Here is a 56268-nt window from a genome sequence, read left to right on the forward strand (position 1 = left end):
GCTTGTTCCGTACCCCAGCGATCGCGCGTGTAGCGGTAGATCTCGTCGAGCCTCCAGGACGCTGCTTCCTGAAGCCGTATTTGGGCCACGCCGTCAGCCCCGGTTGCGCGCGATCACCTCGGCGGCAGATAGGGGGCGGTACGAACTCTCCGGGGCGGCGAAGGCATGGGCCAGCTCGGCCTTTAGCCGGTCAAATGCTTCTTGCTCTTTGCGCGCCTTGTCACGGCGGATCAGGTCGCGCATGTATTCGCTGATGTTCTCGTAATCACCTTGCTCGCCCACATTGGTGGCGACGAATTCACTGAGTGGCCCGCTGAGACGCACCGTCATGGTCGTGGTCGTTGTTCGGGACATGCTTGGCTCCTGTCATTTTCGGTGTATTCAATATAAATGAATATGAATACGGCGGCAAGAATGCCGCAAGCCACTCGTGGCCCTGCGCCGGTCGGTTGGAAGCGTCTGGTTATCAACGATCCGCCGAAGAAAGCAACAGCAGACCCAGCCGAGGTTCGGTGCCCTGCAGTGGAACGACAACACAAGTCTTCTGCGTCAGGCGGAAGTCGTCCAGTTCTCGACGACCAGCCCGGCATCGACGTAAAGCGCAAAATCGGCGGCGTTGTTGGTCACTAACGTGATCCCCAAGGAGATGGCATGCGCAGCGATCATGCGGTCGAAGCTGTTTTTTCTGGCTGGAAACTGCCGGGAGAGTTTTCCAAAAAAAGCCGCAGCTTGCCTGTCGAAATCCTTGATGACCAAGCTGTTCGACAGCGCGGCCAACTCGGGCGGGCTGTGATGCACCTCCAAACCGCAACACAACTCAGCCCAAGTAATTGGCCCAAATAATCGAGCCGACTCCGAGCGCCACCCGCTGGCCGCAGACGGCCCCTTGCGCGCGCGTTGTGCGGGGGGTTTGCAGACGCCGCAAAATACCGGGTGGCTATAGATGTGAAGGCCCGCACACTTTGAAAGAAACCCCTATGAAAACCACCCGACTGGGCCATACCGGCCTTGAAGTCTCGCGCATTTGTCTGGGCTGCATGACTTATGGTGTGCCCGAGCGCGGCAATCATCCCTGGACGCTCGATGAAGCCGCCAGCCGTCCGTTGATTCGGCAGGCGGTGGAACTGGGCATCAATTTTTTCGATACGGCCAATTCCTATTCCGACGGCACCTCCGAGGAGATTCTCGCCCGCGTGCTGCCCGAGCTCACCCGTCGCGAGGAGATCGTGGTGGCGACCAAGGTGCGCTTTCCGTCGAGGCAGGCGCCCAATATCGGTGGCCTGTCGCGCAAGGCGATTCTGTTCGAGATCGATGCCAGCCTGAAACGACTGCGCATGGACTATGTCGATCTCTACCAGATCCACCGCTGGGATCCGCACACCCCCATCGAAGAAACCATGGAGGCGCTGCACGACGTGGTCAAGGCGGGCAAGGCGCGCTATATCGGCGCGTCGAGCATGTTCGCCTGGCAGTTCGCCAAGGCGCAGCAGATCGCGCAGCAGCACGGCTGGACGCGCTTCGTCAGCATGCAGCCGGAACTCAACCTGCTCTACCGCGAGGAAGAGCGCGAGATGCTGCCGCTGTGCCGCGATCAAGGCGTGGCGGTGCTGCCATGGAGCCCGCTGGCGCGCGGTCGCTTGGCGCGGCCCTGGGGGGAACTCACGCCGCGCATCGCCAGCGACGCGTTCGGCGCCAAACTGTTCGCGCGCACACAGGACAACGACCGCGACATCGTCGAGGCATTGGGCAAGCTGGCCGCGCGACGGGGCGTGCCGCGCGCGCAACTTGCGCTGGCCTGGGTGCTGGACACGCCGGGCGTGACCGCGCCCATCATCGGCGCGTCCAAGCCGCAGCATCTGCTCGACGCCGTGGCCGCCCTGTCGGTCTCGCTCAGCGCCGAGGAGCGGGCGGCGCTGGAGGCGCCGTATCAGCCGCATCCGGTCGTCGGGTTCGAGTAATGTCAGTTCCGCACGGCCGTTCCGAAGGAACTGACCTCCCCTCGGGGGGAAACGAGCGCAGCGAGTCTGGGGGCGGTTTCAGCCTGAACGACTCGCAGCTCGTCGTTCCGCCCTCGTTCATCGCGCTCTATCTGGAGCCGCACCGCAGCCGCCCCAGCGCGCCGCGCGAGGTCATCACCGCGCGCTACGAGTTCTGCGAAGACCTCGCCTCGATGCTGACCGAGCACGCCGCGGAGATCAAGTCCAGCCTGCATGTCACCGACGACGACGTGCTGTCGCGGGTGTGGCTCGGGCTGTGCACGCCCGACTCCGGCGTGAACGCTGCGGAGGCGCAATGGGTGGTCAATCGTCTGGCCGAGTTGTTGGGCTGGCCCCTGCCGGGAGAGATGGCGCCGGGTTGAGCGCGGGGCTTGGGTATCCTGCGCCCTGGCTCAACGCTTTCATCCCTCGATGTCCGCCCCCGCAGATTCCATGAACGACACGCCGCCCGCCGTTTCGGCCTGGGCGGTTTTCGGCAACCGCCGCATCGCCGCGGTCTTGCTGCTCGGGTTTTCTTCAGGGCTGCCGCTGGCGCTGACGGCGGGTACGTTGCAGGCCTGGCTCACGGTCGAAGGGCTGAGCCTGAAGGCCATCGGCTTTGCCACCCTGGTCGGGCAGGCCTATGTGTTCAAGTTCCTCTGGTCGCCAGCGATGGATCGTTATGCCGTGCCGTTCTGGGGGCGTTGGCTGGGGCGGCGGCGCGGCTGGCTGCTGCTGGCGCAACTGCTGCTGGCGGCCATGCTCGGTTTGATGGCCTTTGTCGGCGTGCCCGGCCTCGATCAGGCAGCGGCCTGGCCGGGGCTGGTGCATGCCGCCGAGCGGCTCGGAGTGGACGCCGCCAGCGCGCGTGCCGTGCCGCTGCTGCTGCTAGCCGTGGGCGTGGCGTTTTTCTCGGCCTCGCAAGACATCGTGATCGACGCCTATCGCACCGATGTGCTGCCCGCCGCCGAGCGCAGCGCCGGGGCCGCCGTGCTGGTGCTGGGCTACCGGCTGGCGATGATCGTCTCGGGCGGTCTGGCGCTCTGGCTCGCCACCGATGTGACGGGCTGGCGCGGCATCTACGCCCTCATGGCCGGGCTGATGCTCGTGCTCACCCTCGTCACCTTGTGGGCGCCGCGCCCGCCGCTGCATGCCAAACCGCCGCGCACCCTGCGCGAGGCGGTGGTCGAGCCTTGGCAAGAATTTTTCAGCCGCAAGGGGGCTTGGGTCTTGTTGCTGGCCATCGTGTTTTACAAGCTGGGCGACGCCTTCGCCGGGGCCTTGTCCACCACTTTTCTGATTCGCGGCGTGGGTTTCAGCCCGGCAGATGTGGGCCTGATGAACAAGAGCATGGGGCTGGTCGCCACCATCGTCGGCGCGCTGCTGGGCGGGGCCTTGCAGGCGCGGCTGGGGCTGTGGCGGGCGCTGTTGCTGTTCGGCGTGTTGCAGGGCGCCTCTAATCTGGCCTACTGGGTGCTGGCGATTTCGCCGCAAAGTCTGGCGCTCATGGGTCTGGCGATCGGCGTGGAAAACTTCACCGGCGGCATGGGCACGGCGGCGTTTGTCGCTCTGCTGTCGGCGCTGTGCGATGTGCGCTTTTCCGCCACGCAGTTTGCGCTGTTGTCGGCGCTGTCGGCGGTGGGGCGGGTGTATGTCGGCCCGGCCACGGGCTATCTGGTCGATGCGCTGGGCTGGCCGAACTTCTATCTTTTCACCGTCGTCGCAGCCGTGCCGGGCGTGGTGCTGATCTACTGGCTGCGCGACATCATCGAAGCCCGCGATGTGCAAAACCCGGGCGGGTGAAACGGTCGCGAACGGCCACAAACGGTCATAAAGACCGTTTCAGAGCGCATTCAGCCGAGGTTAAGGCTAGGCTGCTGCAATCGCATCAACAACATAGAGGAACGGCATCATGGCTGATACCGAACGCGCGCTTGCCCTGGGCCAGGAGGCCCGTCTGTTTGTCCGCAATCATCAAAATGGCGTGCTGTCCACGCTGTCGAAGCGGCTGGACGGCTTTCCCTTCGGCTCGGTCTCGCCCTATGTGCTCGACCACGAGGGACACCCCGTCATTCTCATTTCCACCCTGGCCGAACACACCAAGAACATCGACGCCGACCCGCGGGTGAGCCTCATCGTGCATCCCTGCGCCGAAGACATGCAGGCCGCTGGCCGCGTCACTTTGGTCGGCCGCGCTGAACGCCTACCCGACAAGGCGGGCTTCGGTGCGCGCTACCTGCGCTACCTGCCGCAGGCCGAGAGCTATTTCGCCATGCACGACTTTCACTTCTATCGTTTGCGGGTGGAAGACGTGCGCTTCATCGGCGGCTTCGGCAAGATCCACTGGATTCGCCCCGAGCGTTACGCCCCGCCCGCCGCGCCCGCGCTGGCCGCTGCCGAGGAGGGCATCCTCGCGCACATGAACGCCGACCATGCGCACAACCTGCGCGAATACTGCCGCCATGTGCATGGCGTGGAGGTACTGGACGCGGCGATGGTCGGCATCGACTGCGATGGCTTCGACGTGCGCGCCGACGGCCATGTGCTGCGCGTCAACTTCCCCGAGCCCGTGCTCGACGCCGAGGCCGCCCGCGCGGCCCTGGTCGAACTGGCGAAACAGGCCCGCACCACGGCCCCGGCGTGAGTTGGGCAGCGCCTGCAGAAAACCGCGCCCCGACTTACGATGACTCCCCGTCGCCAAGGCAACAAGACTGCGGCGATACTTCCTGGAGACTCTGATATGAAGCTTTTCTACAGCCCCGGCGCCTGCTCGCTCTCACCGCACATCGTTCTGCACGAGCTCGGCCTGCCGCATGACGTGGTCAAGGTCGATCTCAAGACCAAGCAGACCAGCGATGGGCGCGACTTCCGCACCATCAACCCCAAGGGCTATGTGCCTACCCTGCAACTCGACGACGGCACCATCCTCACCGAAGGCCCGGCCATCGTGCAATACCTGGCCGATCGCAAACCCGAGATGCATCTCGCCCCGGCCAACGGCACGCTGGCGCGCTATCAGTTGCAGGAATGGCTGAACTTCATCTCCACCGAGTTGCACAAGCAGTTCAGCCCGCTGTTCAACCCGGCCAGCAGCGCCGACCTGATCGCCGCGCAGAAGGCCAGGCTGGCCGAGCGCTTCGCCCTGATCGCCCAGACCTTGGGCCAACACGACTACCTGCTGCCCAGCGGCTTCAGCGTGGCCGATGCCTATCTCTACACCATCCTGACCTGGGCCGGTTTTGTCGGCGTGGATCTGTCGCCCTGGCCCGCCTTGGTGCGCTACAAGGCGCGCATGGAAGCGCGTCCTGGCGTGGCCGCCACCCTGGCCGCCGAACGCGAGGCGAAAAAGGGCTGAACGCTGATTCAGGGCCCGCGGCGCACCGCGTCAGAACGGTGCGCCGAAAATCGCCCAGACGCCCGACAGAATGGTGGGCACGGCGAGCACGATGTTGATCGCAGACAGGGCGCGAATCTGCGCGGCGTGCGCGCAGGCCGCGCCCCAGTCGCTGCGCGCAACGGCGCTGTGCATGCGCAGGAAGGGCACGAAAAAGATATATAGCGCGAGCAGCACCATGAGGCTGCCCAGCACCACCATTACCCATTGCGCTGAGCTGAGCACGCCAAACCCGCCGCGCAAAAACACCATGCCGTAGCCGGTGATGACCAGCGACGCGCCCGCACCCCAGATCACGGCGAAAAAATTACGGAACAGTCCATAAAGCAGCCGAGCACGCGGCTCGGCCTGCGCGATGGCGCGTTTGAGCGCGGGCGCCAGAAAGCCATCCATGAAAAGAATGCCGCCGATCCAGATGACCACGGCGAGCAGATGGATGAATTGCGCGAGAGAGTTCCAGTTCATGGCGTGGGGCAGATCAGCAAAGTGGCTTCATTGCAGCAGAGTTGCGTGATGTGTGGTTTGACGTGTCTCACAAGCCGTTTGTCGGCTGGGTTCAGTCACAATGGACGCATGTCGTTTGTTTCTGCCCCTATTGCGTTCAAATCCCGATCTTTGGGGATGCTGAGTGCCGCCCTGCTGTGCTGGCTGCTGCAGTATGGCAGCGTGCAGCACGCGGCCGGGCAGGTGGCGGCCTTGTTTCAGGCGGCTATTGCGGTGGCTTGGGCCATGCTGTTGCTCTGGCTGTGGACGCGCTGGCGTGGCATTGCGCTGTTCGCGCAGGGCGCGTCGCTGCTGCCCGCGCTCTGGGGCGGAGCGCTGTTTACTGTGCAATGGGCCTGCCTGTATCTCGCCGTAGACCGCTCCGCGCTGTGGCGCGTGGCGCTCTTGTTCGGGCTGATGGCGGTGCTGATGCGGGCTGCGGCGCAAGGGCGCAGGCGATCGCGGCTGGGATTCGCGGCAGGCGTGGCGCTGCTCGCCGTCTGGGCCTGGGCGACGGGGCAAGGCGGGGTGGGGCTGTTGACCCTGGCCGCCGCGCTGGCTTTTGTGCTCGGGCTTCATCAGGTGCGCTGCGCCCAGATGCAGCGACAAGACCTGATGCGCTGGCGCTTCTATCAACTCTGTGTGGCCGCGCTGTTGCTGCCGTTGGCGGCGGTGGCGTTCAGCCCGAGCTGGAGCTTTCTGCCGGGCTGGAGCGCGCTGGGCGCGATGTTGCTGCAGGCGGTATGCGGTGGGCTGGCGTTCCCGTTTCTGCTGGCTGCGGCCTTACCAGAGGCCAGGAATGAAACGGCGGGTGACGCGCGCATAACCGGCGTAGTCGGGCCAGACGCCTGAGAGCAGCCGCTCTTCCATCGCCGCCTTGAAATTCAGCACCACGCCCAGCGCGATCCACAGCGCCCACTGCACCGGGCTGTGCGCCGCTGTGGCGACGCCAGCCATGAACAGAATCAGCGCGACGTACATGGGGTGGCGCATCCAGCGGTAAGGCCCGGTGGTCACCAGATGCGCGCCCTGGCGTGGTTCGGGCACGATGTTGAAATTGCCCGGTCGGTTGTGCCAGAACACCCAGAGCACCAGCACCGCGCCGGCTGCAAGCAGCGCGAGCGCGGGCCAGCTCAGGCGCCAATGCGGCGCGGGCCAGCCGAACATCAGGGCGAGCAGCCCGAACTGGGCAGTCACCCAGAGCCGGGCGAGGGTGTGCGTCTGCATGGTGAGTGTCTTTCAGGCTTGTCAGGCGCTGCGCATTACCAGCGGCGCTTGCGCACGTTGCGCAGGAACTCGTCGAGGATGGGGGTGCAGTCGAGCAGCTCGGGGTTGGACGGGTGATGGAATTCCGGGTGCCACTGCAGGCCCAGCAGAAAGTTGCGGCCGGTGCCGCGTATGGCTTCGGGCAGGCCGTCTTCGGGGCTGATGGCGTCCACCACCAGATCGCGGCCGAGCGAGCGTACCGCCTGATGATGCACCGACACGATGTTGAGTGTGCCCGGATCGACTTCGGGGTAGAGGCGGGCCAGCAGGCCGCCTTCGGTGAAACGCACCGGGTGGAAATGGCGGTCGTAGGCGTCGCTGAGATGCTGGGTGTGGCTGTGGGTGAGTTGCGTGGGCAGATCTTGGTAGAGCGTGCCGCCCATGGCGACATTGATGAGCTGCGCGCCGCGGCAGATGCCGAGCACGGGCTTGCGCACTTCGATGAACTCATGCAGCAGTTCCATCTCATAGCCATCGCGCACCGGGTCGCCCGCCCATTCGGGCTTGAGCGGTTCCTCGCCGTAGCTGTGCGGGCTCATGTCCGAGCCGCCCTGGAGAATCAGGCCGTCGAGCGCGTCGGCGTAGTCGCTCAGTCGGATATTGCTGCGCACAATGCCGCCGCCCGTCGCCACCGTGGGCACCATGAACACCAGCACATCGCGCGACATGGCCCAGTGCGCGACCGACTGCTCCAGATACTGCAGCGTTTTGCTGCGCAGCCCGGCCTGCCCGGGCTGGGGATGGTCGATGCGTGCCGAAATGCCGATTTTCAGAGGTTTGGTCGCCATGAGAGTGCTCGCTGTGGCAAGGATGGATTCATCTTATGACGACCGGAGTGACCGGGCGTTCCCTAGGGCCTGTTAACGCTATTGGTGCCCTCGCGTTGCCCACAGACGGGGAGGGATGCAAGGCGGAGGTGCGAGGCAAGGCTATCTGCCTTGCCTCGCACCGACAACGCCGCAGACGCCCCGTCTGGGGGCAACCCTTCGGGCCGGGGGTCTGGGCGGCGCACTGCCACGTTGCAGTCCGCTTGTGGTGCCACACACCACGGCGCGGCCTGCGCCTCGCATTGCCTCCGCCCAGACCCCCGGCGCGGGGGCATAAATAGCGTTAACAGGCCCTAGTTCATTGAAACTCGAAGGTGTAGAACAGATCGAGCGCGTTTTCGGTGCCGGTCTGAGCCTGTACCGACAGCCGCCGGGTGAGTTGATGCTGGATGGTGAAAATGCTCGATACCCCGTCGATTCCGCGCGAGAAGGTGACGAGGGTGTCGGCCGACAGGCGCTTGCTCAGCGTGACGATGGTGCTTTGCACGCCGCCAGATGCCGCGGTCGCGGTGCCATTGGTGCTGCTCGTACCGGTGCTGCTGGACGCGCTTTGCACGCTGATGCTGTCCAGCCCCACCGCGTGCGCCAGCCGGGTTTGCAGCGGCTGCCCCTCGCTGGGGCCGAGCAGCGCCGCTGCCGCAGTCTGCAGCAGCCCGATGTCGGACGCGCCCACCTGGTCGAGCGGCTGACCCAGCACCAACCACGACAGAATTTCGGTGTCGGGCATGGCGGGGGTGGAACTGAGCTTGACCAGCGGGCGCCGCGCGCTGCCGCTGATGGTCACGCCGACTTCGATGCCGGTGGGCAGGTTGGGGCGGGTGGCGGTGATGTTCAGTCCGGGGTTGTCCACCGGCCCGGCGAAGTTGATGCGGCCCTGCGTCACCTGTAATTGCTGGCCGTAGGCGGTGTATTCGCCCTTGACGACTTCGATGCTGCCGGTCGCCGTGGGCGTGGCGCCGTTGTCGGCGCGCACGCGCACGCTGCCGCCCAGCGTGGCGTCAAGACCCTGGCCGTAGAGGTGGAAGTTGGAGCCCAGGTTGAAGGAGCCATCGAAGCGCACGGCGCTGGGCATGGCGGCCGCGGGCTTGCTTGCTGCCGGCGTCTGGCCGACGACGACCACGTCGCTGCTTAGCGTGGGCCCGGTGGTGCGGGGCAGGGCGATGTCGGCGCTGTCGGCGGTGAGGTCGGTGGTGAGGGCCAGCACCTTGTCGGCCAGCCGGGCCTGCGCCGTGCCGCTGAGCACGAGTTGTCGGTCGGGCCGACTGAGCAGTTGCAGCTTGTCGGCCTTGAGGTCCAGGGTCGCGCGCGGCAGACCGTTTTGCAGCCGCGCGTCGCCGCTGGCGGTGAGCTGCCCTTTGCCGCCCTGGAGTTGGAGCTGATCGAGCTGAAGTCGGTCGCCGGTGAAATGGGCACGCAGCACGCCGTTTTTGAGATCGAGGCCTTGCGCGGGCCAGGCCAGACGCAGGGCCCGGCCATCGAGACTGCCGCTGTATTGCGGCAGGGCCAAGGTGCCTCGGCCTTGCACCGCGAGTTGCAGTCGGCCCTCGGCGCGATAGTCGTAGCCGATCAGCGGCGCGGCCCAGGCCAGGCTGGGCATGTCGGCGCCCGCGTCGAGCTGCAGCGGTGCGCTGCCCGCGATGCCCCACAGCTCACCGCGGCGGCTGAGTTCGGTGGCCAAGCTGGCCTGCGCCGTGCCCATGGCGGTCTGCACCACGCCCTGCGCCTGCACGCGGCTGTCTTGCGCCGTGATGTCGAGCACCAGCTGGCCGATGCCCAGCGGCATGAAGCCGCCGCGCGATGCGGCGGCGCCGAAGGTGGCGTCGCAGGTCGGGGCAAGGGTGACGGCGCCAACGGGCTTGGCGGGAGGGGCGGCAAGTTGCAGCGCGATATCGCCGCTGTCGCGCTGCAGATGGATCTGGCCGTTCACGGTTGCACCGGCGTCGATCTGCCAGCGGCCCGAAAGCACCAGCATGTCGCGCAGCCGCGCCGGGGCGATGCCGCCCAGGGCAAGCAGGTCGGCGGTGCGGACGGCCTGCAGACGACCCGCGGTGCGCAACACGCCGGGGGCGAACTGCAGGCTGTCCAGATCGATCAGCCCGGCCTGCAGCTTCAGAGCGGCATGCTCAACTTGCAGCCGCAGCGGGGAAAACGCCAGATCGAGCTTTGCGGGAGCCTGGAGTTTGAGCGCGACCGGTCCGGTGTTTTCCAGCGTGGTGATCTGGCCGCGCCAGCCTTGCAGGTCGCCGTGCCAGCCGCCCGCAGCACTCAGCCGCAAATCGAGCGGCGAGGGCGGCGCGGTGGGCGCAGTGGCGTTGGGCCGGGGCAACTGGCCTTTGACGGCAAGCAGCAGAGTGTGCCGGGCGCGGGTGCCCGCGATGTTCAGGGTCGCGGTATCGATCACTTTTTCTGCGCTGCTTTTTGCGGCAGACGCGATCCGCAGGTCTTGCAGCCGGGCGCCCAGTTGCAGTTGCCCGCCCAGCCCGGCCGTGGTCTGCGCCTGAGTGTGCAAACTGCCGATCTGCACGGCTTGCGCGCTCTGGGTCCAGCGCAGGCCGTCGAGGTCGAGCTGTAGCGAGCCCGCGAGACGGTTGAGCAGGGTGCTTGCGGTTGGCAAGGCGGTGGCGGCAGGTGCGCGGCCGGTGTTGAAGGTGCTAAATGTGCTGCGGGCGCTGAGGTGTTGCAGCGTGAGCGCGTTGGCCCAGCGCAGTTCGTCCGCTTGGAGCGAGACGGTGCCCGAGGGCGCTTGCAAGCCGCCTTGCAACTGGCCCTGCGCTTGGGCGCTGCCTTGCAGGGCAGGGTCGATCTGCGCGAGCTGCGGGGCGTGCAGCGCCCACTGCAAGGCGTCGCGGGGCTGGCCGAATGCGCCTTCCGCGCTGAGCTGGTTGGCGCCGAGGGTGAGCGCGGCGTCCACGTCCCACAGGCGTTGCGGGTCGAGCGCGAGCCGGGCGTGGCCGGTGAAGGTGTGGCCGCGCCACACGCTTGGAGCGAGTTGCAGCGCGAGCTTGGCCTGACGGCGGGCGAGGGCGCCGCTTGCAGTGAGGTCGGCGTTCAGCGCGGCCTGGGGGTAGGCGCCGAATTGCGCAGGGTTGAACTGCCGCAGCCGGGCGCTCAGCTCGAAAGCCTGCGTGCCTGCGGTGGACAGGGTACCGCTGGCCTCCAGACGGCCGCCCAGCGCCGAGAGCAGCAGCTGGCGCAGGTGCACGGTGTCACCCTGGCGCTGCGCTTGCACCCGAACGTCCCAGCCCGGCTGGCTGAGGGTGGCCTGAACGCTTTGCTGTTGCGCGCTGGCGTCGATCGCCACCGGGCCGGACAGGCGGGTGGCGGCCAGCTTGCCGTCGAGCGCGCGGGCGTTGAGCTGCGCGACCTGCAGGCGGGCCTGCAGCACGGGCTGCGCCCAATGCAGCGTGCCGCGGATTTCCCCGCCAGCGCCCAGGTCGATGAGCAAATCGTGCGCGCTGGCCTGCTGCGCATCGCCCGTGAGGGTGGCGTTCAGGCTGTGCAGCGGCAGGCGCTGCTGGTCGATCGGGCCGGGCCGGGTGTTGCGCACGCGCAGACTGCCCACCAGCCTTTGCGCGCTCGACGGGCCGAGATCGAGCTGCACATTCAACGCGGCGCGGGGCAGCCCTGCGGCGAAGGCCGAGGGGTCGAGCGCGTTCGAGCTGAGCCGGGCGCTGCGCAGCGGTGTGGCATCGAATGGCGTGAGACGGGCCTGCAGGCGGGCGCGGGCGGTGTCCATTTGCAGGGTGCCGTCGAGGGTGAAGTCGCGCAGGGCGCCGTGGGCGCGCAGATCGGCGGCGTTGCGCTCAGCCGCCTTGCCGGGCAGGCCGATGTGCGTGGCGCTCAGGCTCGCCTGCAGCGCGTAGGGTGCGGCGTCGCCCAGGCTGGCGCTGAGCTGGGCGTGGGCCCAGGGGGTGAGGGCGGTGAACTGCGCGCGGTAGCGGCCCTGGCCGTAGTGCATCTGGCCGCTGAGGCTGCCGTAAGACCGCAACGCCCCTGGCGGGCCGATCTGCAGTGCGCCGACGGCCAGATGGTCGATGTCGATACGCAGCGGCAGGCGCAGGCTGGCGGGCAGTTGCGGCGCGCCGGTCGAGGCGGCGGCGTGGGTTGGCGTCACGTCGATGCGCTGCGCGCTCAGGTTCTGGATGTGCAGGGTGCGCTGCCACAGCGCGGTCGGCGTCCAGCGCAGCCGGGCGTCGTGCAGGAGGGTGGTGGAGCTGGGGGTGGTGAGCTGCAGTTGGCCGATGCGCACCGAGTTCCACAGACTGCCCTGCACGTCTTTCAGGGTGATTTGCGTGCTGCCCAGCCGCAGCGGCGTGCGCGTGGCCAACCACTGCAGACCGCTCTCGCTGCCCAGCCAGGCGATGGCGCCTGCGGCGGCGATTAACACGGCGACTGTGGCCGTCAGCACCCAGAGCAAGACGCGCAGCAGGCGCGGCCCGCGGCGGCGGGGCTTGGGCGGCGGGGCGGGGGTGGGTGCGGTCGGCTCGGTCATCAGAACGACAGCCCCGCACTGAAGTTCAGGCGATATTGGTGCACCGCCTGACCGTAAGCCAGATCGACCGACACCAGCCCCACCGGGCTGCGCCAGCGCACGCCCGCGCCATAGCCGCGCACGGGTTTGAGCGCGCCCCAGGTATCGGCCGCGTTGCCCAGGTCGTAAAACACCGCGCCGCCCCACTGGCGGGTGAACCAGTGATCGAACTCGGCACTGGCGGTAAATAGATAGCGGCCGCCGACGATGGCGTCGCCCTGCACCAGACCCAGGCTTTGATAGGCATAGCCGCGCACCGAATTGGCCCCACCGGCGCGAAACAGGAAATTCTGCGGAATGCCGCTGGCGCCATTGGCCAGCACCGCGCCCGCCTCGGCACGAAAAACCAGCTGGTTGCTGCGGTCGATGGGCAAGTAGCCGAGCCCGCGCGCATACAGCCGGATGAAGTTGGCCGACGACAGCAGCGCCTTGCTGGCGCCGCCGAGTTGCAGATTGATGATGGCGCCGCGGCTGGGATAGAGCACGCTGTTGATGTCGCGCCACGTCCAGCTATCGTTCAGGCTCAGCGCATGCACCTCGCTGGAGGCGGCGCCCGCGGGCTGCAGGCTTTCAGCCTGATACTGCAGCGCCAGTGCGGTGTCGATGTGGCCGCGCGTGCGCTCGCGCAGCGCCCCGATGCTGCTGTTGCGCGTGACCAGGCCGGAAATGTCGGTGCGGTCTTGCAACAGGGTGAGGCTGTCGTCATAGCCATTCGCGGTGCGCGGGAATGCCAGCCGCAGATTGCCGCTCTGCTCGCGCGTCTGCAACTTGACCTCGCTCGACAGCCGCCAGGCGCGCCCCAGAAAGTCGAGATCGCGCCAGCCCATTTGCACCCGCTGCCCGGTATCGCTGCTCACCCCTACGCCGAAACTGAGTTTTTGCGCCCGGTTTTCCGTCACCTGCACATCCACCGGCGCCACGCCGTCCTGCGCCTGACGCACATCGGCATCGACCACGGCATTGCGGAAGTAGGGGCTGTTCTGCAAAGCGGCCTGATAGTCGAGCAGCGCGGTCTGCGAATACGGCTGCCCCGGCCGCATCGGCGCCAGCCGCTCCACGATGCTGGCCGGATAGCGTTGCAACCCGGTGATGTGGAGCGGGCCGAACCGATAGGCCGCGCCGGTTGCCAGCCGCACCAGCAGGCGGGCCTGATGTGTTTGCGGATCGATGGTCGCGCGGCTGTCGGCAATGCGCGCAGCCGGCCATTGCCCCGAAAGAAGGCTCGAGAGCGCCCGCGACTTGGCCGATTCCCAGTCGGCATCGCGAAACACCGAGCCAGGCTTGAGCGTCCAGGTGCGGCTCAGCCGCGCGCTCAGGGCGGCATCCGGCTGGCCGTCGGGGCCGTCGACCTGCACCTCGACGGCGTGCACCAAAGTGGCCACGCCCGGATTCACGCTCAGCACCACACGAATCGGCCCTGTCCCATCAGCCTCCGGGGGGCAATCGACCCGCACCGTGATCTGCGGTGAAAAATAACCCTGCGTTTCGAGCAGGCGCTGCACCTGGGCGGGCGCCTCATCGGCCAGCCGCTCGACCTGATCGGCCTGCAATCCCGGAAAGTTGCGCCAGCGCAACAGATCAAGATTGTTAGATAAGAGGGCGCGCAAGTCCTCCGGCACGTCGAGCTCGACCTCGTACTTGGGCGCGGCCGCCTGCGCTGCCGAAGCGGGCGGCGCAGGTGAGGGGCTCGCGGTCTGTGCCGCCGCAGTCTGCGGCCACGCCAGCACCGCAACCGCGCAGAAGGCGCCGAGCGCGAAGCCGAAAAAGGCGATGGCGCTCGGCAAAGCGGCTCCGCCAAGCCCGATCTGGTGCTCGGCGGTCGTCGTTCTGGCCGGTTTTCGATGCATGCCCGCATTATTCATGCCGCATGTCGTCGGCGGCGTCGGCAGGCCCATGAGCGCCCCCAGGGCCGGGCTGCGCCCAGTCCGCATCCGTCCTTAAATCATGTTTCAAGCTTGCGCCGGGTCGATTCCCGGCGTGAACTTTGTAAAGCATGCCCTGACATTACTTGCCGACAACCCCTGGGAGTGTGAACATATTCACGGTTTTCTCAAGAAAACGCCAGGTCGCCCCAGGTTTCCTTGACTTCCGCCTCTGCTCTATCTCTGTCAAGCCGCATGACATTTTTCAGTTCAACCGTGCCACCCACTCTCGCCTTGCGTATTGCATACCTGGAAGATGATCCGCTCATTGCTCACGAGGTTTCCGACTGGTTGCGCGAAGCTGGATATGACGTACAGCACTACACGGACGGGCAGGAATTCGCCCGCGCCGTCGAGCGCGGCGGCGCCGACGCCTGTCTGCTCGACTGGATGCTGCCCGGCCTGAGCGGGCCGGATGTGCTGTGCCGACTGCGTTTGCAACTGGGCGCCAACGTGCCCCCGGTCATCTTCCTCACCGGACGCAATGCCGAAACCGATGTGGTGCAGGCGCTGGAGTCGGGGGCCGACGACTATCTGGTCAAACCCTTGTCGCGCCCGGTGTTGCTGGCGCGGCTGCAGGCGGTGTTGCGTCGCTCGGGCAGCACTTTGCCTGCGGCGCGGCTGCGTCTGGGCGAAATCGAGGCCGACTGCTCGCGGCGTCAGATTTTTGTGCAGGGCGAGCGGGTTGAACTGACCGACCGCGAAACCGATCTGGCGCTGCACTTTCTGCAGAACGTCAACCGCCTGCTGACCCGCGACTTTCTCATCCAGACCATCTGGGGCCTGCGCCCGGAGGTCGAGACCCGCACGGTGGACGTGCATGTCAGCGCCCTGCGGCGCAAATTACGCCTGCAGCCGGAATCGGGCTGGCGCCTGGTGTCGGTCTATGGCCGTGGCTACCGCTTGGAGCGCGCCCGCAGCGCCGACGAAGGGCCGCTGACCGTGCCGCCCGAACTCGACGATTGAACCCGACGCTTGAACGCGTCCGGGCTGAGAATGTCGGTTTGCCGCTTTTTGTCGGCGGCTCGAACCGGATGTGACTCTGATGCGTTTCTCGACCCCCCTGTTTTTCACCCGTCTTTCCGCCCGCCAATCCCCCCGCCTGCGCGCTTTGCTGCTGGCTGTTTTCGCGTGGCTGATGGTGCAGAATCTGGTGCCGACTCTGGCGCTGGCGCAAACTGCACCAATCGCAGCCAGTGTCTCGGGCGAACCGATGTGGCGCTACACCGTCCGGCCGGGTGACACCCTCATCGGTCTGGGCCAGCGCTATTTGCGAGATCCGGCGCAGTGGCCGCAGATCCAGCGCGACAACCGGGTGGGCAACCCGCGGCAGATTCCGCCGGGCACCGTCTTGCTGTTTCCCGCCGGCCTGCTGCGCCAGCAGCCCTCCAAGGCGCAACTGGTGCAGGCTTTCGGCGCGGTGCGCTGGCGGGCGCAGGCGACTGAGGCCTGGCAAGACGCCCAACCGGGCCAGACCCTGGCCGCCGGCGCGCAGCTACAGGTGCCGGATTCGGGCAGCGCCGTCATCGAACTGGCCAACGGCACCCGTCTGGCGTTGCAGCCCGGCAGCACCCTGACGCTCGACACGCTGAGCCTCTACGCCGACGGACTGATGGCCGATACCCGGCTGCGTCTGCAGCAAGGGCAGATCGACATTCAGGACAACCCACGCCGCCTGCCCAATCAGAATCTGCGCATCCTCACCCCGTCGGCCCAGGCCGTGGTGCGCGGCACGCAGTTCCGCGTCGGAGCGGGCGCCGATGCCACGCGGGAGGAAACCCTGGGCGGCGCGGTCGAACTGCAGGCTGCGGGCGCGCAGGTGCGGGTGGATGCGGGCATGGGTTCGCTGGCGCGCACGGGGCAGCCGCCGCTGCCGCCGGTGCGGCTGTTGCCGCCGCCCGATGTGTCGGCCTTGCCGAGCCTGTTTGAACAGCTCCCGCTGCGCTTCACCCTGCCCGCGCAGGCCGGGGCGGTGTCGTGGTTCGGCCAGGTGCTGGCCGAGAGCGATAGCGCGCAGGTGCTGGTGCAGAAAACCAGTACCGGCAACACCCTCAATGTGGCCGATCTGCCCAACGGCCGCTATGTGCTGCGGCTGCGCGCGGTCGACGCCAACGGCTTGCAAGGACAGGACGCGTCGCACGCCTTCACCGTGTTCGCGCGGCCTTTTTTCCCGATGCTGACCGCCCCGGCGGCCGGTGCGACGGTGCGTGTGGCGCGGCCCAGGCTGGCCTGGTCGGAGTTGCTGGACGTGGCGCGTTCCCGTCTGCAACTGGCCGCGCAGGACGATTTCGCGCGGCCGCTGTACGACGTCGAGCAGCAGGGCGCGCAGTGGACGCCGCCCGCCGATCTGCCTGCGGGCGTCTGGCACTGGCGCGTGGCCAGCATCGACGCGCAGGGGCGGCAGGGGCCGTGGAGCCCGCCGCAGACCTTCCGCTATGTGCCGGGCCCCGGTCCGGCCGATCTGGCCAAGGCGACGATGCGGTTCGACCGCGATCATCTGCTGCTCGACTTGCCTGCCGCGCCGTCAGGACAGCATTACGCGCTGACGCTGTCTGACCACGCCAACCTGCAACCGGCGCTGGCGCAGATGCAAACGCCGGGCGGCGCGCTGACCTTGCCGCGGCCGTCTTCGGGCAAGCGTTACCTCGGCGCTCGGCTGGTGGACGACAGCGACGGTACGCAGGGGCCGCCGGTGGTGCAGGTCATCGATGTGCCGCCGCGCTATCCCGACCTCTGGCTGCTGCTGATTCCTTTGCTGCCCGCCCTGTGACGTCGTGAAGCCGCTGTGAAAACCGGATTCGCGCGTTTGCTGCGCCTCGGCGAGTCTCGCGGACGGTTGGCTCGGTCTGCTGAATCCGGCACGGCGAGCTCGGCCCGCTGGCGACCTGGACTGGAGATTCTGCGCATCGGCGCTCTGCTGCTGATTCTGGCGCTCGGTCTGAGCCTCAGCGGGGTGCTGCAGCGCATCGATCATCTGGTGTTCGATCTGGGGCAGCGGCTGCAGCCGGTCGTGCCGCCGCAGGGCGTGGTCGTCGTCGCCATCGACTCGCACAGTCTCGACCGGCTGGGCGCCTGGCCCTGGCCCCGCGCTACCGACGCCCGGCTGGTGGATGCGGTCTGCCGCGCGGGCGCCGCCGCGGTCGGGCTCGACATCGCCTTCACCGAAGCGGGCAGCGACGCGGCGGGCAACGCCGCGCTGGCTCAGTCGTTGCAGGCCTGCGGCAAGGTGGCGCTGCCGGTGGTGCTCGACAGTCTGCGCAGCGGCGGGCAGATCGTTGAAGGCCTGCCCATCCCCCAGCTTGCGTCGGCTGCGGCAGGCTTGGGCCGCATCGGCGTGCAGCTCGACGGCGATGGCGTGGCGCGCAGCGTCTATCTCTGGGAGGGCGTGGGCGCGCCGGTCTGGCCTCTCATGGCGCAGACCCTGCTCACCATCGCCCATCAGCCCGTGCGCGGCAGCGCGCCACGGCCCGCGCAGAGCGCCGTGCCGTCCCATCCCTACGCCCTGGCCGCCGCCGACCAGCGGCGGCTGCGGTTCGTCGGCCCCAGCGGTACGGTGCCGCGACTGTCCGCCAGCGCGGTGCTCGACGGCGTCGTGCCGCCCGGCGCTTTGCGCGGCAAGGTGGTGCTGATCGGCGCAACCGCCGCGGGTCTGGGCGATTTTCTGGCTACCCCGGTGACGACGCAGGGCGCGCCCATGCCTGGCGTCGAAGTGCTGGCCAACGCCCTCATCGCGCTGCGCGATGGCACGCTCATCCGTACCGTCTCGTTGGTCTGGAGTTTGCTCATCACGGCGCTGCTCGCGCTCGCGCCTTTGCTCTGGCTGCCGCGGCTCATGCCCCTGGGCGGGCTGATCGCCAGCGTGGCTTGGGGGCTGGTTCTGGTGGGCTCCGCTGCCGCGCTGCCAATGCTGACGGGTTGGTGGGTCGCGCCCGGCGGGGCGCTGGTCGCGGCGCTTTCCGCCTACCCTTTGTGGGGCTGGCGGCGGTTGGAGGCGGCCAGACGCCATCTGGACGGTGAGCTGCGCCAGTTGCGCCGCACCGTGCGCGAGTCGCCAGAAGGCGATGCATCCGCTAAGCACAAGCGACTGAGTTTCGAACGCCGCATTCTGGAGGTGCAGGCCGCGCAGCAGCGTTTGCGCGATCTGCAAACCCGCCGCGACGATGCGCTGGCCTTCATCAGCCACGACGTGCGCGCGCCGCTGGCTGGCGCCGTGCAACTGCTGCAGTCCGGCAAGATAGATGTTGCGGCGCGCGACCGCCTGCTCACCCAGCTTCGCCGTGCGCTGAACCTCTCACAAGGCTTTCTCGATCTGTCGCGCGCGCAGTCGCTGGAGCCGTCGGCCCTGGTCGAAATCGAGTTGGGCGCGGTGCTGCATCAGGCCGCCGACTTCGCTTATGACGAGGCGCTGGCGCAAGGGGTGCGCTTTGTCCGAGAAATTCCAGACGATCCGATCTGGGTGCGGGGCGATTTCGACGCCTTGGAGCGTCTGACCACCAATCTGCTGCGCAACGCGGTGCAGCACAGCCCGGCAGGCTCGAAGGTGATCCTCGGCGCCACGCTCGCGCCGCACACGGTGCGCTTCTGGGTGCGGGATCAGGGGCCGGGGCTGACGCCGGAGCAGTCGGCCCGGCTGTTCCAGCGCTTCAGCCGCGCCCATGAGGGGCCGGGCACGCCGCTGTCAGGCAGCACCGGCCTAGGCCTTTACTACGTGCGGCTGGTGGCCGAAAAGCATGGCGGCGCTGCCGGCGTGACATCGCGCCCCGGAGAGGGGGCGATGTTCTGGGTCGAACTGCCCCGGCAAGCCTGAGTGTTGGCGGCCTGACGGGGCACAGACCTTGATTTACTTCTTCAGCGCGTCGCGAATTTCGCGCAGCAGCACGGTGTCTTCCGGCGTGGGTGCGGGGGGGGCCGGCGGCTCGGCGTGCTTGAGCTTGGAAATCATGCGCACCATCATGAAAATGATGAAGGCCAGGATGATGAAGTTCACGGCCACGGTGATGAAGCTGCCATAAGCCAGCACCGGCACGCCGGCTTTTTTGAGCGCCGCCAGCGTCATTTCGGTACCGGCGGGCACTTTGCCCAGGACGATGAACAGATTGGAGAAATCCAGTTTGCCGATGACCGCGCCAACAATCGGCATGATGACATCGCCGACCAGCGATTCGACGATTTTGCCAAACGCGCCGCCGATGATCACGGCAACGGCCAAGTCGATCACATTGCCTTTGACGGCAAACTCTTTGAAATCTTTCATCAGGGACATACGGGGCTCCTCAACCGGTGGGGGAAGGGCGTGAATACCTCACGCACGGCGCGGATTTTGCGGGAAAAATGGGCAATTCCCTAGCGCCGCACCCTGTTTTAGAGGGTTTTTTACAGTCTATCGCCCGGGAACGATCAATTCGGCCGCGCCGCAGCGTAAAACCGCACCAGTTCCAGCTGAACCTGATCAGACAGGGCGCTGAACGGGCCACGCAGCAATTTTTCGGCTTCTTCGCGCTGGGCGTTGCGGCTGCTCAGCAGCACCTGCGCCGCAGCGAGGTGGAACTCGGCGTGCATCTTTCGCAGGCGCGCATATTCGGGCAGGTGTCCGTATCGGCCCTTGGCGCGACCATGCAGCCATTGACCCAGAGCGCACTGATCGTCCACGGCGACCGAGGCGATGTCCACATCATCTTGCTGACCGTCGACGATGATGGCCTTGAGGCGCTTTTTCCAGTTGAGATGGCCTTGCACCGCCTGCCCCAGATAGAGCCCGTCGAAGTGGTCTTCTTCCGGGTCGATTTCGGGGGCCAGGTGAGTGTCGGTGGCGGGAAGCAGACCGAGGTCGTGGCGGCGCAGCCAAGCGAGAAGTCCCATGAGTTGTCCTTTTTGAGAGAGGTTGTGAACGCAACATGCCGGGGCGGTTGCCGCCAGCCATGAGAAGGACTTTAAAAATCAGGCTCAGGGTCGGTCTAGGAATGTGCGGGCCGCTTTACGCTTGTATTCAGTCAAGTGTGATTTTTTGCACAGAATGTCCGGTGCCCCGCAAAGCGCGCCGCCGATACGCCAGGTCACAGTTGATACATACTGGCCCTAGTTTCCGCGTTGACATCTGCTTAAAGTGCAGTCATCCAAGTTTTGCTCCTCGTTGCTGTAAGGCTTGGCTAGGCGTGATGCGGTTGTACCCCGGATGACGCCGCCCCATCGAGCAGGGAGTGCACTGTGGTGCTGCGTTCGCGGCACCGCAGGGCTGAGGAAAAAAACAACGATCTGGAGACATCCTGCAGCGGCGTTTCGTTTGTTTCGCCACTGCGCTGAAAACAAGCATCCACCGAATGTCGTACCGCCCGCGCCGAGCCTGGTTGCGGGTGGCGCATGCAGTGCCGCGCAGACCGGTCGGTCGGTGCGGCGACTATCCATCGCTGACTACTGAGATCGGCGAAGAAACCAACCTCGTGAGGAGCCAAATGAAACTTGCCAAAACCCTGATCGCAGCCGCCATTGGAATGGGCGCAGCCCACGCCGCTTTCGCCATGAACGTGCCCGGCCCGCTGGTCACGCCCCAGTGGCTGAAGGCGCACCAGAGCGAAGTCACCGTCATCGATATTCGTGGCGGCGGCAGCATGAAAGCCTATGACGAAGAGCCGGTCATGGGCAAAGACCATTTTGTGAAAAAGAGTGGCGGTCATATCGCGGGCGCTGATCTGGTGAACTTCAACGACATTCGTGAAGAGCGCACGGTCGACGGCGTCAAGCTCAAGGCCATGATGCCGACTGCTGAATACTTCACCAAGGTCATGGACGCGGCAGGCGTGAACAGCGGCAAGCCTTACGTCATCGTGCCGACCGGCAACGCCGTGTTCGCAATGGACCGCGGCACTCGCCTGTACTTCCAGATGCGCTATTTCGGCGTGCCCGCCGATCAGATCGCCATCCTCAACGGCGGCACCAACGCCTGGATCAACGCCGGCTATCCGGTGAGCATCAAGCCCGCGCCCAAGAAAATGGGTGACTGGAAAGCCACGGGCGAAGACAAGGCGCTGTTGGCCGGTCTGAATGATGTCAAGGAAGGCGAGAAGAGCGGCACCGAGCAATTCATCGACGCCCGCCCGACCGCCCAGTACCTGGGCATTGCCAAGAAGCCGATCAACAAGACGGCGGGCCACCTGGCCGGCGCCAAGTCGTTCCCGATCGACGCCATCGTCAAGGATGATCATGGCGCGGCCATGTTCATGAGCGCAGCCGACTACAAGAAGATCTTCCACGACTTCAACATCAGCGACACCGCGCCGACGACCACCTACTGCAACACCGGCCACCTGGCCTCGGGGGCCTGGTTCGTGGTGCATGAAATTCTCGGCAACAAGAATTCCAAGCTTTACGCCGGTTCGATGAACGAGTGGACCAACCTCGGCAACCCCACCGTGGGCCTGCCTGGCTGAGCCAGTCCGCAGCTCCAGAAAACCGGCCTTGTGCCGGTTTTTTTTCGTCCATACGCTTTGGCGCATGCGGCAATACCGCAATGCAACAATGTTCGGATGCGAGTCATTTCATGCGATGAAACTTGTAAGAAAGGTGCGCAGCCCTGAAATTGCTGCACTGCAGCTTCGTGTTTTCCCTAGATTTTCATCCGCCCGACTGTCAGCGCATGGTCAGCTAGGCTGAAAACAATCCGTCATTCCCGTGACGTGCTGTAACACGTTGGCGCCGCGGGGTTGATGCGTTGCGTTGCGGGCCTCGGGTGGAAGACCCAGCAGCGACGCCACGCCCACGTCCACATCCAGGAGACTTGAGCATGGCTTCCATTGCAATGGGCGCAAAAGCGCGCCCCATGACGGCGGGCGAGAAGAAGGTGATCTTCGCCTCATCGCTCGGCACGGTATTCGAGTGGTACGACTTCTACCTCTATGGCTCGCTGGCGGCCATCATCGCCAAGCAGTTCTTCGCTGGACTGGATGCGGGATCGGCGTTCATCTTCGCGCTGCTGGCGTTTGCCGCAGGCTTCATCGTGCGACCGTTTGGCGCCCTGCTGTTCGGTCGGCTGGGCGACATGATCGGCCGCAAATACACCTTCCTCGTCACCATTCTGATCATGGGTCTGTCGACGTTCATCGTCGGTGTGCTGCCCAACTATGCGGCCATCGGCGCGGCTGCACCGGTCATTCTCATCGCGCTGCGTCTGCTGCAAGGCCTGGCGCTCGGCGGGGAATATGGCGGCGCCGCCACCTATGTCGCTGAACACGCGCCGGCCAACAAGCGCGGCGCCTACACCTCGTGGATTCAGACCACGGCCACACTGGGGCTGTTCCTGTCGCTGCTGGTCATTCTCGGCACCCGTACCCTGCTGGGCGAAGACGCGTTCAACGCCTGGGGCTGGCGTGTGCCTTTCCTCGTGTCCATCGCCCTGCTCGCCGTATCGGTCTGGATTCGACTCAAGCTCAACGAGTCTCCTGCCTTCATCAAAATGAAGGCCGATGGCAAGGCGTCCAAGGCACCGCTGACCGAGGCGTTTGCGCGCTGGGGCAATCTGAAGTACGTCATCCTCGCCCTGCTGGGTCTGGTGGCTGGCCAGGCCGTGGTCTGGTACACGGGGCAGTTCTACGCGCTGTTTTTCCTCACGCAGACGCTCAAGGTCGATGCGGTGACGGCTAACCTGCTGATTGCCGCAGCCTTGTTGATCGGTACACCGTTCTTTGTCGTGTTCGGCGCCCTGTCCGACAAAATTGGCCGCAAGCCCATCATCCTGGCGGGCTGTGCGATTGCTGCGCTGACCTACTTCCCGCTGTTCCAGGCGCTCACCCACTACGCCAACCCGGCGCTGTACCGGGCGGTGCAGAACTCGCCGGTCACGCTCACGGTCGATCAATCGCAGTGCACCTTCCAGTTCAACCCCACCGGCACGGCGAAGTTCACCTCATCCTGCGACATCGCCAAGCAGATGCTGGCGGCCAACTCGGCCAACTACAACACCGTGTCTGGCACCGGCCCGGCGGTCATTCAGATTGGCGACAAGACTATCACCGTGGTTGGCGCCAAGGATTTGCCGCCCGATGAATTCAAGGCCAAAGAGGCCGCGCTGAAGAAAGAGATCGGTGCCGCGCTCAAGGCGGCGGGCTACCCGGCCAAGGCCGACCCGGCGCAGATGAACTTGCCGATGGTGATCGCCATCCTGGCGCTGCTGGTGATTTTCGTCACTATGGTGTATGGGCCGATTGCGGCGGCGCTGGTCGAGTTGTTCCCGACCCGCATCCGCTACACCTCCATGAGCCTGCCCTATCACATCGGCAACGGCTGGTTCGGCGGCCTGCTGCCCACCATCGCCTTCGCTCTGGTGGCGCAGAACGGCAACATCTATTACGGCCTGTGGTACCCGGTCATCATTGCTGCGGGCACCTTTGTCATCGGCCTGTTCTTCCTGCCGGAAACCAAAGATCGCGACATCTACGCGGCAGACTGACCGGAATAGGTTCCTTGGCCTTTCGGGGCCGGGGGCAGACTCGCACAATGGAAAAGCCCGCTTCAGCGGGCTTTTCTTTTGGCTCGCAGGCCTGCTGCGCGGATCAGGACGGCGTTTGCTGCGAGGGATGATCCACGAGGTTTTGGGCAATGAGTTCAACCAGGCTGAGTACAGGCTTGTCCCATTCGGTCTGCTCGGCACCGGCCAGGAAGTTGAGTCGGCAACTGCCGCACGAGGTGACGATGGCCTGGGCGTCGCTGTTGTCCACCTGTGCCCGCTTGATGGCGAAAGCTTGCGCCCGCAGGGGTGCCGCACGGTTGATCAAAAATCCGCCCGCTCCGCCGCCGCAGCACCAGTTCATTTCTTCGGTATCGCGCGGCTCACACAACTCAGCTCCCGTGGCGCGCAGAGCGAGTCGCGGCTGCTCGAACACGCCGCCATGTCGGCCGAGTTTGCAGGCATCGTGGAACATCAGGGTTTGGTGCGCATCGCCGCGCAAAGGCAACTTGCCTTGCTCCACCAGTTCCCCGATCAGTTCGGAGATGGCCAGCACGCGAAAAGGCAGCGGTCCGCCGTGCACCTCAGCGCCTTCCCAGCGCAGGGCCGGGTAGGCATGGCCGCACTCTGGCACGATCACCATTTCGGCGCCTACTTCGATGGCTTGTCGGATCACGGCTTCTGACGCCTTTTTCTGCGTCTCCTCTACGCCAGAGAGCAAGCCGAAATTCGCCGCTTCATAACCATTGCTGCGCAGCGTCCAGTCCAGCCCGGCGGCGTTCAGCACTCGTGCCGTCGCCTCGAGCGCGTCCTGGAACAACAGGATGTCGAGCACCGTCGTCAGCATCAGCACCTTGGCCTTGGGTTTGTCCAGATGCACGGTCACTCCACGGCTGCGCACCGCTTCGACGGCCTGTGCAAGATGGCTGGAATCTGCTCCAAACACGGTTCCGCGGGCGTCTTGCTCGCTTTGCACGGCGCGCAGTTCGTCTGGTGCGAGTCCTGCTGCGGCCAGCGCTTCGCGCATCACATTCACGCCGCGGGCGATGTTGATGCCCATCGGACAGACCATGCTGCAACGGCCGCACTCGGTGCAACTGTCGAAGCACAGCGCCTGCCATTCCCGCAAATCATCGACATTCACATCCTGGGTGAACGGTTTCCACAGCCAGGACAGGGGGGCGACTTCGCGTCGCCAGACGCGCCGCAGCAGATCGAGCTTGTGCGTCGGGATGAGGTCAGGGTCATCGTTTTGCACGCTGAACTGGCAGGCGTCGGCGCAATAGCCGCATCGCACGCAAGATTCCAGATCGACCGCGAGGTTGCGATCCATTTTTTCCAGCATGACCGTCTTGGCACGCTTGACACGCTCCGCGTCGGGTATCTCGATCTTCGGCGCTTGTTCCGCCAGATGGGCGATGGCGTTGCCGAACTGTGCATACATCTCGCGATTCATCATGCCCGTACTCCCCGGCGCGCCATGAATGCGCCGAACTGGGCGCGGCCAAAAAACCAACTGACGGTATGGAACAGTTTGCCGAAGGGAAACCACACCAGCAGCAATTCCAGTGACATGAGGTGAATCGCCAGCCGGGTTGGATCTGCGGAGTATCCCTGCGCCGCATAGGCACTGGAGGGCTGATCGATCAAGGCCATGCCCGTGAAAATCACCAGAAACAGCAAGCCCCAGGAGATGTAGTCATCTGCGCTGGAGATCCGTCGCAGAGTCGGGTCCATCAGGCGCATGGCAAGCGCCACAAGCAAGGAGATGATGGTGACGCCCGCGGCGAGGTACATCACTGCGTCCGGCAATGCAGGCCAAGACACCCCCAGATGCCGGTGAAGAAAGGCGATATGTGGGGCGTAGCCAAACACGATGAAGGCCAGGCCGAAGTGATAGAAGTAGGGGTTGAGCGTGGCAAGTGTCGGGTTTGGGCGAGTGCCAGCGCGCGGCAACATATGCCGCAGGACCGTGAACCAGATCGCCCCTTGCACATGGACGCGCCGAGGGGTCGATGTGGCCAGCTTGGTTGGACGGCGAATCAACCCTGCCGCTCGCCACAGCATGCCCAGCACGAAGATCAATACGCTGCCGACAAGTAACGGGCCACGCGCCAGGGTCAGGAGGTCCATGAAAATCCCTTTGCTTGCTTTGTAAGGGTTTTGATATTAGGCTGCGGAGCAGTGGAGTGCAAGCGATTGTTTATTCGCGAATCCGGATGTTTGTATGCATTGCAAATTGCGTTGAGTTGACGCGGTTATAGGGCTACAGTTCGCATAAAAAAATCAATCGCGCCGCGCAACACACCGCGGCCCACTGCGGCCTGCCGCAAGGAGACTCGAATGACTGAAAAACGAATACCCCCGGGCGACGCCAATACGGCAACTGCGATCAAGCGTCGTTCGCTACTGCAAGGAATGAGCGGCGTAGCTGCGGCGGTTTTTGGCGCAAGTGTTGCAAGGGCGGATGCCATGGCGCAGCCGGTCTTGACCAAGACGGCAGCAGAGCCCAAGGTTGACGCCACACAGCAGACGGGCTACCACCTGACCGAGCACATTCGTGCCTACTACCGCACAACCCGGCTTTGAACGCCTGGCAAATGCGACCTATACGATCTGCCGCGCGGCGCCACTTTCAAGCCTTACTGGCAAGCCTTTGAAGCCAGGGTTTCGCCCGCCGCGCCACCTGCTCCCACGCATCACAATGGAGTGAAGACATGCTGCTAACTCGTCGTTCCGAAAGCAAGGACACCCAAGGTAAGTCCCCGGACACCTCGACCCTCTGGGTCGATCAGCTCAAGCGCAGCCTGAACCGCGCCTTGCCGACGATCGACCGTCGTGCATTTCTGCGGCGCTCCGGCATTGGGGTGGGGCTGGGGCTCGGAGCGGGTTTGATCGGCTCGCAACTGCACTTGGTGAAGAAGGCCGACGCGGCCGATACGCCAGCGCCGGGTTCGGCCGGAAGCAAAAATGTAGTGACCCGGCGCACGGTCTGCACGCACTGTTCGGTCGGTTGCGCCTCGGACGCCATGGTGGAAAACGGGGTGTGGGTGCGGCAGAACCCGGTGTTCGAATCTCCGCTCAACCTAGGCGCACACTGCGCCAAAGGCGCTGCGCTGCGCGATCATGGCCGCGGTGATCACCGTCTGCGCTATCCGATGAAGCTGGTGGACGGCAAGTATCAGCGCATCTCCTGGGATCAGGCGCTGCAGGAAATCACCGACCGTCTATTGGAGATTCGCAAGGAAAGCGGGCCGGACGCGCTGTTTGTCGTCGGTTCGAGCAAGCACAGCAACGAGCAAGCCTATTTGCTGCGCAAGTGGGTCTCCTTCTGGGGTACGAACAACTGCGATCACCAGGCGCGCATCTGCCATTCCACCACCGTCGCCGGTGTCGCCAACACCTGGGGCTACGGCGCCATGACCAATTCGTACAACGATCTGGCCAACTCCAAGGTGGCGTTTTTCATCGGTTCAAATGCGGCCGAGGCGCATCCGGTGTCCATGCTGCACTTGCTGCACGCCAAGGAAAACGGCTGCAAGGTCATCGTGGTCGATCCACGCTTCACACGCACGGCAGCCAAGGCCGATATGCACGTGAGGCTGCGCTCGGGTACCGACGTGCCGGTGGTGTTCGGCATCCTCTATCACATCTTCAAGAATGGCTGGGAAGACCAGCAGTATCTTGATGCCCGGGTCTGGGGCATGGGCAAGGTCAAGGAGGACGTGCTGGCAAAGTGGAACCCCGATGCGGTCAAGGAGGTTTCCGGCGTGGATGGCGACACCACGTTTGCCATTGCCAAGATGCTTCACGAAAACAAGCCGGGCACTATTGTGTGGTGCATGGGGCAGACCCAGCACACCATCGGCCACGCCATCGTGCGGGCTTCTTGCATCCTGCAGCTGGCGCTGGGCAATGTCGGCAAGTCGGGCGGCGGCACCAATATCTATCGTGGCCATGACAACGTGCAGGGCGCAACCGATGTGGGCCCCAACCCGGATTCTCTGCCCGGCTACTACGGTGTGATCGAGGGCGCCTGGAAACACTACGCCGGGGTCTGGGGGGTGGACTATGAATGGATCAAGGGCCGATTCGCTCCGGGCATGATGACCAAGCCGGGAATGACGGTCTCGCGCTGGATCGACGGCGTGCTCACGCCCAATGACATGATCGATCAGGGGCCGAACCTGCGCGCCCATATCTTCTGGGGGCATGCGCCCAATTCGCAAACCCGTGGCCTCGACATGAAAAAGGCCATGAACAAACTCGACCTATTGGTCGTGATCGATCCCTATCCATCGGCCACTGCCGCCATGGCCGCCATGCCGTCTGATGACGCCCCGCTCAACCCCAAGCGCGCCGTGTACCTGTTGCCGGCTACCACGCAGTTCGAGACCTCGGGTTCGGTGACAGCGTCCAACCGTTCGCTGCAATGGCGCGAGAAGGTGGTCGAGCCGATGTTCGAGTCGCGCACCGATCACATGATCATGACCCAGCTCGCCGACAAGCTCGGCTTCGGCAAGGAGTTGGTGAAGAACTACAAGATGGTGCCGGGCAAGGGCGGCATGATGGAGCCGGAAACCGAGTCCATCCTGCGCGAGATCAACCGTGGGGTCTGGACCATTGGCTACACCGGACAAAGCCCGGAGCGGTTGAAGGCGCACATGCGCAATATGCACGTGTTCGACGTCAAGACTCTGCGCGCCCGAGGCGGCATCGACAAGGAAACCGGCTACAAGCTCGACGGCGAATACTTCGGTCTGCCCTGGCCCTGCTACGGCACTCCGGAGTTGCGCCATCCGGGCACGGCGAATCTGTACGACACCTCGCTCAATGTCATGGAAGGCGGCGGCAACTTCCGCGCCAACTTCGGCGTCGAACGCGACGGCCAGTCTTTGCTGGCGGCGGACGGTTCTGCCTCGAAGGGCGCGGACATCCAGACCGGCTATCCCGAGTTCGACTCCACTCTGCTGAAAAAACTCGGCTGGTGGAACGAACTCACCGACGCCGAGAAAAAGCTGGCCGACGGCAAGAACTGGAAGACCGATCAATCGGGCGGCATCATCCGCGTGGTGATGAAAAACCATAGCTGCCACCCCTTCGGCAATGCCCGCGCCCGCGCCGTGGTGTGGAACTTCCCCGACCCGATTCCGCAGCACCGCGAGCCCTTGTTCTCGGTGCGGCCCGACATGGTGGTCAAGTATCCGACTTACGACGACAAAAAGACCTTCTGGCGCCTGCCGACTCTCTACAAGACAGTGCAGGACAAGAACATCGACATCGTCAAGAAATTTCCGCTCATCCTTACCTCCGGGCGGCTGGTCGAGTATGAAGGCGGCGGCGACGAAACCCGCTCCAACCCTTGGCTGGCCGAGCTGCAGCAGTTCGCCTTCGTGCAGGTCAATCCGGCGGTGGCCAACGACCGCAACATCCGTGAAGGCGATGACGTCTGGGTGAGCACGCCCACCGGTGCACGCATCAAGGTGCGCGCGCGCGTCACTGAGGCGGTCGACCGATCCACCGTGTTCATCCCCTTCCACTTCGCCGGTCACTGGCAGGGCAAGGATTTGCGCCAGTACTACCCGGAAGGCGCCGCGCCCATCGTGCTGGGCGAGGCGGTCAACACGGCCACGACTTACGGCTACGACGCGGTGACCATGATGCAGGAAACCAAGACCACCGTCTGCCAACTCGAACGCGCCTGATGCGCCCTCACGCTCAACGGAGACAATCCCCATGGCCCGCATGAAATTCATCTGTGACGCCGAGCGTTGCATCAACTGCAACGGCTGCGTCACCGCCTGCAAAAACGAGAACGAGGTGCCCTGGGGCGTGAACCGCCGCCGCGTGGTCACCATGAACGAAGGCGTACCCGGCGAGAAGTCCATCTCGGTGGCCTGCATGCACTGCTCGGACGCGCCGTGCATGGCGGTGTGTCCGGTGAGTTGTTTCTATCGCACCCCGGAAGGCGTGGTGCTGCACGACAAGGACGTGTGCATCGGTTGCGGCTATTGTTCCTACGCTTGCCCCTTCGGCGCGCCGCAGTTTCCGGCCAACGGCGAATTCGGCCTGCGCGGCAAGATGGACAAATGCACCTTCTGCGCCGGCGGCCCCGCGCCCAACGGCTCGGAGGAACAATTCAAGGAATACGGCCGCGACCGTCTGGCCGAAGGCAAGCTGCCGATCTGCGCCGAGATGTGTTCGACCAAGGCGTTGTTGGCGGGGGACGGCGAGGTCATTGCCGACATCCTGCGCGACCGCGTGCTGCACCGCGGCGGCGGCGCCGAACTGTGGGGTTGGGGGACGGCATATGGCAAGGCTGACGCGCAAGCACAGCCCGCACCGACGAAGCAAGGGGAGTCATCATGAACCGCATCATGTCCTTGATGTTCGCAGCCGTCTTGCTCGCCATGACGGCCGGATGCAGTCAGAAACCACAGACCCTTACCCAGACCGGAGCACCGCCTTCGCAAGACCCGTGGATGGGCGCCAATCCCGCTTTCACCGAAAAGGACTGGAAGGTGGGGGATAAGGCCAGCTGGCAGCGCGAGATCAACCGTCGCGCCCAGAACCAGAACGAATACGTGCGCATGCGCTAGGAGCGGGCCATGTTCAGATTCACATCCCGTTTTGTTGCCGCTTTTGTTGCTGCTCTTGCGCTGGGCTTGAGCGTGAGTTTGGGCGCGTCTGCTGCGCTCGCGGCGGATGCGCCAGCAACGCTCACCCCGGGGCCGCAGACTGGCACGGCGCAGCGCGCAGATCAAGCTGCGGCCCCTCCGGGCGCTTCAACCATCCCCGGCTATCTGCAGCAAACCAATGGCGAGCGTGCGCAAGTGCAGCCTGGCAATAATGCACCCATGTGGCGCGACATCAAGCAGCAAGCCGGTTTCTCCAGCCTGCCCGACCCCGAAGCCGGGGTGCTGATTCAGCCGCAAACGGCGTATCCCGGCTCAGCCTTTACCTCGGCAGGCGAAGCGTGGCGGCAGACCCGTAATCTGCTGCTCATTCCAGTCGGCGGCTGGCTGCTGATCCTCGCTCTGGTGGGTATTGGCGCGTTCTACTTGTTCCGCGGAAAAATCCGGCTGGAGCACAAACCCACGGGACGCAAGATCGAGCGTTTCACGCCGTTCGAGCGTTTCATGCACTGGGTGCTGGCGTTCTCGTTCATCGCCCTGGCGGTATCAGGCGTCGTCATCATGTTTGGCAAATTCTTCCTGCTTCCCATTCTGGGTTCGGCGTTTTTCGGCTGGCTCACCTACGCGCTCAAGACCATCCACAACTTCATCGGGCCGCTGTTCGGGCTATCGCTGGTGATCGTGCTGCTGACCTTCGTGCGCGACAACCTGCCGAGCAAGAGCGACCTGGCCTGGCTCGCAAAGGGGGGCGGTTTGTTTGGCGGCGGCGAAGCACCATCCGCGCGGTTCAACGCGGGCGAGAAAATCTGGTTCTGGGTCGGGGTGCTGTTCTTGGGCCTGCTGGCAGTGGCATCGGGCCTGGTGCTCGACAAACTGGTGCCCAACTTTCCCTACACCCGCGGTGCCATGCAGGTGGCCGAAATCGTCCACGCCTCAGCCACCATTTTGTTCATGGCCATGGCCTTCGGCCACATCTACATCGGCAGCGTTGGCACGGAGGGCGCGCTCGATGGCATGCGCACTGGTTATGTGGACGAGAGCTGGGCGAAGCAGCACCACACGCTCTGGCTGGATGCGATCAAGTCCGGGAAAATTCCCGCCCAGCGCAGCGGCCCTAATGCGCAGGCGCCAGTGCCCGTGATCAAACCCAAGGCTTGAGGAGATGATGATGCGATGCATGCGTGGACTAATAGTGGCCGTCTCGCTGGCTTGCGGCGCAACGGCGTGGGCCAAGTTGCCGCCGCCAAGCCCGGAAGCCAAGGCGAAGGCAGAAGAAGCCGCAGCCAAAGCTAAATGGGCCGACAAGGTGGCCGCCTATCAGCTGTGTCAAACCCAGGATAAAGTGGCGGCGTTTTATTACGCTCAGGCCAAGGAACAAGGCAAGGCGACCCAGCCGCCGGTTCCTACCCCGCCCTGTGTGAACCCCGGGCCGTATGTGGCCGCACAATCTGACGCAGCCGCCCCGGCAGCCGCCGCGCAGAAATAAGGAGCAGCGTCTGGGCGCCGTCATGTGGGCCGACAGGTTGTCACGCCTTGATTTGCAACCGCCCGAGAAGAATGTATTGATGGCCCAATCTGAATTAGTGTCTTCGCAACACGTCACTGCGTCTGCATTGCCGCCTCGTGTTCCGCAACTCAGCCAGGCGCGAGAGGCCCTCACCCGAGGTGTGAGGGTACGCAACGAATTTGGGGAAACGCAGGAGGCCCAAATTCCTGCAGAGCGGCCGTTGACGCTGTATCTCGACAAGCAGGAGCTCGTCACCCTAATGACCGTGGGCGCGGCCCCCGAGTTGCTGGCGCTGGGTTATCTTCGCAATCAGCGTCTGGTGCACTCGATCGCCGATATTGCCTCCGTGCAGGTCGATTGGGAGGTGGAGGCCTGCTCCATCACCAGCCGCAGCGGCATTGCGGATTTGACGCAGCGCACCGCAGGTCGGCGCGTGGTCACCACGGGCTGCGGACAGGGCACGGTCTATGCCAGCCTGATGGACGAAGTGGACAACGCGGCGCTTGATGCTGAAACCCGGATCAGTCAAGGCGAGTTATACGCGCTGCTCGATGCCATGCGCCTGCATGATTCGCTCTACAAATCAGCCGGCTCGGTACATGGCTGCGCCCTGTTCGAGGGCAGCCGCCTGCTGATGTTCACCGAGGATGTGGGCCGCCACAATGCGGTGGACGCAATCTCTGGCTGGATGTGGTTGCACGGCGTGGGCGGCCAGGGCAAAGTGTTTTACACCACAGGCCGATTGACCTCGGAAATGGTCATCAAATGTGCGTTGATGGGGGTGTCCATCCTGGTTTCGCGATCGGGCGTGACGCAAATGGGCTATGACATCGCCGAGCGCCTGGGCATCGCCCTGTTCGCTCGCTGCACCAATCGCCACTTTCTGCAATACACCGCGCCTGAGCGTTTTGTTGCTGAGCCGCTGGAGCGGTTATCGGCATGAGCGCACCGGTTTCCGCGCCTGCCGCATGGCCCATCGCCGTGCTCATGCAGCGCGACCAGCTCAACAATCGCTGGCAGCGCTGGCGCTGGGGTCTGCGCGATGTCCTGCCTGCGACGGCAGGCCGTGTGGCGCTGGAATCTGCGCCCATCTGTCTGGAGTGGAGCGGGACGCAGTCGCAATGGTTGTATCCCGGCTTCAGCGTGCAACTGTTCCGGGACGAGGCGGAGGGCTATCACCTCAACCTCACCTCGCCGCAGCCCAGCTGGTTTGTCTGGTGGACGCCAGCGGCAGAGCCGGAATGCGACGATCCGCGCCATGCGCCCGAAGGCTTGCCCGTCATTCAGGCGGTGACTCTGTCGTACAACGAAGCGGCCCGCTGGATGGATGCCGGCGAAACCATCGAGATTGCACCGCTGCCGGCCGCGGTGGCCAACTGGCTGGCCGATTTTTCCTCGCTGCATTACAAGCCCGAACCACGCAAGCGCCGCCGTCCGCAAAGCTTTCTGGCCCCTGATGAACGCGATGTATCGTGCAGCAAGGCGCCAAGTCCTAGCGCCGACGGAGACGATCCACCGGTCTGTTGTCCATGAGTGAAGCCAGTTCTCCCGAAGACCGCGGTTTTCTATCGCGCTGGTCGCGGCGCAAACTGCAGGCCGGGACAGATTCCGTTCCCGCAGCGGCGCCCGTCGCCCCTGCGCCGGACAAGGGTGAGGAACTAGCCGCTGTTCCCGAACCTGTTCCTGCGCCTGCAAACGATCAGCCGCCACCGCCCACGCTGGACGAGCTGCAAGCGCTCGATCACACCGCCGATCTGACACGGTTCATCGCCAAAGGTGTGGACGAAGGCGTGCGCCGTGCCGCCCTGCGCAAGCTGTTTGCCGATCCGCAGTTCAACGTGATGGATGGGCTCGATACCTATATCGACGACTACAACACCCCCAGCCCGGTTCCGCCCGGCCTTCTGGCGCGCTTGAAACTGACTCCGAATTTGGGGCTCGACCTGGCAGACCCCGCCCTTGCAACGCCCGCAGCGCAGCGACCGGCTTCCGAGTGCCTCGGTTCGACTTCGGAAAACCGCACTCCGACCACCGCGAATGAGGCCGACACCACGGATCAGCCTGACTCGGCGCCTACTCCCGACATGCCCCAAGACGCCTCTCTGAACGCAACACCTCCCACCCCATGAAAACTCTGGTCTGCAATTGCAACCACACCATGCCGCTGGACGGCCCGCAGCTGACTGCCGCTTTGGGCCAGACCATCGAACCGCACAGCCAGCTGTGTCGCCGTGAGATCGTGCGCTTTCAGCAGGCCGCACAGAGCACCGAGCCCTTGCTCGTCGCTTGCACGCAAGAGGCCAAGCTATTTGCCGCACTGGCGTCGCAGACCGAGGGCGTGCCACCGCCCGATGTAAGGCCGATCCGGTTTGTCAACATCCGTGAAACCGCAGGCTGGAGTCGTGAGGCCAAGGCTGCCGGCCCGAAAATCGCCGCCCTGCTTGCTGCCGCGGCGTTGCCCGAGCCCGAACCCGTGCCGACCGCGAGCTATCACAGCGCGGGGCGTTGCCTGGTCATTGGCGATGCCGAGTCGCTGGACATGGCGCGCAAGCTCCTTGCCGACGGCCTGGAACTCACCCTGCTCGACACCGGGCGTCCGGGTGGACGTGCTGCGCCCGCCGCATTGCCGCTGCAGCATGAACATCCGGTTCATGCCGGGCGCGTGCGCAGCGTGCGCGGCTGGCTGGGGGCTTTCGAGGTGGATATCGAGAGCGCCAATCCGGTCGATCTCGATGTCTGCACCCGCTGCAATGCCTGCCTTGCCGCCTGCCCCGAGGGCGCGATCGGGCTGGACTACCAGATCGACCTGCAACGCTGCACCGGTCATCGCGATTGTGTGCAGGCCTGCGGCGCCATCGGCGCCATCGACTTCAACCGCGGCCCTCGGGCGGACACGCTGCAAGTCGATCTGGTGCTCGATCTGCAGCCGCAGCCCAGCCTGTCGCTGCATCAGCCGCCGCAGGGCTATTACGCCCCGGGCTCCGACCCGCTGGCGCTAGTGCGCGCCGCGACTGAACTGCGCGATCTGAAGGGTAGCTTCGACAAGCCCCGGTTTTTTCAGTATGACGCCAAGCTCTGTGCGCACTCCCGTAACACCCTGCTGGGTTGCCACGCCTGTATCGACATCTGCTCCGCGCAGGCCGTGCACAGCCGTGCCCGCTTGCGGCCCGACCAGACACCCCCCATCGCCGAGGCCGATTCCATCCTACCCACCGCCGCGCAAAAAAAGCCCTTCGTCGAGCAGATCGAGATCGACCCGCATCTGTGCGTCGGCTGCGGCGCCTGCACCACGGTGTGTCCTACCGGGGCGCTCACCTACGCCTACCCGCGCGCACCGGAAATTGGCGCACGGCTGCGTACCCTGCTGCTCACCGCCCAGCGCGCCGGGCTGAAGCGGCCGACGCTGCTGTTCCACAGCCAAGAAACGGGTGCGGAACTCATCGGGCAGCTTGGTCGGCTCGCGGCGGCAGATCCCCGCGTTCGCGGCCTGCCCGCCCACGTTATTGCGGTGCCGCTGTGGCATATCGCCTCGGTGGGCATGGAGCTTTGGCTGTCCGCATTTTCCTGGGGCGCGGCAGAGATTCTGGTCTTGTCCGACAACACTGAATCCCCGGCCTACCTCCATGCCCTCCAAGGCCAGATGCAGCTCACCGAAACGCTGCTGCACGGCATGGGCTATCGCGGGGCACGGCTGCGTTTGTTGCAGACTGCCGATGCGCGAGAACTCGATGCCTTGCTGGCGCCGCCGCGACCAACAGGTGCGGTTCCCAGCATCCAGGCGCAGTTCGCCGCCCTACCGCAGAAGCGCGCCACGCTCGATCTCGCGCTCGACCATCTGATCCGCCATGCGCCCGCGCAAGAGGTGGCGTCGGGCGCGGCCGTCATCCCCCTGCCGCATGGCGCGGGTTCTCCCCTTGGCGCCATCCGGGTGGACGCCAGCCGCTGCACCCTGTGCCTGAGTTGTGTCGGCGCCTGTCCTGCGGGGGCTTTGGCCGATAACCCGCTGGCGCCGCAACTGCGATTCATCGAAAAGAACTGCGTGCAGTGCGGCTTATGCGTCAACACCTGCCCGGAAGACGCCATTCGTCTGGAGCCGCGTCTGCTTTGGGGGCCTCAGCGCAGCGCGCCGCAGGTGCTCAACGAAGCCCAGCCCTGGCGCTGCGTGCGCTGCGGCAAGCCCTTCGGTACGGTGCAGGCCATCGAGCAAATGGTGGCCAAGCTCTCCGGCCACCCGGCCTTCGCGGGCGACGCAGCCAATCGGCTGAAAATGTGCAGCGACTGCCGGGTGATCGACATGCATACCCGCGCCGACACCACCATTCACGACCTGCCCTGATCGCCATGCTGCAACCTCTGTCGATGCAACACCCTGATGTGGAGCTGGCCGCGCCCGGCAGCGATGAAGACGCCGCCCGCGCCGATCTCTGGGGATTGCTTGCGCTGCTGTTCATCGCGCCGCCCTCGCAACCAGTGCTGTCGCAACTGGCGGGCATGTTGGCGGTCGAAAATGCTGACCAAAGCGCACTGCACTTGGCCTGGAGCAATTTGCTGAACACCGCCGCCGTGGTGACGCCCGAAGAGATTCGGGATGAATTCGAAATCCTGTTCGGCGGCACGGGGCGGCCTGCGGTGTATGTCTATGGCTCGTTTTACCTGGCCGGCGCGCTGCACGAAAAGCCGCTGGCCCGGCTGCGCGCGGATTTGCAGGACATCGGGCTGGCCCGCCGCATCGACTTGGGGGAAAGCGAAGACCACTTCGCCATCCTCGCCGAAACCATGCGCTATCTCATTGCGGGGGACGACCCTGCGGTGTGCAACCTGACGCGGCAGCGCGATCTGTTCCAGCGCCATATTCAGCCCTGGGGCGCCCAGATGTGCGAGGCCATCGAGGGCGATCACGCGGCGCGGTTCTACCGTGCGGTGGCAGGCTTTACCCGCGAATTTCTCCAAGTGGAGCAGATGGCGTTCGATCTGCTGGATTGATCTGGTTTTACGCTGTTTTTGCGGGCAGCTCCGGCTTGCAGTTCAGGCAAGGCGCCTGCACCAGATGGCCGTGCCACAGACCGTGGGCGCTGCGCACCGCCACCACGGCCCAGGCCGCCACCAGCGCGACGATCAGCGTGGCGGCAAATGCGGTGAAGAAGGCCATGCCGGTGCGCAGTCCCAGAGTCAGGCTGGCAGCGGTATAGACGCCCACGGGGAAGGTGAACCCCCACCAGCCCAGGTTGAAGGGCAAACCGCGCCGAACCTGAATGGCCGTGAGCGCAATGGCCGTCACCAGCCACCACAGACCCAGGCCCCACAGAATCAGCGCGCCGATCACGCCCAGCGGCCCTGCCAGCGCGGCCACGGGCGCCATCACCGTGCCTGCGAAAGCCTGCGGCGCTGCGGCGCCAAGGGTGAGCAGCGCGAAAGCGCCCGTGCCGATCGGCCCCAGACTCAGCCAGGTCGAGACGCCGAGTTCTTTGGGCGGCAGCTTGTGCAGCGCCAGCCGCAGATACAGCACGGTGAGAATGCCCAGCGCAATCGGAACCGACATGCCCCACAAGGCATAACCCGAGACGATCAGCGCCTGCGCCTGCGCGGCGGGCAGATGCTGCGCCAGATAGCCCGCACTCGACGCCGCCACTTCGGCGGGCACGACTGGCAGCAGCCACACGCCCGTCATGCGCTCCAGGCTGTGATCCTGCGCGGTGAACTGATACCAGGGCACCAGCCAGCCGGTGAGTAGCGACAGGGCGGCATCGATCCACCACAGGTGGGTGGCCAACTCGGCGGCGGCGGGTTGCCCCGGATGAAACAGCACCAGCCCGTTGACCAGCGGGATGAGCGCCATGGGGATGGCGCCCAAAAACATCGACTGCACGGGATGGCGCAGTAGCGGCATCGCGTCCTGTGTGAAAAACAGCCAACGCGCTGCGAAAAGACCTGTAAAGAGCGCGAAAATGGCGGCATCGGCGATGAAAAGTCCATAAGCCAGGGCATGCAGGCCAGCGATGCGCGCCGGAAACTGCGCCAGCAGCAAAAAGGTGATGCCCGTGCCCATGTTCACCGTGAACCAGTTGGGCGTGAATTGGCGCACGAGTTCGATGGGGGAGGGCAGTCGGTTGAGCGGTTTCCAGGGGGACATGATGGGCAGCCAAACGGTAATCAATGAATGGCTTCATACTAGGCGGAACCCTAAAATAAATAAAACGAATAGTTTTTATAATTTAAACAATATTTTCCAGTAGATCGTTGTCGAGATGGCGGGTGTCAGCCAAAGCGCCGTATCGGGCGTTGGACTGCTATGAATACTTTCAACTCTTTGCGGCTCCCCGGCTTGCGGCCCTGGCGTTTGGGCGGTATCACTGCCTTGTTGTTAGTCTTGGCCGCCTGCTTTGCGCACCTGGCTGCGGCGCAGTCGGTCAAGGAGGCGGTCACTTTCTCGGCGCAATGGCAGGTGCATCTCCAACAGGATGGCAAGGGGTCCGACTCCCGCGGCGCACAATGGCTGGTCTTGCTCGGCGGGCTGGGCGGACAGGAGGGCGTGGCCACCGCGCAAGACCAGGTGAGCTGGCCTGCGCAGGGCAACGGCGCCTACCGCATCGACAGCACCCTCACGCCGCGGGGTGCGCTTGCCGTGCTGCTGCGTCGGCTGCACTGGGTGCGCGGTGCAAGCGGAGAAGTTCGCGACGGCAAGCCCGAGCTGCTGTCGGCCAGCAATCAGCGGGGGGATAGCCCGGCCACGCTGATGCAGATCGAGCATGGGCGTATGCAGGTGACGACTGCGGCTCAGGCGGCGTCAGCGCCGGCGGAATCGACGACGCCGACGCAGCCCGCGCCGCCCGGGCTCACCGATCCACTGACGCTGAGCTGGGGGTATCTGCAGCGCCCGCTGCCTACCCGCGCCTTCACCGCGCCCTTGCTCATCAATGACAAGGTGCAGACCGCCCACATCACGCCGCAGCGCACCACGTTGAAATGGCAGGGCCAGGAGGTGGCGTGCACTCTGCTCGACGCTCACAGCGCGCAGAGCAGTGCCACTTTGCGCATCTGGCTGCGGCAAAGCGATGGCCTGCCGCTGCAGGTCGAACTCGGCATGGGCGACCGCTACGGGCTCGATGTGGTGCAGACTCTTGCAGCGGTACCGGATGGGCTGCCCGCCGCACATGTTCAGCACTGAACCGTAGGCGTCGGCGAAGCGCTACGCTATATGCATGAACGAGAACGGCACAGCAGACGACAAGGCGCCCCTGCCACCCGCGGATACGGCGAGGGTGCGCTTGCAGATCAAACAAGGCACGGCGCTCGGGCCCGGCAAGGCCGCGCTGCTCGAAGCGCTGGAGCGCACCGGTTCGATTTCAGCCGCCGGGCGGGCGCTCGACATGAGTTACCGCCGCGCCTGGCTGCTGATTCACAGCGTCAATCAGGCTTACAAAGAACCGTTGGTCGAAGCCTCCAAGGGAGGCGCGGGCGGAGGCGGTGCGCTGCTCACCCCGCTGGGACGCGAGGTGCTGTCGATCTACCGGCGCATGGAACGCAAGGCGCTCAGGGCCATTCAGCCCGACCTCGACGTGCTGCAAAAACTGCTGCGCGAGTGAGGCTTTGGGAAGCGCTTCAGTGCGGCCAGCACATCAGATGCTCGGGGCGCAGATGCGCCACCACGGGCGCGCCCGCACGCAGGCCGTGGTGGGCAATCAGCCGCAGCGGGGCGCGCAGCCACAGCCGGGCGTCGCCGCAGCGCATGGCCAAAGTCGCGCTCGCGCCCTGAACCACCAGGTGCTCGATCTGGCCTGAGACCGGGTTTTCCAGATCGGCGGACTGGCCCGGTTTGAGCGGGGGCAGACGCACCTCGTCGGGCGACACGGCCCAGTCCACCAAGCCGCCGATCTCGCTCGACGCCATCAAGGGCGCCCACAGCGGCAGCCCGCCTTCTTCCCACTGCAACAGCGTTAATCCGCGCTCAACCGCGTGGCGCAGCACGCGCGCGGTAAAGCGGTTGCGCACGCCCAGCAGCGCCGCAGCCGCCTGATTGGCCGGATGCGCGAACACCTCGGCAGGCGGCCCCTGTTGAATGACCTGCCGACCCGAGAGCAGCACCACCCAGTCCGACATGGCCGCCAGGCTGGCATCGTGCGTGGCGGCCAGCGCCGGCATGGAGAGCTGGTGCATGCGCGACACCAGCTCGGCCATGATGTCGTCGCGGGTGCTGGCATCGAGCGCCGAAGTGGGCTCGTCGAGCAACAGCACCTGCGGCTGCCGCGCCAGCGCCCGGGCCAGCGCCACGCGCTGCTGCTGTCCGCCCGAAAGCTGGGCGGGGCGCAGCTCGGTCTGTTGCGCCAGCCCGACCGACTGCAACAACTTGACGGCCGCCTGCCGCTGAGAGCCCAGCGCCCCGCCCAGCGCATAGGCCACGTTCTCCCAGGCGCGCAAATGCGGAAACAGCGCATACCCCTGCGGCAGATAGCCCACGGGCCGGCGCTGCGGCGGCAGGGCGCAGAAAGGCGGGCCCTGGCTGGGAATGAGCCCCGCCAGCGCCTTCAGCACCGTGGACTTGCCTTCGCCGCTGGAGCCGAGCAGAGCGGTGAAGCCGTGCACCTCGAAATCGACATCGAGCGTGATCGGCTGGCGGATCTGGATATTGACGTGCAGGCTGGCGGGCGAGGGCATGATGTCCGGCAGGGGGTTCAGGCAAGGCTCAGGCAAGGTTCAGCCACCGCGCGGCCCGCGCCGCGACAGCGCGCCGAGCAGCAGGGGCAAGGGCAGGCCGATGAGAAAGAACAGCCAGAGCAGCGGGTACACCGCGGGCAGGCCGGTGTCTTGCAGGTTGACCCACAACTTCACCGGAATGCCCTGCGGGTAATACGCCACGATCAGCACAATGCCGAACTCACCCAATGCCCGCACCCAGGCCAGCGCCACCCCGGCGGCCAGACCCAGCCCAGAAAGCGGCACGGTAATGCGCCAGAAGGTGCGCCAGGGCGACTGCCCCAGGGTGAGCGAAATCTGCTCTAGCTCGCGCGGCACCCCCTCAAACGCCGAGCGCGCGGCGACGATGAAATACGGCGCGCTGCCATACACCTGCGCCAGCAAAAAGGCCGAGGGCGTGTTGGTGAGACTGAGGCCGAGATGATTCAGCGGCTGGCCGATCCAGCTGTATGGCCCGTAACTCATCGACAGCAACAGGCCCATGGCCAGCGGCGGCGTGAGCAGCGGCAGCAGCACCAGCATCTCCATGATCCACTTGCCGCGAAAGTCGTGCCGCGCCAGCCACCAGGCCACCGGCGTGGCGAACATCACCACGAGGGCCACGGCGATCAGGCTGTAGCTCACCGACACCCAGAGCGAGCCCAGGTCGCCTTGCTGCAGATGCAGCGTCTGCCACGGCGTACTGATGAACAGCCCGGCAAAGGGCAGACTGAGAAACAGCAGCCCGGCCAGCCCGGCGCCCGCCACGATCCACGCGCGGCGCGCGGGCGCCTGCTTGGCGTGCGGCGCAAAGAACGGGGCTGCGGCGGTGTCCAGCGGGGTCAGGGTCATGCCGTCATTGTCGTCGCAGCCCGAGGCTCAGAGATCGAGTCAATGAGCCGTTCAATGAGCCGGATGGAGATCGCCGCCCTTGGGAGCGCTATAGCCGTATTGTTTGAACATCGCCTGGCCCCCTGCGCTGGTCATCAACTTGACGAAAGCCGCGCCCGCCTTGGGGTTGGGCGCGTTTTTCAGCACCGCGGCATAAAACACCAGCGGCTGGGTAGACAAGGTGTCGGTCTTGGCGTTGGGGAGCTTGATGTCGAAGTGCACCTTGCTGTACCACTTTTCGATCATGGCGGGATCGCTGAGATTGATCTCTCCGGGCAGCTTGATGTAGGGCAGCTTGTGCGAAATCACCGCGCTCAAATAGCCCGAAGTGGCGTCGAGCTGGCCCGACTCCAGGCGCGAGAGCAGCGAGGGCTCGGTGAAAATTTGCTGCTCGTTTTCGACCTTGCCCAGAATTTTGTCGGCCAGTCCCGGCTGCTTGTAAAACTCTTGCGCCAGCAGCATGGTGAACACGATATTGCGGCCCTGCGGGTCGGTTTTCGGGTCGGTGCGGCCAAAGCGCAGGCCCGGTTTTTCGAGCACTTCGTACCAGGGCATCTTCCCGGCGGCAGCGGCCTTGAAGTCGGCGGCGAACTTGCTCTTGTCGCTGTAGGCAATCACCATCTGCGTGCTGGCCACCGGCACGGCGGTGTCGATCAGTCCGGCTTTTTGCAGCACCTCGATGGGGCCAGGAGTGATGGAGACGAACACATCGGGGTTGATCTGCTTGGCCGCGATCAGGTGCGCCAGGCCGAACGCTCCGGCGCCCTGACCCTGATACTGCACCTTGTCCTGCTTGGCGATGGCCGGGCCGAGCGCCTTGTCCATCAAGGCGCCCATCGAGCCGGCATAGGCCACCGACAAAACCGGCTCGGCCGCCGAGGCGACCGTCATGCCGCCCAGGCCAATGGCGGTTGCGAGGGAGAGTTTCAACAGAATACGACGATGCATCAATGGCTCCTTGGTAGATATTCGAGAACAGGCGGATCGAGCGCAACTGTGCGCTCAACGCGATGTTTAGAGAAATATAACGAAGTGGGCCGAAGCGCAGTGTTTTCAGGTGTAAACGCAGCGCGGCCGCGGACTCAGACCAGGCCGGTTCAGCCGGATTCGCCAGACTGGCGTTCGCGCAATTGTTCGGCCACGCCCTGCATGGCGCGATCCATCAGACCCTGCGCTTCCAGCGGCAGGATGAGGCCCTGCGCGGCCATGCGCTCCAGCGCGCGGCGGGTCATGGAATGCGCCCGGCCGCCCACCTTGCTGGAGAACATATAAAACAGCCCTTGCGGACTGCGCCAGGTCAGTTGCGCCCGCGCGTTGCGCCCCTGAATCTGCAACTGCACCCAGGTGCCGATGTCGAGCGAGGCGATCAGCCCCGCCACTTCGGAGGGCGAGAGCAGCGCAGGCTCGCCCGGCGGCACGCTGACTGGGCCTTGCTGCGAATCGGCCACCTCAGCCGCGATGGGTTGCGACTCGGCGGGCACGTCGCTGGCTTCGATCAGCCCGCTGGTGAGTTTTTCTTCGTTGCGCACCAGCGCTTCGGGCATGGCGGCGGCCGCCGCCGCATTGGTCTGCGGGTGCAGCAGCCGTGACCATTCGCGCTGCAGCAGCAGGGCGTCGTCGCGCGAGGTGGCCTGCTGCGCCTCGCCCTGACCGCGTATGGCCTGCGCCTGCGCGTCCATCAGCCATGACATGAACTCCTGGCGCTTGTCGGCAGGCAAGGAAATCAGGTCGAGACCTTGGCCCAGCCGTTGCACCAGCGTAGGCAGAAGTTTGAGTAGCGCCTTTCGATCGGCTTCGGCGGTCTTGGGCTGCACGCTCCAGATCAGATCGCTGGCGGTCTGCTTGTAGGTCTGGGTGACCTCGGCGTCTTCCCCAAAGCGCAGCACGGATTCGGCCAACACCGTGGACCAGTGCTCGAGCATGAACTCGCGCAACTGGGGATGGGTGTGCAGCCGGGCGAACACTTCGTGCAGATGCCGATACAGCGCGCCGTGCAGCAGGCTGCGGAACTCGGCGCGGCGCAGGGCATCGACCGCATCGGCCTGTTGCTGCTCCACCGCGGCGGCGCTCTCGGCGATGTGACGCTGCAGATCGGCGAGTTGTTGCTCGAACACCGTGGCGTCGTCTTCCTCGGCGTTGACCACGGCTTCCACCATGCGCGACAGAAACGGCAGGAAGCGCTGGGCCGCGGGCTCTTCCACGCTGGAAAAACCCGCGCTGTATTCGGCCACGCGGTTGAGCAGCTTGCGCGTCGGGTGGTTGCGCGAGGAAAACAGGCTGGCGTCGCGCAGACCCAGACGCAGCACCGGGATTTGCAGCCGCGCCAACTGAGCTTTGACCGCAGGCAGCAGCTTGGGGTCGGCCAGGATGTGATCGAACAGCAGCGAGACCACGTCGATGGTGAGCCGCTCCAGCGGCCGGTTGGCGACCTCGTAGAGGCTTTGCCGATGCTGCTCGATGAGGTTCACCGTCGCCGCGGAAGCGGCGGGCTCGTCGCGCCAGTTCACCTCGCGCAGCCCCAGGCGGTCGGTCAGCAGCAGACGGTCGAGCGCATCGCGCAACTGCGGGTTCAGGCCATATGCCTGACCGAACACCGAGGGGCCGAAGCCCGAAGCCGCAGGGCCCGTCGGGCCGGTGGGGCCGAAGCCGGAGGGTGCAAAGCCGCTTTGGCCACCGTCCGGCGCGCCCGAAGGCGCCGTGGCGAAACGCCCGGCGAGCAATTGCTGCAAGGCTTCCAGATGCAGCTCCGCGCCGGTTTGCGCGGCGTTGACCAGCGCCTGCTCGTCCACCGCTGTGGCGGCGGCGCTGCGTGCGGGCGCGCGGCGCTGCTGACGGTATTGCGCGGGCTCGACCTGCAGCTCGGCCAGACGCTTGTTGTAGAGCGAGTAAGTGTCTTTGAGTGCGGCCGACATGCCCTTGCCGAAAGCTCGCAGCAGCCCCAGGCGCTCTTCCGCGTCGAGATCGACCACGCCGAGCGCGTGGTGCAGCGATTTGCTGAACACCTCGGGCCGCAGCGGGTTGGTCTGCGGCGCGGCGTGTTCGCCCGCGCGCAGGCTGTCGAGCCGCGCGCCCAGATCGCGCACCTCCCACTGGGCTTCGGATTCGAGCATGTGCGTGAGGCGCGAGACTTCCACCCCTTCTTCGAGATCGGATTCATCGACCAGACTGAGCGCCTCGAGCTGCAGTTCTCGCGGCGTGACCGGCTTCTGGCCGAGAATTTCTTCGTCGAGCACTTGATGAAAGCGGTCGACGAAGGCCTGGATCAGTCGGCCTTCGTTCTGCCGCAGCGCGTGACTCATGTCGGAGAACTGCTGCCGATCCCGCCCGTTGCCCGCCGCTTCGGCCTGCTGTTCCAGCGCCTCGATGACCTGGCGCACGACCGAGCGCATCAACTCGTCCGAGCGGGCAATGGCGTCATCGATGCAGGACTGGAAAATTTCGGAAGGCAACATGGGCTGTCAGACGGTTTTGCCCTGCGAAAACGGGCATTTTTCACACTGTAAACCGAATTGTCATGCGCTTTCCTGCTTTTCTCCTTGACAGGGTTTCATCTGCCCGCTGTGCGTTGCAGCTTCACGCCAACTTCATAGCCTCGAGGCTATGCGCCTCAAGCGCAGTCGTGCGCGCAGCAGGTGCTGCGGGCGCTGGCCTTAACGTCTGCGGCAACGGCAGGCGGCGGGGCGATGCGGCCGTGCGTCTGCAATTCATGGCGCAGATCGCGTGCCGCCTGAACCATGTGCCGCAACGCCGCTTCGGTTTCCGGCCAGGCGCGGGTTTTGAGGCCGCAGTCCGGGTTGACCCAAAGTCGTTCGGGCGCGATGAGCTGCGCGGCGCGGCGCAGCAGTCGGGCCATGTCGGCCGCCGAAGGCACGCGGGGCGAATGAATGTCGTACACGCCGGGGCCGATGTCGTTCGGGTAGGCGAAGGCGCCGAAGCCGTCGAGCAGTTCCATATTCGAGCGCGAGGTTTCGATGGTGATGACGTCGGCGTCCATCGCCGCGATGGACGGCAGAATGTCGTTGAACTCCGAGTAGCACATATGGGTGTGAATCTGCGTGTCATCGCGCGCCACGCCAGCCGATACCCCAAACGCTCGCACCGCCCAGCTCAGGTATTGCGGCCAGTTGTCGCGCTTGAGCGGCAGGCCCTCGCGGAAGGCGGGTTCGTCGATCTGGATGATGGCGATGCCCGCGTTCTGCAGATCGCTCACCTCGTCGCGCACCGCCAGCGCGAGTTGCAGCGCCACCTGGTCGCGCGGCAGATCGTCGCGCACGAAGCTCCATTGCAACAGGGTGATCGGCCCGGTGAGCATGCCCTTGACCGGTCGCGGGGTGAGTGCCTGCGCGTGCCGCGCGGTATCCACCGTCATCGGCTCGGGCCGCCACACATCGCCCCAGATGATGGGCGGCTTGACGCAGCGCGAACCATAGCTCTGCACCCAGCCGCCCGCGCTGAAGGTGTAGCCCCAGAGCTGTTCGCCGAAAAATTCCACCATGTCGTTGCGTTCGGCCTCGCCATGCACCAGCACGTCCAGGCCGATGTCTTCCTGTTTGCGGATGACGGCGGCGATCTCTTCGCGCATTTTCTGCAGATAGTCGGTATGCCGCAGTTCGCCGCGGCGCCAGGCGGCGCGGGCAGCGCGAATTTCGGCGGTCTGCGGGAAGGAGCCGATGGTGGTCGTGGGCAGCGGCGGCAGGTTCAGTCGCGCGTGCTGCGCGGCGATGCGCTGGGCATAGGGCGCGCTGCGCCGGGCGTCGGTCTCGGTGAGCGCCTCCACGCGGCGGCGCACTTGCGGCAGGGTCACACGCGGACAATTGCGGCGCGACGCCAGCGCCTCGGCGTTGGCCCGCAGCGCGTCGCGCACGGCGTCTTCGCCCTGATCGAGCGCCGTGGCGAGCACGCGCAGTTCCTCGAGCTTCTCTTCCGCAAAGGCCAGCCAGGGACGCACTTCGGGGTTGATCCGCGCGCCCGCGCCGTGTTCTGCGGCCAGACTGACGGGCACATGCAGCAGCGAACAAGAAGGCGCGATCCACAGCCGCTCGCCCAGCGCGGCGTGCAGCGGCCGCAAGACGCGCAGCGAAGCGGCCAGGTCGCTGCGCCACACATTGCGACCGTCGATGATGCCCGCAGACAGCACCCACTGCGGCGGCAGCGCCTCGCGCCAGAGGTCGATCTGCTGCGGCGCGCGCACCAGATCGAGATGCACGCCATCGACCGGCAGACCCGCCAGCGTGGCCGGGGCGAAGCTGATCGACTCGAAGTAGGTGCTCAGCAGCAACTTGGGGCGCAGCGCCCCGGCCTGCGCGGGCAGCGCGGCGTAAAGCGTGGGCAGCAGGTCGCGCCAGGACGTGTCGAGATCAAGGGTGAGCGCGGGTTCGTCAAGCTGCACCCACTCCACCCCCAGCCCGGCCAGCCGGGCCAGCACCCGGGCGTAGGCGCGCGACAGCGCGGGCGCCAGGCTCAGGCGATCGAAACCGGGCTGATGCGATTTGGAGAGCCACAGAAAAGTGAGCGGCCCGATCAGCACCGGTTTGGGCGCATGTCCGGCCTCTTGCGCTTCGCGCACGCGGTCGAACAGCGCATCAAAACCGCCGTCAAAAGTCGTGGCGGAGTCGAGTTCGGGGACGAGGTAGTGATAGTTGGTGTCGAACCACTTGGTCATCTCCATCGCAGGCTGCGCCGCATTGCCGCGGGCCAGCGCGAAGTACTGCTCCAAACCGAGTGTGCGGGCATCGAAGCCGAAGCGCGCGGGCAGTGCGCCGAGCAGCGCGGCGGTATCGAGCATGTGGTCGTACAGGGCGAAGTCGCCGACTGCGGCAAAGCGCAATCCGGCATCTCGTTGCTTGGCCCAGTTCGCGGCTCGCAGTTGCGCCGCGGTGGCCTGCAGCTCAGAAACCGAGCTTTTGCCCTGCCAGAAATTTTCGAGGGCGAACTTCAGTTCGCGTTGCGGGCCGATGCGCGGATAGCCCAGGATGTGTGTGGTGGTCATGCCGTTACTCCAAGATGAATTGAATGCAGGCGGCAGTTTGCGCATCGGGATCAATTGAATCAAGCGACGAATTTTTAGGTTATGCTGAATTTCATTCAGCTTGTGCCTGCCATGCTCGAACTTCGCCATCTGCGCTCTCTTATCGCCATCGCCGAGACCGGTCGCATCAACGCCGCGGCCGAGGCCGTGCATCTCACGCCGTCGGCGCTGTCGCACCAGTTGCGCGCGCTGGAAAGTCACTACGGCATGCCGTTGTTGCTGCGCGACGTGCGCGGCCTGCGCTTCACCCCGGCGGGCGAGCGTCTGCTGGCGCTGGCGCGGCAGATGCGCGAAGCGCAGCAGGCCGCCGAGCACGATTTGCAGCGCATTCAGGGCGATACCCGCGGCACCCTGCGGGTGGTTCTCGAATGCCACACTTGCTTCGAATGGCTGATGCCGGTGCTCGACGCCTTTCGTCAGCGCTGGCCCGATGTCGAGGTCGATCTGGTCTCGGGTTTTCACCGCGACCCGCTCACGCTGCTGAGCAAGGACAAGGCCGATGTGGTGATCGGCGCGCTGCGCCCGCCCGGGCGGCAGTGGGCTTCGCTGCCGCTGTTTCGCTTCGAAATTCTGCTGGCGCTGCCACCTGGCCATGCCCTGTGTGCGAAGCGCAGCGTGCGCGCCGTCGATCTTCAGGGCGAGACGCTGATCACCTACCCCGCGCCGGATGAGCGTATCGACCTCATCCGCGAGGTGCTGCAGCCTGCGGGCATCAGCCTGCCGCGCCGCACGGCGGAACTCACCATCGCCATTCTGCAACTCGTCGCCAGCAGGCGTGGCGTCGCAGCGCTGCCCAACTGGGCGCTCAAACCCTCGCTGGACAGTGGTTATGTGCAGGCCCGTCGCATCGGTCCGCGCGGGCTGTGGAGCGAGTTGCACGCCACCGTGCCGCGAGACCTGGCGCAGCGGCCTTATGTGCGAGATCTGGTGGAAATGGCACGCCAGAGTGTTGCCACGCATCTCGACGGCGTGCAACTGCTGTGACCATGGCCGATCAGGGCGCCGGGGCAAACTGGGCGGAGCGGCAAGTTCAGCGCCAGCACCGCACAATCTATGCTGGTTTCAACCCCTGAAAACCCCTCGAAGGAGCTTCGAATGACCCATAAAACCCTCACCCTGCACACCGCCGACGGCCAGACCATCGGCGCCTATGTGGCCGAGCCCGCGGGCAAACCCAAGGGCGGCATCGTTGTCGTCCAGGAAATTTTTGGCGTCAATGCGCACATCCGCAGCGTGGCCGATGGCTATGCGGCGGCGGGCTATCTCGCCATTGCGCCGGCCGTTTTTGACAGTGTGGAGAAAAACGTCGAACTCGGCTACGACCAAGCCGGCATGGAAAAAGGCATCGCCCTGGTTTCCGCGCTGGGTTTCGACCGCGCTCACGCCTCGGTGCAGGCTGCAGCCAAGGCCGTGGCCGCTGCAGGCAAGGTCGGTGTGGTGGGCTACTGCTGGGGCGGCACCATTGCCTACCTCACGGCTATTCGTGATGGCCTTCCCGCAGTGAGCTATTACGGCGGCCGAAATGTGCAGCTGGTGGGCGAAAAAACCCAAACGCCGCTGCAGTTTCACTACGGCCTGCGCGATGCCCACATCTCAGAGGCCGATCGTGAGGCCGTGCGCGCGGCCAACCCTCAAGCCGAGTTCTATGTGTACGAAGCCGACCACGGTTTCAACTGCGACGCCCGCGCCAGCTTTGATGCAGCCGCTGCCCAACTGGCGCGCGAGCGGGCGCTGGCCTTTTTCGCCAAGCATGTCGGCTGAAAGGTTTACCGCAGGGCGTGCGCGATACTGACGGATTTGCGCGATCCATTCATGGCCCTGCACCGCATCCGCCGTATTTCCGCCCCTGCCGCTGAGTGTTGGCCGGCCGCGTTGCCCGCCGCGCGGCGCAGCGGCATCGAGAGCTGGCTGACCGATCCGGGCTCGCTCACCCAGCGTTTGCGGCGCAGCAGCGCACGCTTCGAGTTGCGGCTGCTGCGCCAAGGCCCGGCGCGCGCCCTGCGCGATGAATATCCGCTGCTCGGCCTGCCGCAAGGCCGCAAGGTCTGGCGCCGCGACGTGCTGCTGGTGGCCGATGGCGTGCCGCGGGTGTTGGGGCACAGCGTGTGCGCGCTGTCCGCGCTGCGCGGGCCGTGGCGGCTGCTGCGGCATCTGGGCGTCAAGCCGGTGGGCGATGCGGTATTCACGCGCCCGCAGACCCGGCGCAGCGCCATGCGGGTCAAGCGTTTGTCGGCGGCTCATCCCCTGCTGCGGCTGGCGCGCCGCAACGGGTGGGCCCGCGAAGACGCGCTGTGGTCGCGGCGTTCGTCCTTCGTTTACGGCGGCACGCCTCTCTGGGTGAGTGAGGTTTTTTTCCCGGGCTGAGATTGAGACCAAAGTCACAGACCCGCCCGCCGTAACGGTAAAACTCCTTGATTTTCCGGGAGGAATTTTGTGGAAATTGCGAACTGTCAAATATTTCAGGGCTTGAATTTATATACTCCGCCCTGTATTTGTAACGTCTTGCAACGCCAAGATTCTGAATGTCACGCGTTGCGCAATCTCCCCACCTTTTTCTCCCAGGAGAACCACCATGCTGGTCAACAACCTCCGAGAACGCTATTCACCGATGTACTTCCTCGCCGCACTGGGCGCCGGTGGGCTTGCGGTGTCGTTTTTTATCTATCCCATGTTCCTGCTGCCGCACCCGGATACGCCGATGGTGACGTTCAATCACCTATGGCCCGCGCTCACGGCCGGGGGTAATGCGCTCAATTCGGCGCTGATCGGGATCGATCTGGCGGCGATCATCCTGTTTGCCGTGCTGCATTTCTGGCTGCTGGCGTGGAATCTGCGCGAGTTCAAATTATTCCGCCAGACCGACGCCTACAAAAAGCTGCTGACCTCCAACGCCGAAATCAACCTCATGGCCGTGCCGCTGACCCTGGCGATGACCATCAACGTCGCCTTCCTCCTCGGCGCTGTGTTCGTGCCGAATTTGTGGAGCGTGGTGGAGTGGATGTATCCGGGCGCGATTGCCGCCTTCCTCGCCGTGGGCATCTATGCCCTGCGCATTCTCGGCGCCTACTTCACCCGGCTGTTCGTGCATGCGCAATTCGACTTCGCCGAGAACAACTCGCTGGCGCCGATGGTGTCGATTTTCGCTCTGGCGATGGTGGCCGTGGGCCTGGCTGCACCTGGCGCCATGAGCCATCACCGCGAGATCAACGCCATCGCCATGATGCTGTCGATCTTTTTCGCCAGTGCGGCCATTCTGTTGCTGCTCATCAAGATCGTGCTCGGGTTCGACGCCATTCTGCGCCACGGCATTCAGCCGCAGGCCGCGGGCAGTCTGTGGATTGTCATCCCCATTCTCACTCTGCTGGGCATCACCTGGATTCGCTGGTCCATGGGTCTGTCGCATCAATTCGGCAACATCAACCATCCGACGGATCTGCTGCTGTTCACCACGGTGGTCGTGTCGCTACAGGTGATCTTCGGCCTGATCGGCTATGCGGTGATGAAAAAGCTCAATTACTTTGCCGACTATGCCGGCGGCGCCAAATCCAACGCGGGCGCCTTCGCGCTGATCTGCCCCGGCGTGGCGTTTTTCGTGTTCGGCATGTTCTTCATCAGCTTCGGTCTGATGATTCCCAAGTTGGTGGGCGCGGGCTCATGGATGTATTACCTGCTCATGGCGCCCCTGATCGCCGTCCAACTCAAAACCATTCAGGTGTACTTCCGCCTGTTTGGCAAGATGCTGATCAAGCCGCGCCTGCAACTGGCGTCGGCCTGACGCCGCTCGGTAGGCAAAAAAGGACGCCGCGGCGTCCTTTTTTCATGCGGCAAAGACTGGTGGGCGCCAATGCCCCCAGGGGCGTTCCTGCTCCAGTTGAGTGGCCAGTTGAAACAGCAAGTCTTCACGCCCCCAGGCCGCCCCGAACTGCACGCCCACGGGCAAACCGTTGTCGTCCAGGGCCCATGGAACAGACATCGCCGGCGTGCCGGTGAGGTTGGCCAATTGGGTGAACGGGGTGCGGTGCAGATTGTCGAAGGCGAGTTGCTCCACCAGACCGCTGCGGCGCAACACCCCGCCGAGCCCGAACCGCAGAATCAGTTGCAACGCCGTGCGCTGCCACCTTGGCGCCGCCAGCTCGCCGATGCGAGCCGGAGGTTGTGCGCAGGTGGGTGTGAGGTAGAGATCGAAGCGCGTGAACAACTGGCCCAGCGCGCGCATCGGGCTGTTCCAGCGCGCACGCGCCAGGGCATAGTCGCCTGCCGCAAGGCCGCGTCCGATCAACCCCAGAGCCTGGGTGTCCGTCTCGAAAGCCGAAGCGGGCACGCCCTGCTGCTGCCACCAGGTCAACTGCGCCGCCACCTGTCCGAAGTACATCGTCAGGTAATCGCGCGCCAGTTGCATGCCGTCGCCCACGGGGTCGATCCATTCGACGTGATGCCCCAGCGATTGCAGCAATTGCCCGCAATCCGAAGCGGCGCGCGACCAAGCCACATCGACCGCGCCGCCGATGGGCGAAGCCGTGCTCAGTGCAATGCGCAGCCGTTGTGTCGGCGCCTGCAGCTCCTGCGAAAAGGGCCGGGCCGGCGGCTGGACGATGAACGGATCGCCCGGCTCCGGGCCTGCGATGACATCGAGTAGGGCCGCACTGTCGCGTACCGTGCGGGAAATCGCATGGGTGCTGACGGCTCCTTCCCACTGCTCATCGAACTGAGGCGCACAACTCACCCGCCCACGCGAAGGTTTGAGCCCGAACAAACCGCAATAAGCCGCCGGAATACGGATCGACCCTCCGCCGTCTCCCGCAGCCGCCGCCGGCACAATACCCGCAGCCACCGCAGCCGCGGCACCCCCAGAAGAGCCGCCGGGCGTGTGGTCGAGATTCCACGGATTGCGCGTCGGCCCAAACGCCACCGGCTCGGTGATGGCCTTCAAGCCCAGCTCCGGCGTATTGGTCTTGCCGAAAATCAACAGCCCGGCCTGCTCCCACCGCCGCACGACCGCGTCGGTCTGCGCCACTGGTCTGCGGGCCAACGCAGCATTGCCCTGGCTGGTACCGTACCTAGCCAGATCCATGCTCAGGTCCTTGAGCAGAAACGGAACACCCGCAAACGGGGCGTCCCCGGTGCGCGCGTGCTTCAACCCGGCTTTGGCGTGCTCGCGCAAATCTGCGATGACGGCATTGATTCGCGGATTGATCGCATCACAGCGCGCGATTGCGCTTTGCAAGACCTCCGCAGCATCACACTCGCCACGGCGGATACTCTCAGCAAGATCCAGGGCATCCGGAATGTGAGACGGAATGGCAGATGGATTTTGAGTCGACATGTCGTGCTCAATGAAAGCACATCCAGCGGGAAACAAAAAGGCCTCCCGATGAGGGGAGGCCCTCAGCGCTCTTTAGGCGGGAGATTTGGCACAAAATTTGGCATAAAAAACAAAGCCCCGCGGGTTAGGCGGGGCTAAGTTGTTGAATCCACTTGGTGGCCAGGGGCAGAATCGAACTGCCGACACGCGGATTTTCAGTCCGCTGCTCTACCAACTGAGCTACCTGGCCAAAATTTCAGAAACTGCCAGCGCAAAAGCGATTTTTCGGAGCGCTACATTTCCGAAAAACGAACATCCTAGCAAAATTTTTCAGGGCACTCGCAATGTCCGGCTCGTGGCGGCCTATTCGGCGGAGGGGTCTAGATGCGCAGTGGCTTCGTCTTCCTGGACGGACGAGGGTTCATTTCTGTTGCGCGAACCGCGGCCGAGATCGACTCCGAGTTGTTTGATCTTGCGATAGAGGTGTGTGCGTTCGAGCCCGGTTTTTTCGGCTACGCGGGTCATGCTGCCGTTTTCGCGTGTGAGGTGAAATTCGAAATAGGCGCGTTCGAATTCATCGCGCGCTTCGCGCAAGGGGCGGTCCAGCAGGAAGGCGCGTTCTGCGGGCAGGGCCACGGGTTGCTGCGCCTGCACGGCGTTGACGCCGGGCATGACCGCGAGCGGTGAAGCGGGGTTGACGCCGCTGGCGCTGCGGGCCACAGGTTTGGTGAGCGCTTGCGAGACGGATTGCAGGAGCTTCTGCAGGGCAATGGGCTTTTCGAGAAAGGCCATGGCGCCGATGCGCGTGGCTTCTACGGCGTGGTCGATGGTGCCGTGACCGGACATCATGATGACCGGCATGGTGAGCTGTCCGCTGCTGGACCATTCTTTGAGCAGGGTGACGCCGTCGGTATCGGGCATCCAGATATCGAGCAGCACGAGGTCGGGCCGGGCCTGGGCGCGCAGCTGTCGGGCCTGCGCGGCGTTTTCGGCCAGCGATACGGTGTGCCCTTCGTCATTGAGAATTTCCGAGAGCAGCTCCCGAATTCCCATCTCATCGTCAACTACCAAAATACTTGCCATACCGACTCACTCTCATGCTTGCCGCTGGGGCGCATCCACAGAATGTTGTTGCGCCAGCCCAGGGAATATAAGTGAAACGCGCGCGCCGCAAACCGACCCCTCTGACTGCAGGTTCTGAATCTCGATGCGGGCGTGGTGTTCCTCTGCGATTTTTTTCACCACGGCCAGACCCAGACCGGTGCCACGCGGCTTGCTGGTGACATAGGGCTCGAAGGCGCGGTTGAGGATTTTGTCGCTGAATCCGGGGCCGTTGTCGCTCACGCTCAGACGCACGCGCAGGGCGGCGCCAGACGGCGTCGGCAGGGCCTCGGTACGGATGCGCACCTTGCGCTGTGGCTGTGCGGCGACCGCATCAATGGCGTTTTGCAGCAGGTTGTGAATGACCTGCCGCAGCTGCGTGGCGTTGCCGAGAATGTGGGGCAGATCGGCAGCCAGGTCGGCCCTTACCTGCGGCTTTTCTTCGGGGCTGGCGCCATCGTGTGCGGGCAGGCTGGTGTAGAGATTGAGCACGTCTTGGATGAGTGCGTTGAGGTTCATGGCCTCGGGTTTGCCGGCCGGCAGACGCGCGTAGTCGCGGAAGTCGTTGACCATGTGCTGCATGGCCTGGACCTGGTTGACGATCGTGGTGGTGCTGCGTTGGAGCATGTCGCGATCGGCGCCTTCGAGTTTGGCGGCCAGCTTCATCTGCAGGCGTTCGGCCGAGAGCTGGATGGGCGTGAGCGGGTTCTTGATTTCGTGCGCCAGTCGCCTGGCGACTTCGGCCCAGGCGAGCGAGCGCTGTGCGGAGATGACCTCGGAGATGTCGTCGAACACAACGACCGATGCGGGCTGTCCGGGCAAGGCCAGCCGGGCGCCCCGGGCCAGCAAGGTGATGGTGGCGTCGCTGCCCGGCAGCGGGTACTCGATCTGCTGCAGCCAGTGCGGGCTGGGTCCGGCATTGTCTTGTTCGTCGAGCGAAGTAAAGGCATCGGCGATGGTCTGCGCCAGGGCCTGCAGGCTGGGGTGCTGATTCAGCGGCTGCCCGATCAGGCCTTGCAGTGGCGCGCGCAGCAGCCGGGTGGCGCTGGGGTTGGCCAGGGCTAGCCGCTGATCGCTGCCCAGGACGAGCACGCCCGTGCTGAGGTTGTCGAGCACGCTTTGCAGATAAGCGCGCGACGCTTCCAGTGCGTCGTGATTGAACTGCACCTGCGCCCGGGCTTCGGCGAGCTGGTTGGTCATGGCATTGAACGAGCGCACCAGCACGCCGAGCTCGTCATTGCGCTGGAAGTTGGGCTTCTGCCGCAGGTCCCCTTCGGCCACGGCCTTCATGCCGTCGGCCAGCAGCAGCAGCGGCTTGGCCAACTGGTTGCCCAGCACCACAGCCAGCAGCACCGCCAGGAACACGGCGAGAAACAGCGTGAGCGTGAGCGTGGAGATGTACATGCGCTTCAGGCCCTCACGGCCCAGGGCGCGCTCCTGATATTCGCCATACGCGCGCTGCACTTCGAGGGCGCTGCTGGAGATGGCTTGCGGCACGTTCTGGATGAGTTGCAGATAGCGCCCATGCCCGGGCAGGACGAAATGGCGCGTGGGCAGGCTGATCACCACCCGCAGCTTCAGCGTTTGTGGGGTCTGACTGGCGCCGTCGTCGCCGCCTTCGATGTCTGCAATGGAGCCCATGGTGCGCAGCTGCCGCATGCTGTTCGGGCCGGGCAGATCGGGCACCAGCGAGAACGGGTTTCCGCCCGCGGTGACGAGCACCGTGCCATTGCCATCGAACACGGTGATCTGTTGCAGCCCGAGTTGCTGCCGTAGCTGCTCCATCGAGAGCGGAGACAGCAGGGTCGGGTCGTCGGCGATCTGTACCGACAGGTTGCGGGCCTTGGACTGCAGATCGTTCTGCAGCACATTGAGCGTGGTACGCCCCAGGTTCAGGCCCGCACTGAGCGCGCCCTCCACCTTGACGTCGAACCAGGTCTCGATACTGCGGGCGACGAATTGGTAAGACACGGTGTAGATCACCACCCCGGGCAGCACGCCGACCAAGGCGAACACCGCGGCGAGTTTGAACAGCAGACGGCTGCCGAAGCGCCGTTTGTGCAGACGCCAGCCCAGCCGCAGACCGAGTGCCAGCACGACCAGCAGCAACACCCCCGCCACGACAAAATTGATCCAGTACAGCCAGGCAAAGAATGGGCTGGGCTGCCCAGTGTTGTCGGTTGATACCGCCAGCAGAAAAACCAGGAACACCGCCAGCGGCAGGCCCAGCGCCAGCGCCATGCGCGTGGCCCAGCGCGAGGTGCGACTGTCCCAGGCATTACTGCTCGGCCGGGTCATG

General features: G+C 65.0%; 49 protein-coding genes and 1 tRNA gene (1 of these 50 only partly in view). 28 read left to right on the forward strand and 22 right to left on the reverse strand.

Going from position 1 to position 56268, the window contains the following annotated elements:
• Positions 1-93: 93 nt before the first annotated feature.
• Together B3H47_RS06735 and B3H47_RS06740 are read right to left on the reverse strand one after the other, a co-directional pair.
• A complete protein-coding gene (locus B3H47_RS06735; RefSeq protein ID WP_013107398.1) occupies positions 94-354 on the reverse strand; it encodes a ribbon-helix-helix domain-containing protein in 261 nt (86 codons plus the stop codon).
• 195 nt (positions 355-549) lie between these two features.
• Complete coding sequence (locus B3H47_RS06740; RefSeq protein ID WP_286731530.1) at positions 550-945, reverse strand: type II toxin-antitoxin system VapC family toxin; 396 nt, start codon at positions 943-945, stop codon at positions 550-552.
• Between the two features lie 32 nt (positions 946-977).
• Here B3H47_RS06740 and B3H47_RS06745 point away from each other — a divergent pair, with 32 nt between their 5' ends.
• From B3H47_RS06745 to gstA, 5 genes are all read left to right on the forward strand, one after another.
• The gene (locus B3H47_RS06745; RefSeq protein WP_286986568.1) at positions 978-1958 is read left to right on the forward strand and encodes an aldo/keto reductase; all 981 of its coding nucleotides are present in this window, start codon (positions 978-980) and stop codon (positions 1956-1958) included.
• Entirely contained in the window at positions 1958-2359 is a 402-nt protein-coding gene (locus B3H47_RS06750) for an ATPase with chaperone activity (protein ID WP_276707545.1), read from the forward strand. Before B3H47_RS06745 ends, B3H47_RS06750 begins: the two co-directional genes overlap by 1 nt.
• A gap of 70 nt (positions 2360-2429) precedes the next feature.
• A complete protein-coding gene (locus B3H47_RS06755) occupies positions 2430-3779 on the forward strand; it encodes an AmpG family muropeptide MFS transporter (RefSeq protein WP_286986569.1) in 1350 nt (449 codons plus the stop codon).
• 109 nt (positions 3780-3888) lie between these two features.
• Positions 3889-4620 (forward strand): HugZ family protein, encoded by a 732-nt coding sequence (locus B3H47_RS06760; protein ID WP_276707547.1) that lies wholly within the window; start codon positions 3889-3891, stop codon positions 4618-4620.
• A 96-nt stretch (positions 4621-4716) separates the two neighbouring features.
• On the forward strand, positions 4717-5331 hold the full coding sequence (gene gstA / locus B3H47_RS06765) for a glutathione transferase GstA (RefSeq protein WP_286731522.1): 615 nt from the start codon (positions 4717-4719) through the stop codon (positions 5329-5331).
• Between the two features lie 30 nt (positions 5332-5361).
• Here the strand turns inward: gstA and B3H47_RS06770 are convergent, their stop codons facing one another.
• Positions 5362-5835 (reverse strand): hypothetical protein, encoded by a 474-nt coding sequence (locus tag B3H47_RS06770; RefSeq protein ID WP_286731523.1) that lies wholly within the window; start codon positions 5833-5835, stop codon positions 5362-5364.
• Between the two features lie 156 nt (positions 5836-5991).
• Between B3H47_RS06770 and B3H47_RS06775 the strand changes: the two genes are divergently transcribed.
• Positions 5992-6705, forward strand: coding sequence for a hypothetical protein (locus tag B3H47_RS06775; protein ID WP_286986570.1), 714 nt, complete (start codon positions 5992-5994; stop codon positions 6703-6705).
• On the opposite strand, the gene B3H47_RS06780 is transcribed toward B3H47_RS06775, so the two are convergent.
• From B3H47_RS06780 to B3H47_RS06795, 4 genes are all read right to left on the reverse strand, one after another.
• Positions 6637-7080, reverse strand: coding sequence for a methyltransferase family protein (locus B3H47_RS06780; protein ID WP_286731527.1), 444 nt, complete (start codon positions 7078-7080; stop codon positions 6637-6639). The two genes, B3H47_RS06775 and B3H47_RS06780, sit on opposite strands and share 69 nt — an antisense overlap.
• A 35-nt stretch (positions 7081-7115) precedes the next feature.
• A complete protein-coding gene (locus B3H47_RS06785) occupies positions 7116-7907 on the reverse strand; it encodes a gamma-glutamyl-gamma-aminobutyrate hydrolase family protein (protein WP_013107359.1) in 792 nt (263 codons plus the stop codon).
• Between the two features lie 337 nt (positions 7908-8244).
• Positions 8245-12438, reverse strand: coding sequence for a translocation/assembly module TamB domain-containing protein (locus B3H47_RS06790; RefSeq protein WP_286730549.1), 4194 nt, complete (start codon positions 12436-12438; stop codon positions 8245-8247).
• The gene (locus tag B3H47_RS06795; protein ID WP_286730547.1) at positions 12438-14324 is read right to left on the reverse strand and encodes an autotransporter assembly complex protein TamA; all 1887 of its coding nucleotides are present in this window, start codon (positions 14322-14324) and stop codon (positions 12438-12440) included. Before B3H47_RS06795 ends, B3H47_RS06790 begins: the two co-directional genes overlap by 1 nt.
• A gap of 291 nt (positions 14325-14615) precedes the next feature.
• On the opposite strand from B3H47_RS06795, the gene B3H47_RS06800 reads away from it, so the two are divergent.
• The 3 genes from B3H47_RS06800 to B3H47_RS06810 all read left to right on the forward strand — a co-directional run bounded on the left by B3H47_RS06800 (position 14616) and on the right by B3H47_RS06810 (position 19206).
• Positions 14616-15365 (forward strand): response regulator transcription factor, encoded by a 750-nt coding sequence (locus B3H47_RS06800; RefSeq protein WP_286730545.1) that lies wholly within the window; start codon positions 14616-14618, stop codon positions 15363-15365.
• A gap of 79 nt (positions 15366-15444) precedes the next feature.
• The gene (locus tag B3H47_RS06805; RefSeq protein WP_286730543.1) at positions 15445-17169 is read left to right on the forward strand and encodes a FecR domain-containing protein; all 1725 of its coding nucleotides are present in this window, start codon (positions 15445-15447) and stop codon (positions 17167-17169) included.
• Positions 17170-17184: 15 nt separating this feature from the next.
• A complete protein-coding gene (locus B3H47_RS06810; protein ID WP_286730542.1) occupies positions 17185-19206 on the forward strand; it encodes a CHASE2 and HATPase_c domain-containing protein in 2022 nt (673 codons plus the stop codon).
• Between the two features lie 33 nt (positions 19207-19239).
• On the opposite strand, the gene mscL is transcribed toward B3H47_RS06810, so the two are convergent.
• Together mscL and B3H47_RS06820 are read right to left on the reverse strand one after the other, a co-directional pair.
• On the reverse strand, positions 19240-19662 hold the full coding sequence (gene mscL, locus B3H47_RS06815) for a large conductance mechanosensitive channel protein MscL (protein ID WP_013107353.1): 423 nt from the start codon (positions 19660-19662) through the stop codon (positions 19240-19242).
• A gap of 134 nt (positions 19663-19796) precedes the next feature.
• Entirely contained in the window at positions 19797-20258 is a 462-nt protein-coding gene (locus tag B3H47_RS06820) for a CZB domain-containing protein (protein ID WP_013107352.1), read from the reverse strand.
• A gap of 590 nt (positions 20259-20848) precedes the next feature.
• Here B3H47_RS06820 and B3H47_RS06825 point away from each other — a divergent pair.
• Together B3H47_RS06825 and B3H47_RS06830 are read left to right on the forward strand one after the other, a co-directional pair.
• Positions 20849-21823 carry a sulfurtransferase gene (locus tag B3H47_RS06825; protein WP_013124393.1) on the forward strand — a complete coding sequence of 325 codons (975 nt, stop codon included), beginning with the start codon at positions 20849-20851 and terminating at the stop codon, positions 21821-21823.
• 353 nt (positions 21824-22176) lie between these two features.
• Positions 22177-23838, forward strand: coding sequence for an MFS transporter (locus B3H47_RS06830; protein ID WP_286986571.1), 1662 nt, complete (start codon positions 22177-22179; stop codon positions 23836-23838).
• Between the two features lie 103 nt (positions 23839-23941).
• Here the strand turns inward: B3H47_RS06830 and B3H47_RS06835 are convergent, their stop codons facing one another.
• Both B3H47_RS06835 and B3H47_RS06840 read right to left on the reverse strand, forming a co-directional pair.
• Complete coding sequence (locus tag B3H47_RS06835; RefSeq protein ID WP_286986572.1) at positions 23942-25294, reverse strand: (Fe-S)-binding protein; 1353 nt, start codon at positions 25292-25294, stop codon at positions 23942-23944.
• A complete protein-coding gene (locus tag B3H47_RS06840; RefSeq protein WP_013124391.1) occupies positions 25291-25968 on the reverse strand; it encodes a hypothetical protein in 678 nt (225 codons plus the stop codon). The genes B3H47_RS06835 and B3H47_RS06840 overlap by 4 nt, the downstream gene beginning before the upstream one ends.
• A gap of 210 nt (positions 25969-26178) precedes the next feature.
• Between B3H47_RS06840 and B3H47_RS06845 the strand changes: the two genes are divergently transcribed.
• From B3H47_RS06845 to B3H47_RS06895, 11 genes are all read left to right on the forward strand, one after another.
• A complete protein-coding gene (locus tag B3H47_RS06845; protein WP_156053677.1) occupies positions 26179-26424 on the forward strand; it encodes a hypothetical protein in 246 nt (81 codons plus the stop codon).
• 128 nt (positions 26425-26552) lie between these two features.
• Positions 26553-29540: a formate dehydrogenase subunit alpha gene (locus tag B3H47_RS06850; RefSeq protein WP_156053676.1), complete on the forward strand. Its 2988-nt coding sequence runs from the start codon at positions 26553-26555 to the stop codon at positions 29538-29540.
• Between the two features lie 31 nt (positions 29541-29571).
• Complete coding sequence (fdh3B, locus tag B3H47_RS06855) at positions 29572-30204, forward strand: formate dehydrogenase FDH3 subunit beta (protein ID WP_013107345.1); 633 nt, start codon at positions 29572-29574, stop codon at positions 30202-30204.
• Positions 30201-30434, forward strand: coding sequence for a hypothetical protein (locus tag B3H47_RS06860; protein ID WP_013107344.1), 234 nt, complete (start codon positions 30201-30203; stop codon positions 30432-30434). Before fdh3B ends, B3H47_RS06860 begins: the two co-directional genes overlap by 4 nt.
• Positions 30435-30443: 9 nt before the next feature.
• A complete protein-coding gene (locus tag B3H47_RS06865) occupies positions 30444-31628 on the forward strand; it encodes a formate dehydrogenase subunit gamma (protein WP_156053675.1) in 1185 nt (394 codons plus the stop codon).
• Between the two features lie 19 nt (positions 31629-31647).
• Positions 31648-31956: a hypothetical protein gene (locus tag B3H47_RS06870; protein WP_232054216.1), complete on the forward strand. Its 309-nt coding sequence runs from the start codon at positions 31648-31650 to the stop codon at positions 31954-31956.
• Between the two features lie 79 nt (positions 31957-32035).
• Positions 32036-32920 (forward strand): formate dehydrogenase accessory sulfurtransferase FdhD, encoded by an 885-nt coding sequence (locus tag B3H47_RS06875; RefSeq protein ID WP_232054215.1) that lies wholly within the window; start codon positions 32036-32038, stop codon positions 32918-32920.
• The gene (locus B3H47_RS06880; RefSeq protein ID WP_156053673.1) at positions 32917-33510 is read left to right on the forward strand and encodes a DUF3305 domain-containing protein; all 594 of its coding nucleotides are present in this window, start codon (positions 32917-32919) and stop codon (positions 33508-33510) included. Before B3H47_RS06875 ends, B3H47_RS06880 begins: the two co-directional genes overlap by 4 nt.
• A complete protein-coding gene (locus B3H47_RS06885) occupies positions 33507-34106 on the forward strand; it encodes a DUF3306 domain-containing protein (RefSeq protein WP_156053672.1) in 600 nt (199 codons plus the stop codon). The genes B3H47_RS06880 and B3H47_RS06885 overlap by 4 nt, the downstream gene beginning before the upstream one ends.
• Positions 34103-36313 carry a 4Fe-4S dicluster domain-containing protein gene (locus B3H47_RS06890; RefSeq protein WP_156053671.1) on the forward strand — a complete coding sequence of 737 codons (2211 nt, stop codon included), beginning with the start codon at positions 34103-34105 and terminating at the stop codon, positions 36311-36313. Before B3H47_RS06885 ends, B3H47_RS06890 begins: the two co-directional genes overlap by 4 nt.
• 5 nt (positions 36314-36318) lie before the next feature.
• Complete coding sequence (locus B3H47_RS06895; protein WP_156053670.1) at positions 36319-36960, forward strand: TorD/DmsD family molecular chaperone; 642 nt, start codon at positions 36319-36321, stop codon at positions 36958-36960.
• A 7-nt stretch (positions 36961-36967) separates the two neighbouring features.
• Here the strand turns inward: B3H47_RS06895 and B3H47_RS06900 are convergent, their stop codons facing one another.
• Positions 36968-38107, reverse strand: coding sequence for a TDT family transporter (locus B3H47_RS06900; protein ID WP_156053669.1), 1140 nt, complete (start codon positions 38105-38107; stop codon positions 36968-36970).
• A gap of 159 nt (positions 38108-38266) precedes the next feature.
• Here B3H47_RS06900 and B3H47_RS06905 point away from each other — a divergent pair, with 159 nt between their 5' ends.
• Positions 38267-39142 carry a hypothetical protein gene (locus B3H47_RS06905; protein WP_156053668.1) on the forward strand — a complete coding sequence of 292 codons (876 nt, stop codon included), beginning with the start codon at positions 38267-38269 and terminating at the stop codon, positions 39140-39142.
• A 34-nt stretch (positions 39143-39176) separates the two neighbouring features.
• The gene (locus B3H47_RS06910; RefSeq protein WP_156053667.1) at positions 39177-39560 is read left to right on the forward strand and encodes a winged helix-turn-helix domain-containing protein; all 384 of its coding nucleotides are present in this window, start codon (positions 39177-39179) and stop codon (positions 39558-39560) included.
• A gap of 16 nt (positions 39561-39576) precedes the next feature.
• Here B3H47_RS06910 and B3H47_RS06915 read toward each other — a convergent pair whose 3' ends face one another.
• From B3H47_RS06915 to metE, 5 genes are all read right to left on the reverse strand, one after another.
• The gene (locus tag B3H47_RS06915; RefSeq protein ID WP_156053666.1) at positions 39577-40629 is read right to left on the reverse strand and encodes an ABC transporter ATP-binding protein; all 1053 of its coding nucleotides are present in this window, start codon (positions 40627-40629) and stop codon (positions 39577-39579) included.
• Positions 40630-40668: 39 nt separating this feature from the next.
• A complete protein-coding gene (locus B3H47_RS06920) occupies positions 40669-41499 on the reverse strand; it encodes an ABC transporter permease (protein WP_156053665.1) in 831 nt (276 codons plus the stop codon).
• 51 nt (positions 41500-41550) lie between these two features.
• Positions 41551-42486 (reverse strand): extracellular solute-binding protein, encoded by a 936-nt coding sequence (locus tag B3H47_RS06925; protein WP_286986573.1) that lies wholly within the window; start codon positions 42484-42486, stop codon positions 41551-41553.
• Between the two features lie 149 nt (positions 42487-42635).
• Positions 42636-44990 (reverse strand): DUF1631 family protein, encoded by a 2355-nt coding sequence (locus B3H47_RS06930; protein ID WP_286730517.1) that lies wholly within the window; start codon positions 44988-44990, stop codon positions 42636-42638.
• A 155-nt stretch (positions 44991-45145) separates the two neighbouring features.
• Complete coding sequence (metE, locus tag B3H47_RS06935) at positions 45146-47527, reverse strand: 5-methyltetrahydropteroyltriglutamate--homocysteine S-methyltransferase (protein WP_286730516.1); 2382 nt, start codon at positions 47525-47527, stop codon at positions 45146-45148.
• A gap of 111 nt (positions 47528-47638) precedes the next feature.
• Between metE and B3H47_RS06940 the strand changes: the two genes are divergently transcribed.
• From B3H47_RS06940 to B3H47_RS06955, 4 genes are all read left to right on the forward strand, one after another.
• Complete coding sequence (locus B3H47_RS06940; RefSeq protein WP_286730515.1) at positions 47639-48550, forward strand: LysR family transcriptional regulator; 912 nt, start codon at positions 47639-47641, stop codon at positions 48548-48550.
• Between the two features lie 111 nt (positions 48551-48661).
• Positions 48662-49327, forward strand: a complete 666-nt coding sequence (locus B3H47_RS06945) for a dienelactone hydrolase family protein (protein WP_013124372.1) — start codon at positions 48662-48664, stop codon at positions 49325-49327.
• A 51-nt stretch (positions 49328-49378) separates the two neighbouring features.
• Positions 49379-49930: a chorismate--pyruvate lyase family protein gene (locus tag B3H47_RS06950; protein WP_286730512.1), complete on the forward strand. Its 552-nt coding sequence runs from the start codon at positions 49379-49381 to the stop codon at positions 49928-49930.
• A 208-nt stretch (positions 49931-50138) separates the two neighbouring features.
• Positions 50139-51341 carry a TsoY family (seleno)protein gene (locus tag B3H47_RS06955; protein WP_286986574.1) on the forward strand — a complete coding sequence of 401 codons (1203 nt, stop codon included), beginning with the start codon at positions 50139-50141 and terminating at the stop codon, positions 51339-51341.
• A 42-nt stretch (positions 51342-51383) separates the two neighbouring features.
• On the opposite strand, the gene B3H47_RS06960 is transcribed toward B3H47_RS06955, so the two are convergent.
• From B3H47_RS06960 to B3H47_RS06980, 5 genes are all read right to left on the reverse strand, one after another.
• Positions 51384-52889: an amidase gene (locus tag B3H47_RS06960; protein WP_286986575.1), complete on the reverse strand. Its 1506-nt coding sequence runs from the start codon at positions 52887-52889 to the stop codon at positions 51384-51386.
• 153 nt (positions 52890-53042) lie between these two features.
• Positions 53043-53118 (reverse strand) — tRNA-Phe (locus B3H47_RS06965).
• 113 nt (positions 53119-53231) lie between these two features.
• Positions 53232-53951 carry a response regulator gene (locus tag B3H47_RS06970; RefSeq protein WP_286730507.1) on the reverse strand — a complete coding sequence of 240 codons (720 nt, stop codon included), beginning with the start codon at positions 53949-53951 and terminating at the stop codon, positions 53232-53234.
• A 12-nt stretch (positions 53952-53963) separates the two neighbouring features.
• Positions 53964-56267, reverse strand: a complete 2304-nt coding sequence (locus B3H47_RS06975) for a sensor histidine kinase (protein WP_286730505.1) — start codon at positions 56265-56267, stop codon at positions 53964-53966.
• A protein-coding gene (locus B3H47_RS06980; protein ID WP_286986576.1) for a DUF4390 domain-containing protein crosses the window boundary here: on the reverse strand, positions 56264-56268 show its final stretch. 586 nt of this gene lie beyond the right edge of the window; 5 of the gene's 591 nt are visible here — the last part of the coding sequence; the start codon falls outside the window, past its right edge; its stop codon occupies positions 56264-56266. The genes B3H47_RS06975 and B3H47_RS06980 overlap by 4 nt, the downstream gene beginning before the upstream one ends.

Origin of the sequence: Thiomonas sp. UBA7699 (genome assembly GCF_002482605.1) — a bacterium.
Lineage (GTDB): Bacteria > Pseudomonadota > Gammaproteobacteria > Burkholderiales > Burkholderiaceae_C > Thiomonas > Thiomonas arsenitoxydans.

Excerpts from the sequence above, each read along its gene's own strand:
- B3H47_RS06735 (WP_013107398.1), bottom strand. The coding sequence starts at position 354 with ATGTCCCGAACAACGACCACGACCATGACGGTGCGTCTCAGCGGGCCA.
- B3H47_RS06745 (WP_286986568.1), top strand. The coding sequence starts at position 978 with ATGAAAACCACCCGACTGGGCCATACCGGCCTTGAAGTCTCGCGCATT.
- B3H47_RS06750 (WP_276707545.1), top strand. The coding sequence starts at position 1,958 with ATGTCAGTTCCGCACGGCCGTTCCGAAGGAACTGACCTCCCCTCGGGG.
- B3H47_RS06755 (WP_286986569.1), top strand. The coding sequence starts at position 2,430 with ATGAACGACACGCCGCCCGCCGTTTCGGCCTGGGCGGTTTTCGGCAAC.
- B3H47_RS06760 (WP_276707547.1), top strand. The coding sequence starts at position 3,889 with ATGGCTGATACCGAACGCGCGCTTGCCCTGGGCCAGGAGGCCCGTCTG.
- gstA (WP_286731522.1), top strand. The coding sequence starts at position 4,717 with ATGAAGCTTTTCTACAGCCCCGGCGCCTGCTCGCTCTCACCGCACATC.
- B3H47_RS06770 (WP_286731523.1), bottom strand. The coding sequence starts at position 5,835 with ATGAACTGGAACTCTCTCGCGCAATTCATCCATCTGCTCGCCGTGGTC.
- B3H47_RS06775 (WP_286986570.1), top strand. The coding sequence starts at position 5,992 with ATGCTGAGTGCCGCCCTGCTGTGCTGGCTGCTGCAGTATGGCAGCGTG.
- B3H47_RS06780 (WP_286731527.1), bottom strand. The coding sequence starts at position 7,080 with ATGCAGACGCACACCCTCGCCCGGCTCTGGGTGACTGCCCAGTTCGGG.
- B3H47_RS06785 (WP_013107359.1), bottom strand. The coding sequence starts at position 7,907 with ATGGCGACCAAACCTCTGAAAATCGGCATTTCGGCACGCATCGACCAT.
- B3H47_RS06790 (WP_286730549.1), bottom strand. The coding sequence starts at position 12,438 with ATGACCGAGCCGACCGCACCCACCCCCGCCCCGCCGCCCAAGCCCCGC.
- B3H47_RS06795 (WP_286730547.1), bottom strand. The coding sequence starts at position 14,324 with ATGCATCGAAAACCGGCCAGAACGACGACCGCCGAGCACCAGATCGGG.
- B3H47_RS06805 (WP_286730543.1), top strand. The coding sequence starts at position 15,445 with ATGCGTTTCTCGACCCCCCTGTTTTTCACCCGTCTTTCCGCCCGCCAA.
- mscL (WP_013107353.1), bottom strand. The coding sequence starts at position 19,662 with ATGTCCCTGATGAAAGATTTCAAAGAGTTTGCCGTCAAAGGCAATGTG.
- B3H47_RS06820 (WP_013107352.1), bottom strand. The coding sequence starts at position 20,258 with ATGGGACTTCTCGCTTGGCTGCGCCGCCACGACCTCGGTCTGCTTCCC.
- B3H47_RS06825 (WP_013124393.1), top strand. The coding sequence starts at position 20,849 with ATGAAACTTGCCAAAACCCTGATCGCAGCCGCCATTGGAATGGGCGCA.
- B3H47_RS06830 (WP_286986571.1), top strand. The coding sequence starts at position 22,177 with ATGGCTTCCATTGCAATGGGCGCAAAAGCGCGCCCCATGACGGCGGGC.
- B3H47_RS06835 (WP_286986572.1), bottom strand. The coding sequence starts at position 25,294 with ATGATGAATCGCGAGATGTATGCACAGTTCGGCAACGCCATCGCCCAT.
- B3H47_RS06840 (WP_013124391.1), bottom strand. The coding sequence starts at position 25,968 with ATGGACCTCCTGACCCTGGCGCGTGGCCCGTTACTTGTCGGCAGCGTA.
- B3H47_RS06845 (WP_156053677.1), top strand. The coding sequence starts at position 26,179 with ATGACTGAAAAACGAATACCCCCGGGCGACGCCAATACGGCAACTGCG.
- B3H47_RS06850 (WP_156053676.1), top strand. The coding sequence starts at position 26,553 with ATGCTGCTAACTCGTCGTTCCGAAAGCAAGGACACCCAAGGTAAGTCC.
- fdh3B (WP_013107345.1), top strand. The coding sequence starts at position 29,572 with ATGGCCCGCATGAAATTCATCTGTGACGCCGAGCGTTGCATCAACTGC.
- B3H47_RS06860 (WP_013107344.1), top strand. The coding sequence starts at position 30,201 with ATGAACCGCATCATGTCCTTGATGTTCGCAGCCGTCTTGCTCGCCATG.
- B3H47_RS06865 (WP_156053675.1), top strand. The coding sequence starts at position 30,444 with ATGTTCAGATTCACATCCCGTTTTGTTGCCGCTTTTGTTGCTGCTCTT.
- B3H47_RS06870 (WP_232054216.1), top strand. The coding sequence starts at position 31,648 with ATGCGTGGACTAATAGTGGCCGTCTCGCTGGCTTGCGGCGCAACGGCG.
- B3H47_RS06875 (WP_232054215.1), top strand. The coding sequence starts at position 32,036 with ATGGCCCAATCTGAATTAGTGTCTTCGCAACACGTCACTGCGTCTGCA.
- B3H47_RS06880 (WP_156053673.1), top strand. The coding sequence starts at position 32,917 with ATGAGCGCACCGGTTTCCGCGCCTGCCGCATGGCCCATCGCCGTGCTC.
- B3H47_RS06885 (WP_156053672.1), top strand. The coding sequence starts at position 33,507 with ATGAGTGAAGCCAGTTCTCCCGAAGACCGCGGTTTTCTATCGCGCTGG.
- B3H47_RS06890 (WP_156053671.1), top strand. The coding sequence starts at position 34,103 with ATGAAAACTCTGGTCTGCAATTGCAACCACACCATGCCGCTGGACGGC.
- B3H47_RS06895 (WP_156053670.1), top strand. The coding sequence starts at position 36,319 with ATGCTGCAACCTCTGTCGATGCAACACCCTGATGTGGAGCTGGCCGCG.
- B3H47_RS06900 (WP_156053669.1), bottom strand. The coding sequence starts at position 38,107 with ATGTCCCCCTGGAAACCGCTCAACCGACTGCCCTCCCCCATCGAACTC.
- B3H47_RS06905 (WP_156053668.1), top strand. The coding sequence starts at position 38,267 with ATGAATACTTTCAACTCTTTGCGGCTCCCCGGCTTGCGGCCCTGGCGT.
- B3H47_RS06910 (WP_156053667.1), top strand. The coding sequence starts at position 39,177 with ATGAACGAGAACGGCACAGCAGACGACAAGGCGCCCCTGCCACCCGCG.
- B3H47_RS06915 (WP_156053666.1), bottom strand. The coding sequence starts at position 40,629 with ATGCCCTCGCCCGCCAGCCTGCACGTCAATATCCAGATCCGCCAGCCG.
- B3H47_RS06920 (WP_156053665.1), bottom strand. The coding sequence starts at position 41,499 with ATGACCCTGACCCCGCTGGACACCGCCGCAGCCCCGTTCTTTGCGCCG.
- B3H47_RS06925 (WP_286986573.1), bottom strand. The coding sequence starts at position 42,486 with ATGCATCGTCGTATTCTGTTGAAACTCTCCCTCGCAACCGCCATTGGC.
- B3H47_RS06930 (WP_286730517.1), bottom strand. The coding sequence starts at position 44,990 with ATGTTGCCTTCCGAAATTTTCCAGTCCTGCATCGATGACGCCATTGCC.
- metE (WP_286730516.1), bottom strand. The coding sequence starts at position 47,527 with ATGACCACCACACACATCCTGGGCTATCCGCGCATCGGCCCGCAACGC.
- B3H47_RS06940 (WP_286730515.1), top strand. The coding sequence starts at position 47,639 with ATGCTCGAACTTCGCCATCTGCGCTCTCTTATCGCCATCGCCGAGACC.
- B3H47_RS06945 (WP_013124372.1), top strand. The coding sequence starts at position 48,662 with ATGACCCATAAAACCCTCACCCTGCACACCGCCGACGGCCAGACCATC.
- B3H47_RS06950 (WP_286730512.1), top strand. The coding sequence starts at position 49,379 with ATGGCCCTGCACCGCATCCGCCGTATTTCCGCCCCTGCCGCTGAGTGT.
- B3H47_RS06955 (WP_286986574.1), top strand. The coding sequence starts at position 50,139 with ATGCTGGTCAACAACCTCCGAGAACGCTATTCACCGATGTACTTCCTC.
- B3H47_RS06960 (WP_286986575.1), bottom strand. The coding sequence starts at position 52,889 with ATGTCGACTCAAAATCCATCTGCCATTCCGTCTCACATTCCGGATGCC.
- B3H47_RS06970 (WP_286730507.1), bottom strand. The coding sequence starts at position 53,951 with ATGGCAAGTATTTTGGTAGTTGACGATGAGATGGGAATTCGGGAGCTG.
- B3H47_RS06975 (WP_286730505.1), bottom strand. The coding sequence starts at position 56,267 with ATGACCCGGCCGAGCAGTAATGCCTGGGACAGTCGCACCTCGCGCTGG.